General features: G+C 61.8%; 40 protein-coding genes, 2 tRNA genes and 1 pseudogene. 32 read left to right on the top strand and 11 right to left on the bottom strand.

All coding sequences use genetic code 11. The features are described from left to right. The 22 genes and pseudogenes from BMW87_RS32735 to BMW87_RS32625 form a co-directional block, all read left to right on the top strand. Positions 1-94 (top strand): annotated as a pseudogene (locus tag BMW87_RS32735) (elongation factor Tu); the annotation flags it as partial. A 21-nt stretch (positions 95-115) separates the two neighbouring features. Beyond that, positions 116-191: transfer RNA gene (locus BMW87_RS32730), tRNA-Trp, on the top strand. 104 nt (positions 192-295) lie between these two features. After that, entirely contained in the window at positions 296-679 is a 384-nt protein-coding gene (gene secE / locus BMW87_RS32725; protein WP_093057178.1) for a preprotein translocase subunit SecE, read from the top strand. After that, positions 680-1,300: a transcription termination/antitermination protein NusG gene (gene nusG / locus BMW87_RS32720; RefSeq protein ID WP_256217011.1), complete on the top strand. Its 621-nt coding sequence runs from the start codon at positions 680-682 to the stop codon at positions 1,298-1,300. A 143-nt stretch (positions 1,301-1,443) separates the two neighbouring features. After that, positions 1,444-1,875 (top strand): 50S ribosomal protein L11, encoded by a 432-nt coding sequence (gene rplK, locus BMW87_RS32715; RefSeq protein WP_007831051.1) that lies wholly within the window; start codon positions 1,444-1,446, stop codon positions 1,873-1,875. Next, a complete protein-coding gene (gene rplA, locus BMW87_RS32710) occupies positions 1,876-2,574 on the top strand; it encodes a 50S ribosomal protein L1 (protein ID WP_093082338.1) in 699 nt (232 codons plus the stop codon). It begins immediately after the preceding gene. A gap of 245 nt (positions 2,575-2,819) precedes the next feature. Then, entirely contained in the window at positions 2,820-3,356 is a 537-nt protein-coding gene (gene rplJ / locus BMW87_RS32705) for a 50S ribosomal protein L10 (RefSeq protein ID WP_093057180.1), read from the top strand. A 43-nt stretch (positions 3,357-3,399) separates the two neighbouring features. Continuing rightward, on the top strand, positions 3,400-3,774 hold the full coding sequence (gene rplL / locus BMW87_RS32700; protein ID WP_093057181.1) for a 50S ribosomal protein L7/L12: 375 nt from the start codon (positions 3,400-3,402) through the stop codon (positions 3,772-3,774). Between the two features lie 294 nt (positions 3,775-4,068). After that, complete coding sequence (gene rpoB, locus BMW87_RS32695) at positions 4,069-8,193, top strand: DNA-directed RNA polymerase subunit beta (protein ID WP_093082335.1); 4,125 nt, start codon at positions 4,069-4,071, stop codon at positions 8,191-8,193. Between the two features lie 21 nt (positions 8,194-8,214). Then, positions 8,215-12,450, top strand: a complete 4,236-nt coding sequence (gene rpoC, locus BMW87_RS32690) for a DNA-directed RNA polymerase subunit beta' (RefSeq protein ID WP_093057183.1) — start codon at positions 8,215-8,217, stop codon at positions 12,448-12,450. A gap of 102 nt (positions 12,451-12,552) precedes the next feature. Further along, positions 12,553-13,161 carry a LemA family protein gene (locus BMW87_RS32685; RefSeq protein WP_093057184.1) on the top strand — a complete coding sequence of 203 codons (609 nt, stop codon included), beginning with the start codon at positions 12,553-12,555 and terminating at the stop codon, positions 13,159-13,161. A gap of 80 nt (positions 13,162-13,241) precedes the next feature. Then, the gene (gene rsmB, locus BMW87_RS32680) at positions 13,242-14,630 is read left to right on the top strand and encodes a 16S rRNA (cytosine(967)-C(5))-methyltransferase RsmB (RefSeq protein WP_371258882.1); all 1,389 of its coding nucleotides are present in this window, start codon (positions 13,242-13,244) and stop codon (positions 14,628-14,630) included. 46 nt (positions 14,631-14,676) lie between these two features. Beyond that, positions 14,677-15,252, top strand: a complete 576-nt coding sequence (locus BMW87_RS32675; protein WP_371127394.1) for a DUF4390 domain-containing protein — start codon at positions 14,677-14,679, stop codon at positions 15,250-15,252. After that, positions 15,249-17,579, top strand: a complete 2,331-nt coding sequence (locus BMW87_RS32670; RefSeq protein ID WP_093082333.1) for a sensor histidine kinase — start codon at positions 15,249-15,251, stop codon at positions 17,577-17,579. Before BMW87_RS32675 ends, BMW87_RS32670 begins: the two co-directional genes overlap by 4 nt. Before the next feature lie 92 nt (positions 17,580-17,671). After that, positions 17,672-18,373, top strand: coding sequence for a response regulator (locus tag BMW87_RS32665; protein WP_093057187.1), 702 nt, complete (start codon positions 17,672-17,674; stop codon positions 18,371-18,373). 24 nt (positions 18,374-18,397) lie between these two features. After that, positions 18,398-18,473: transfer RNA gene (locus BMW87_RS32660), tRNA-Phe, on the top strand. 172 nt (positions 18,474-18,645) lie between these two features. Further along, on the top strand, positions 18,646-20,064 hold the full coding sequence (locus tag BMW87_RS32655; RefSeq protein WP_093082331.1) for a tyrosine-type recombinase/integrase: 1,419 nt from the start codon (positions 18,646-18,648) through the stop codon (positions 20,062-20,064). Next, the gene (locus tag BMW87_RS32650; RefSeq protein WP_093082329.1) at positions 20,061-21,266 is read left to right on the top strand and encodes a PDDEXK nuclease domain-containing protein; all 1,206 of its coding nucleotides are present in this window, start codon (positions 20,061-20,063) and stop codon (positions 21,264-21,266) included. Before BMW87_RS32655 ends, BMW87_RS32650 begins: the two co-directional genes overlap by 4 nt. 370 nt (positions 21,267-21,636) lie before the next feature. Then, on the top strand, positions 21,637-21,960 hold the full coding sequence (locus tag BMW87_RS32645; RefSeq protein WP_093082326.1) for a type II toxin-antitoxin system Phd/YefM family antitoxin: 324 nt from the start codon (positions 21,637-21,639) through the stop codon (positions 21,958-21,960). 374 nt (positions 21,961-22,334) lie between these two features. Next, entirely contained in the window at positions 22,335-22,982 is a 648-nt protein-coding gene (locus BMW87_RS32635) for a DNA methyltransferase family protein (RefSeq protein WP_093082324.1), read from the top strand. Continuing rightward, complete coding sequence (locus BMW87_RS32630; RefSeq protein WP_093082321.1) at positions 22,979-24,631, top strand: Eco57I restriction-modification methylase domain-containing protein; 1,653 nt, start codon at positions 22,979-22,981, stop codon at positions 24,629-24,631. The genes BMW87_RS32635 and BMW87_RS32630 overlap by 4 nt, the downstream gene beginning before the upstream one ends. Next, on the top strand, positions 24,585-27,185 hold the full coding sequence (locus tag BMW87_RS32625; RefSeq protein ID WP_256217009.1) for a DEAD/DEAH box helicase family protein: 2,601 nt from the start codon (positions 24,585-24,587) through the stop codon (positions 27,183-27,185). Before BMW87_RS32630 ends, BMW87_RS32625 begins: the two co-directional genes overlap by 47 nt. A gap of 352 nt (positions 27,186-27,537) precedes the next feature. Here the strand turns inward: BMW87_RS32625 and BMW87_RS32620 are convergent, their stop codons facing one another. From BMW87_RS32620 to BMW87_RS32610, 3 genes are read right to left on the bottom strand one after another with little or no spacing between them, the layout of a single operon-like run. Then, positions 27,538-30,108 carry a phospholipase D-like domain-containing protein gene (locus BMW87_RS32620; protein WP_093082316.1) on the bottom strand — a complete coding sequence of 857 codons (2,571 nt, stop codon included), beginning with the start codon at positions 30,106-30,108 and terminating at the stop codon, positions 27,538-27,540. Beyond that, the gene (locus tag BMW87_RS32615) at positions 30,101-31,750 is read right to left on the bottom strand and encodes a hypothetical protein (protein WP_093082314.1); all 1,650 of its coding nucleotides are present in this window, start codon (positions 31,748-31,750) and stop codon (positions 30,101-30,103) included. The genes BMW87_RS32620 and BMW87_RS32615 overlap by 8 nt, the downstream gene beginning before the upstream one ends. Before the next feature lie 38 nt (positions 31,751-31,788). After that, entirely contained in the window at positions 31,789-37,083 is a 5,295-nt protein-coding gene (locus tag BMW87_RS32610; protein ID WP_256217008.1) for a RecQ family ATP-dependent DNA helicase, read from the bottom strand. A gap of 50 nt (positions 37,084-37,133) precedes the next feature. Here BMW87_RS32610 and BMW87_RS32605 point away from each other — a divergent pair, with 50 nt between their 5' ends. Then, positions 37,134-38,411 (top strand): hypothetical protein, encoded by a 1,278-nt coding sequence (locus BMW87_RS32605; protein WP_143062650.1) that lies wholly within the window; start codon positions 37,134-37,136, stop codon positions 38,409-38,411. A 441-nt stretch (positions 38,412-38,852) separates the two neighbouring features. Here the strand turns inward: BMW87_RS32605 and BMW87_RS32600 are convergent, their stop codons facing one another. Then, entirely contained in the window at positions 38,853-39,065 is a 213-nt protein-coding gene (locus BMW87_RS32600; protein WP_093082309.1) for a helix-turn-helix domain-containing protein, read from the bottom strand. A gap of 205 nt (positions 39,066-39,270) precedes the next feature. On the opposite strand from BMW87_RS32600, the gene BMW87_RS32595 reads away from it, so the two are divergent. The 4 genes from BMW87_RS32595 (at position 39,271) to BMW87_RS32580 (ending at position 42,487) form a co-directional block, all read left to right on the top strand. Next, positions 39,271-39,843, top strand: coding sequence for a helix-turn-helix domain-containing protein (locus tag BMW87_RS32595; RefSeq protein ID WP_093082306.1), 573 nt, complete (start codon positions 39,271-39,273; stop codon positions 39,841-39,843). Between the two features lie 362 nt (positions 39,844-40,205). Further along, a complete protein-coding gene (locus BMW87_RS35625; RefSeq protein WP_256217007.1) occupies positions 40,206-40,787 on the top strand; it encodes a hypothetical protein in 582 nt (193 codons plus the stop codon). 55 nt (positions 40,788-40,842) lie between these two features. Next, positions 40,843-41,886, top strand: coding sequence for a relaxase/mobilization nuclease domain-containing protein (locus BMW87_RS32585; RefSeq protein WP_093082340.1), 1,044 nt, complete (start codon positions 40,843-40,845; stop codon positions 41,884-41,886). Positions 41,887-42,235: 349 nt separating this feature from the next. Beyond that, entirely contained in the window at positions 42,236-42,487 is a 252-nt protein-coding gene (locus BMW87_RS32580; protein WP_093082304.1) for a helix-turn-helix transcriptional regulator, read from the top strand. A 228-nt stretch (positions 42,488-42,715) separates the two neighbouring features. On the opposite strand, the gene BMW87_RS32575 is transcribed toward BMW87_RS32580, so the two are convergent. Together BMW87_RS32575 and BMW87_RS32570 are read right to left on the bottom strand one after the other, a co-directional pair. Then, the gene (locus BMW87_RS32575) at positions 42,716-43,459 is read right to left on the bottom strand and encodes a PIN domain-containing protein (protein ID WP_143062649.1); all 744 of its coding nucleotides are present in this window, start codon (positions 43,457-43,459) and stop codon (positions 42,716-42,718) included. Between the two features lie 2 nt (positions 43,460-43,461). Further along, positions 43,462-44,328, bottom strand: a complete 867-nt coding sequence (locus BMW87_RS32570; RefSeq protein ID WP_093082299.1) for a restriction endonuclease — start codon at positions 44,326-44,328, stop codon at positions 43,462-43,464. Positions 44,329-44,480: 152 nt separating this feature from the next. Between BMW87_RS32570 and BMW87_RS32565 the strand changes: the two genes are divergently transcribed. Beyond that, complete coding sequence (locus tag BMW87_RS32565) at positions 44,481-45,413, top strand: DUF5655 domain-containing protein (RefSeq protein ID WP_093082296.1); 933 nt, start codon at positions 44,481-44,483, stop codon at positions 45,411-45,413. A 216-nt stretch (positions 45,414-45,629) separates the two neighbouring features. Here BMW87_RS32565 and BMW87_RS35405 read toward each other — a convergent pair whose 3' ends face one another. The 5 genes from BMW87_RS35405 to BMW87_RS32545 all read right to left on the bottom strand — a co-directional run bounded on the left by BMW87_RS35405 (position 45,630) and on the right by BMW87_RS32545 (position 49,172). Further along, positions 45,630-45,803, bottom strand: a complete 174-nt coding sequence (locus BMW87_RS35405; RefSeq protein ID WP_218149803.1) for a hypothetical protein — start codon at positions 45,801-45,803, stop codon at positions 45,630-45,632. Positions 45,804-46,448: 645 nt separating this feature from the next. Beyond that, positions 46,449-47,099: a hypothetical protein gene (locus tag BMW87_RS32560; protein WP_143062648.1), complete on the bottom strand. Its 651-nt coding sequence runs from the start codon at positions 47,097-47,099 to the stop codon at positions 46,449-46,451. 227 nt (positions 47,100-47,326) lie between these two features. Continuing rightward, positions 47,327-48,166, bottom strand: coding sequence for an ImmA/IrrE family metallo-endopeptidase (locus BMW87_RS32555; RefSeq protein WP_093082291.1), 840 nt, complete (start codon positions 48,164-48,166; stop codon positions 47,327-47,329). Then, positions 48,163-48,558 carry a hypothetical protein gene (locus BMW87_RS32550; RefSeq protein ID WP_093082289.1) on the bottom strand — a complete coding sequence of 132 codons (396 nt, stop codon included), beginning with the start codon at positions 48,556-48,558 and terminating at the stop codon, positions 48,163-48,165. Before BMW87_RS32550 ends, BMW87_RS32555 begins: the two co-directional genes overlap by 4 nt. Next, positions 48,555-49,172 carry a hypothetical protein gene (locus BMW87_RS32545; RefSeq protein ID WP_093082286.1) on the bottom strand — a complete coding sequence of 206 codons (618 nt, stop codon included), beginning with the start codon at positions 49,170-49,172 and terminating at the stop codon, positions 48,555-48,557. Before BMW87_RS32545 ends, BMW87_RS32550 begins: the two co-directional genes overlap by 4 nt. A gap of 167 nt (positions 49,173-49,339) precedes the next feature. Between BMW87_RS32545 and BMW87_RS32540 the strand changes: the two genes are divergently transcribed. Genes BMW87_RS32540 through BMW87_RS32525 form a run of 4 tightly spaced genes read left to right on the top strand, consistent with a single transcriptional unit; the run spans position 49,340 to position 53,916 of the window. Further along, on the top strand, positions 49,340-50,347 hold the full coding sequence (locus tag BMW87_RS32540; protein ID WP_093082284.1) for an SMODS domain-containing nucleotidyltransferase: 1,008 nt from the start codon (positions 49,340-49,342) through the stop codon (positions 50,345-50,347). Continuing rightward, positions 50,347-52,083, top strand: coding sequence for a ThiF family adenylyltransferase (locus BMW87_RS32535; RefSeq protein ID WP_093082281.1), 1,737 nt, complete (start codon positions 50,347-50,349; stop codon positions 52,081-52,083). The genes BMW87_RS32540 and BMW87_RS32535 overlap by 1 nt, the downstream gene beginning before the upstream one ends. Further along, positions 52,058-52,525, top strand: a complete 468-nt coding sequence (locus BMW87_RS32530; RefSeq protein WP_093082278.1) for a M67 family metallopeptidase — start codon at positions 52,058-52,060, stop codon at positions 52,523-52,525. Before BMW87_RS32535 ends, BMW87_RS32530 begins: the two co-directional genes overlap by 26 nt. Further along, positions 52,522-53,916: a CD-NTase-associated endodeoxyribonuclease Cap4 gene (locus BMW87_RS32525; RefSeq protein WP_143062647.1), complete on the top strand. Its 1,395-nt coding sequence runs from the start codon at positions 52,522-52,524 to the stop codon at positions 53,914-53,916. Before BMW87_RS32530 ends, BMW87_RS32525 begins: the two co-directional genes overlap by 4 nt. The last annotated feature ends 243 nt before the right edge of the window (positions 53,917-54,159 follow it).

The raw sequence follows: 54,159 nt of genomic DNA, 5'->3' as shown, positions 1-54,159 counted from the left end.
CCCGATCGCGATGGAAGAAGGCCTGCGCTTCGCCATCCGTGAAGGCGGCCGTACCGTGGGTTCGGGCGTCGTGGCCAAGATCCTCGACATCTAAGTCGGGCGCAAAGAGTACCGGAGGGGTATAGCTCAATTGGCAGAGCGTCGGTCTCCAAAACCGAAGGTTGTAGGTTCGATTCCTACTGCCCCTGCCACTTAGGTGGCACTCCGAAAAAAGCCCGTCGCGTCCCGACGGGCTTCGGCGTCTCAAGAGACGCATTGAATTGAAGGCCTCAGGGTCACAGGAAATCAGCCAAACATGGCCACTTCTCAAATCGAAACCGTGAGCACCGGCGCCGACAAGGCCAAACTGGCCGTGGCTGTCGTGCTGGCAGTGGGCGCCATCGTGGCGTTCTATCTGCTGTCGCGCCAAGGCTCGCTGGTGCAATGGGCTGCGCTGCTGGTCGGCTTGGCCGCAGCGGTGGCTGCCTTCGGCAGTTCGGAGAATGGCCGTCAGTTGTGGGCCTTCGGCCGCGACTCGTGGCGCGAGGTCAAGAAGGTCGTCTGGCCGACCCGCAAGGAAGCGATGCAGATGACGGCTTATGTGTTCGCCTTCGTGGCGATCATGTCCGTCTTCCTCTGGCTCACCGACAAGACGCTCGAATGGGTGTTTTTCGACCTCATTCTGGGCTGGAGAAAATAAATGACCGCTGATCCAGTGAATGCAGTTGAAACCACGCCGGGCGCGCCAGAGGAAGAAAACACCTCGGTGCTGGCCCCAGCCGCCAATCCAGATCTGCGTTGGTACGTGGTGCATGCCTATTCGGGCATGGAGAAGGCCGTCGAGCGCAACATCACCGAGCGCATCAATCGCGCCGGCATGCAGGACAAGTTCGGCCGCATCCTGGTTCCGACCGAAGAAGTGGTCGAAATCAAGAACGGCCAGAAGCGCACCACCGAGCGCCGTTTCTTCCCGGGCTACGTGCTGGTCGAAATGATCATGGACGACGAAAGCTGGCACCTGGTGAAGCACACCAACAAGGTGACGGGTTTCGTGGGCGGCGCCAAGAACCGTCCGGCCCCGATCTCGCAGAAAGAGGTCGAGGACATCGTCAGCCAGATGCAGCAGGGCACCGAGAAGCCGCGCCACAAGGTCGAGTTCACCGTTGGCGAATTCGTGCGCGTCAAGGAAGGCCCGTTCACCGACTTCAACGGCACTGTCGAAGAAGTCAACTACGAGAAGAGCAAGGTCAGCGTGTCGGTCATGATTTTCGGCCGCGCGACACCTGTGGAACTCGAATTCAGCCAGGTCGAGAAGACCTGACGCCCCGCCGGCCTTCGGGTCGGCGTTACTGTTTCCGGCTGCGCGTTGTCCGACTCGGCGCGCGGCCTTGATCGAAGAGTCGTTTAACCCCGGGGAGCCGCGGCCGCAAGCCAAGGCGATATCACCCGCAAGGAGCAAATAGCATGGCGAAAAAAATCGTCGGCTTCATCAAGCTGCAAGTGCCAGCTGGTAAGGCCAACCCGTCCCCGCCGATCGGTCCCGCACTCGGTCAGCGCGGTCTGAACATCATGGAGTTCTGCAAGGCGTTCAACGCGCAAACCCAAGGCGTCGAGCCGGGTCTGCCGCTGCCGGTGGTCATCACCGCGTTCGCTGACAAGAGCTTCACCTTCATCATCAAGACGCCCCCGGCGATCACCTTGATCAAGAAGGCCATCAAGCTGGAAAAGGGCTCGGCCCGTCCGCACACCGACAAGGTCGGCAAGATCACGCGCGCTCAGCTCGAAGAAATCGCCAAGGCCAAGATGAAGGACCTGACTGCCGCCGACCTCGACGCAGCAGTTCGTACCATCGCCGGCTCGGCCCGCTCGATGGGCGTGAATGTGGAGGGCGTGTAAATGTCCAAGATCACCAAGAAGCAGAAGTCGCTCGAAGGCAAGGTCGACAGCAACAAGCTGTACCCGCTGGTTGACGCGATCGCCATCGTCAAGGAAGCCGCCACCGCCAAGTTCGATGAATCGATCGACGTGGCCGTGCAACTCGGCATCGATGCGAAGAAGTCGGACCAGGTCGTGCGTGGCGCCGTCGTGCTGCCCAACGGCACCGGCAAGACCAAGCGCGTCGCCGTGTTCGCCCAAGGCGCCAAGGCTGAAGAAGCCAAGGCCGCCGGCGCCGACATCGTCGGCATGGACGACCTGGCTGCCATGGTCAAGGCTGGCGACATGCCTTTCGACGTCGTGATCGCCGCACCGGACGCCATGCGCGTCGTCGGTACGCTCGGCCAGATCCTCGGCCCGCGCGGCCTGATGCCTAACCCGAAGGTTGGCACGGTGACCCCGGACGTCGCTACGGCCGTGAAGAACGCCAAGGCTGGCCAGGTTCAGTTCCGCGTCGATAAGGCCGGCATCGTGCACGGCACGATCGGCCGTCGCTCGTTCGACAACGACAAGCTGCAGGGCAACCTCGCAGCGCTGATCGATGCTCTGGTCAAGGCCAAGCCCGCGACCAGCAAGGGCGTGTACCTGCGCAAGGTGGCTGTGTCGTCGACCATGGGTCTGGGTGTCCGCGTGGACACGCAAACCATCTCGGCGAGCTAAAGAGATTTGCTCCGCCCGAAAGGGTGGGGCGAATGTGGTGGGTCGCGGCAGCTTCGGTTGCCGCGGGCCATCCAAGACCGCTGGTGTGCAGGGTGCTGCACTTAATCGCCGGACCTTTCCGTCAGGCAATCAGCGCAGATGGCGATCCCGCTGCAAGGAATTTGATTTTTGTTCCGAAACAGTTGGTCGCTGCATGAAGCGCGATCCCAGGCCCCGGCCGAAGATCGCATTAAAAGGAGTAGACCTTGAGTCTGAATCGCAGTGAGAAAGAAGCGGTCATCAGTGATGTGACCAGCCTCGCCGCAAAAGCTCAAACGCTCGTGATGGCGGAATACCGTGGCATCACGGTGGCCGATATGACCAAACTGCGCAACGAAGCGCGCAGCAAGGGTGTGAGCCTGAGTGTTCTGAAGAACACCCTGGCCCGCCGTGCTGTCGCTGGTAGCCCGTTTGAGATTGTTGGCGACCAGATGACCGGTCCGCTGATCTACGGCTTCTCCGAAGACGCTGTGGCCGCCGCCAAGGTGGTGGCCGATTTCGCGAAGACCAACGACAAGCTGGTCATTCGCGGCGGCGCCTTCGGTGGCAAGGCCCTGGACGTCGACGGCGTGAAGCAACTGGCCAACATCCCTTCGAAGGAAGTGCTGCTGGCGCAATTGCTGGGCTTGATGCAATCCCCGATCTCTCGTACCGCCCGCGTGCTCGCGGCGCTGGCCGAGAAGCGCGGTGGTGGCGAAGCTGCACCCGTTGCCGATGCACCGGCAGAAGCGCAGGCCGCCTGAGCCTCGCGTTTGAAATATTCAACCCAATTGTTAGGAAACAAAAATGGCATTCGATAAAGACGCATTTCTGACCGCGCTCGACAGCATGACGGTCCTGGAACTCAACGACCTGGTGAAAGCCATCGAAGAGAAGTTCGGCGTGAGCGCCGCTGCAATGTCGGCTCCGGCCGCTGGTGGTGGCGCAGCCGCTGCTGTGGTCGAAGAAAAGACCGAATTCAATGTCGTGCTGGCTGATGTCGGCGCGAACAAGGTGTCGGTCATCAAGGCTGTGCGCGAAATCACCGGCCTGGGCCTCAAGGAAGCCAAGGATCTGGTGGAAGCCGCTCCCAAGGCTGTCAAGGAAGGCCTGTCGAAGGCTGACGCTGACGCTGCCAAGAAGAAGCTGGAAGAAGCCGGCGCCAAGGTGGAACTGAAGTAATTCAGACCCCCTGGAGGGCTGGAGGCGCCTGAAAAGGCCCTCCAGCCTTTGCCGCTTTCAGAGCGCACCCAAAAGCCGGCTCGTTGCCGGTTTTCCCGGAGACCTTCAGGTCGACGGAAAAGCCAAGACGAGACGTTTTTTGAGTGTCTTCTGACCCCGACTGCAGAAGACCCCTTGGTTCGGGCGATGTGCAACGCATCGCTGTCCGCCAACGGCTGGTAGTGGCCAGCCGCCAAGCAGTGGTGCCTCGGCACTGCTGACAAGTCGCTGAAGATCTCAAGCACCGGAGCTCTCATGGCCCAATCGTCCGCGTACAGTTACACCGAACGCAAGCGCATCCGAAAAAGTTTCGGCAATCGCGACAGCGTCGTCGAAATTCCCTACCTGCTGCAGATGCAGAAAGACGCGTACACCGCGTTCCTGCAAGCCGGCATTCCCCCGAAACAACGCACCGTCGAGGGCCTGCAGGCCGCGTTCGACGCCGCCTTCCCGATCGTCTCGCACAACGGTTTCGTCGAGATGAAGTTCCTCGAGTACAACCTGGCGAAGCCGGCGTTCGACGTGCGTGAGTGCCAGACCCGTGGTCTGACCTTCGCCTCGGCCGTGCGCGCCAAGGTCCAGCTCATCATCTATGACCGCGAGTCGTCGACTTCGCAGTCGAAGGTGGTCAAGGAAGTGAAGGAACAAGAGGTCTACATGGGCGAAGTGCCGCTCATGACCGAAAAGGGTTCGTTCATCATCAACGGCACCGAGCGCGTGATCGTGTCGCAGCTGCACCGTTCGCCGGGCGTGTTCTTCGAACACGACAAGGGCAAGACGCACAGCTCGGGCAAGCTGCTGTTCTCGGCCCGCGTGATTCCCTACCGCGGTTCGTGGCTCGACTTCGAGTTCGACCCGAAGGACATGCTGTACTTCCGCGTGGACCGTCGCCGCAAGATGCCGGTCACGATCCTGCTGAAGGCCATCGGCCTGAACCCGGAATCGATCCTCGCGAACTTCTTCGTGAACGACAACTTCCGCCTGATGGACAGCGGCGCGCAGATGGAGTTCGTCTCCGAGCGCCTGCGCGGCGAAGTCGCGCGCTTCGACATCACCGACAAGTCGGGCAAGGTCGTGGTCGCCAAGGACAAGCGCGTTACCGCGCGCCACACGCGTGAGCTCGAGCAGGGCGGCACCACGCACATCAGCGTGCCGGAAGACTTCCTGATCGGCCGCGTGATCGCCCGCAACATCGTCGACGCCGACTCCGGCGAAATCCTGGCCAAGGCCAACGACGAGCTGACCGAAGCGCTGCTGAAGAAGCTGCGCACGGCCGGCGTGCAAGACGTGCAGGTCATCTACACGAACGAACTCGACCAGGGCGCGTACATCTCGCAGACCCTGCGCATCGACGAAACCGTGGACGAATTCGCTGCGCGCGTGGCCATCTACCGCATGATGCGCCCCGGCGAGCCGCCGACGGAAGACGCCGTGCAGGCCCTGTTCCAGCGCCTGTTCTACAACCCGGACACGTACGACCTGTCGCGCGTCGGCCGCATGAAGTTCAACGCCAAGGTCGGCCGCGACGAATCGACCGGCCCGATGGTGCTGACCAACGAAGACATCCTGGCCGTGGTCAAGATCCTCGTTGACCTGCGCAACGGCAATGGCGAAGTCGACGACATCGACCACCTGGGCAACCGCCGCGTGCGTTGCGTCGGCGAACTGGCCGAAAACCAGTACCGCACCGGCCTGGCACGTATCGAGAAGGCCGTGAAGGAACGTCTGGGTCAAGCGGAACAAGAGCCGCTGATGCCGCACGACCTGATCAACAGCAAGCCGATCTCGGCCGCGCTGAAGGAATTCTTCGGCGCCTCGCAGCTGTCGCAGTTCATGGACCAGACGAACCCGCTGTCCGAAATCACCCACAAGCGCCGCGTGTCGGCCCTTGGCCCGGGTGGTCTGACGCGTGAACGTGCAGGCTTCGAAGTGCGCGACGTGCACGTGACCCACTACGGCCGCGTGTGCCCGATCGAAACGCCTGAAGGCCCGAACATCGGCCTGATCAACTCGCTGGCCCTGTACGCCCGCCTGAACGAATACGGCTTCATCGAGACGCCGTACCGTCGCGTGATCGACAGCAAGGTCACGATGGACATCGACTACCTGTCGGCCATCGAGGAAGGCAAGTACGTCATCGCCCAGGCCAACGCGGCCCTGGACAAGGACGGCAAGCTGACCGGCGACCTGGTCTCGGCGCGTGAAGCCGGCGAATCGATCCTGGTCGGTGCCGAACGCATCCAGTACATGGACGTGTCGCCCGCGCAGATCGTGTCGGTGGCCGCATCGCTCGTGCCGTTCCTCGAGCACGACGACGCGAACCGCGCGTTGATGGGCGCCAACATGCAGCGCCAGGCCGTGCCTGTGCTGCGCCCCGAGAAGCCGATGGTCGGCACCGGTATCGAGCGCGTCTCCGCGGTCGACTCCGGCACCGTGGTCACGGCCACCCGCGGCGGTATCGTCGACTACGTCGATGCGACCCGTGTCGTGGTGCGCGTGAACGACGCCGAAGCGGCTGCCGGTGAAGTCGGTGTGGACATCTACAACCTGATCAAGTATCAGCGTTCGAACCAGAACACCAACATCCACCAGCGTCCCATCGTCAAGCGCGGCGACAAGATCGCCAAGGGTGACGTGGTGGCCGACGGTGCATCGACCGACCTCGGCGAACTGGCCCTCGGCCAGAACATGCTGATCGCGTTCATGCCGTGGAACGGCTACAACTTCGAAGACTCGATCCTGATCTCGGAACGCGTCGTGGCCGAAGACCGCTACACCTCGATCCACATCGAGGAACTGGTGGTGATGGCTCGCGACACGAAGCTGGGCGCAGAAGAAATCACGCGCGACATCCCGAACCTGGCCGAGCAGCAGCTCAACCGCCTCGACGAATCCGGCATCATTTATGTCGGTGCCGAAGTGCAGCCGGGCGACACGCTGGTGGGCAAGGTCACGCCGAAGGGCGAGACCACGCTGACGCCTGAAGAGAAGCTGCTTCGCGCCATCTTCGGCGAGAAGGCTTCCGACGTGAAGGACACCTCGCTGCGTGTGGATCAGGGCTCGCAAGGCACCGTGATCGACGTGCAGGTGTTCACCCGCGAAGGCATCACGCGCGACAAGCGCGCCCAGCAGATCATCGACGACGAGCTCAAGCGCTTCCGCCTCGACCTGAACGACCAGCTTCGCATCGTCGAAGCCGACGCGTTCGACCGTATCGAGAAGCTGCTGACCGGCAAGGTCGCCAACGGCGGCCCGAACAAGCTGGCCAAAGGCTCCAAGCTCGACAAGGCCTACCTGTCGTCGGTCGAGAAGTTCCACTGGTTCGACATCCGCCCGGCGGAAGACGAAGTGGCTTCGCAGCTCGAGTCGATCAAGAACTCGCTGGAGCAGACGCGCCACAGCTTCGACCTCGCGTTCGAAGAAAAGCGCAAGAAGCTCACGCAGGGCGACGAGCTGCCCGCGGGCGTGCTCAAGATGGTCAAGGTCTACCTGGCCGTCAAGCGCCGCCTGCAACCCGGCGACAAGATGGCCGGCCGCCACGGCAACAAGGGTGTGGTGTCGAAGATCGTTCCGGTCGAAGACATGCCCCACATGGCCGACGGTACGCCGTGCGACATCTGCCTGAACCCGCTGGGCGTGCCTTCGCGGATGAACGTGGGCCAGGTGCTCGAGGTGCATCTGGGCTGGGCCGGCAAGGGCATCGGCCAGCGCATCGGTGACCTGCTGCAGCAAGAGGCCAAGGTGGCCGAGCTGCGCAAGTTCATGGAGCAGCTGTACAACGGCTCGGGCCGCCAGGAAAACATCAGCTCGCTGAACGACACCGAACTGCTCGAAATGGCAGCGAATCTGCAGAACGGCGCGACCTTCGCGACGCCTGTGTTCGACGGCGCTTCGGAAGAAGAAATCCGCGGCATGCTGAAGCTCGCCTACCCGGACGACATCGCCAAGCTCAAGGGCCTGACCGATACGCGCACGCAGGCGTACCTGTTCGACGGCCGCACCGGCGACCAGTTCGAGCGTCCCGTCACCGTCGGCTACATGCACTTCCTGAAGCTGCATCACCTGGTCGACGACAAGATGCACGCGCGTTCCACCGGCCCGTACTCGCTCGTCACGCAGCAACCGCTGGGCGGCAAGGCGCAGTTCGGCGGCCAGCGTTTCGGGGAAATGGAAGTGTGGGCGCTGGAAGCTTACGGCGCCGCCTACGTCCTGCAGGAAATGCTGACCGTGAAGTCCGACGACGTGCAAGGCCGTACCAAGGTGTACGAAAGCATCGTCAAGGGCGAGCACTCGATCGAAGCCGGCATGCCGGAATCGTTCAACGTGCTGGTCAAGGAAATTCGTTCGCTGGGCCTCGACATCGAGCTCGAGCGTTCTTAATTTGAAAAGGGAAAGAGTCTTATGAAATCGCTACTCGACCTGTTCAAGCAATTCACGCCTGATGAGCATTTCGATGCCATCAAGATCGGCATGGCTTCGCCCGAGAAGATCCGTTCGTGGTCTTTCGGCGAGGTGAAGAAGCCCGAGACGATCAACTACCGCACGTTCAAGCCCGAGCGCGACGGTCTCTTCTGCGCCAAGATCTTCGGCCCCATCAAGGACTACGAGTGCCTGTGCGGCAAGTACAAGCGCCTGAAGCACCGCGGCGTGATCTGCGAGAAGTGCGGCGTTGAAGTCACGCAGACCAAGGTGCGTCGCGAGCGCATGGGTCACATCGACCTGGCCGCGCCCTGCGCCCACATCTGGTTCCTGAAGTCGCTGCCGTCGCGCCTGGGCCTCGTGCTCGACATGACGCTGCGCGACATCGAACGCGTGCTGTACTTCGAAGCCTACGTGATCACCGACCCCGGCATGACCCCGCTGAAGAAGTTCGGCATCATGTCCGAGGACGACTACGACGCGAAGCGCAAGGAATACGGTGACGAATTCGTCGCCAAGATGGGCGCCGAAGGCATCAAGGATCTGCTCGAAGGCATCGAACTCGACAGCGAGATCGAACGCCTGCGCGGCGACCTGACCGGCTCCGAAGTCAAGGTCAAGAAGAACTCCAAGCGCCTGAAGGTGCTGGAAGCCTTCCGCAAGTCGGGCATCAAGCCCGAGTGGATGGTGCTCGACGTGCTGCCCGTGCTGCCGCCGGACCTGCGTCCGCTGGTGCCGCTGGACGGCGGCCGCTTCGCGACCTCCGACCTGAACGACCTGTATCGCCGCGTCATCAACCGCAATTCGCGTCTGCGCCGCCTGCTGGAGCTGAAGGCTCCGGAAATCATCGCGCGCAACGAAAAGCGGATGCTGCAGGAAGCTGTCGACTCGCTGCTGGACAACGGCCGCCGTGGCAAGGCCATGACGGGCGCCAACAAGCGCGCGCTGAAGTCGCTGGCCGACATGATCAAGGGCAAGAGCGGCCGCTTCCGCCAGAATCTGCTGGGCAAGCGCGTCGACTACTCGGGCCGTTCGGTCATCGTGGTGGGCCCGACGCTCAAGCTGCACCAGTGCGGCCTGCCGAAGTTGATGGCGCTCGAACTGTTCAAGCCCTTCATCTTCTCGCGCCTCGAAGCCATGGGCATCGCGACGACGATCAAGGCTGCCAAGAAGGAAGTCGAATCGGGCACGCCGGTGGTCTGGGACATCCTGGAAGAGGTCATCAAGGAGCACCCGGTCATGCTGAACCGCGCTCCTACGCTGCACCGTCTGGGCATCCAGGCCTTCGAACCGATCCTGATCGAAGGCAAGGCCATCCAGCTGCACCCGCTCGTCTGCGCGGCATTCAACGCCGACTTCGACGGCGACCAGATGGCCGTTCACGTGCCGCTGTCGGTGGAAGCGCAAATGGAAGCCCGCACGCTGATGCTGGCCTCCAACAACGTGCTGTTCCCGGCTTCGGGCGAACCGTCGATCGTTCCTTCGCAGGACGTGGTGCTGGGTCTGTACTACACGACCCGCGACCGCATCAACGGCAAGGGCGAGGGCCTGATCTTCTCCGACATCGGTGAAGTGCAGCGCGCGCTCGACGCCAACGAAGTCGAACTCACCGCCAAGGTGGCAGTGCGCATCACGGAATACACCAAGAACAAGGAAACCGGCGAATTCACGCCGTCGACCTCGCTCGTGGACACCACCGTGGGCCGTGCCCTGCTGTCCGAGATCCTGCCGAAGGGCCTGCCGTTCTCGAACATCAACAAGGCGCTGAAGAAGAAGGAAATCTCCAAGCTCATCAACGTCTCGTTCCGCAAGTGCGGCCTGAAAGAGACCGTCGTGTTCGCCGACAAGCTGCTGCAAAACGGCTTCCGTCTGGCGACCAAGGCCGGCATCTCGATCGCCATCGACGACATGCTGGTGCCCGCCGAGAAGCACGGCATCATCGAGCGCTCCGCCAAGGAAGTGAAGGAGATCGAGCAGCAGTACGTGTCGGGTCTGGTGACCTCCGGCGAACGCTACAACAAGGTGGTGGACATCTGGGGCAAGGCCGGCGACGAAGTGTCGAAGGTCATGATGGCCAAGCTGTCGAAGCAACGCGTCATCGACCGCCACGGCAAGGAAGTCGAGCAGGAGTCCTTCAACTCGATCTACATGATGGCCGACTCGGGCGCCCGCGGTTCCGCGGCCCAGATTCGCCAGGTGGCCGGTATGCGGGGCCTGATGGCCAAGCCGGACGGCTCGATCATCGAGACGCCCATTACCGCGAACTTCCGCGAAGGCCTGAACGTGCTGGAGTACTTCATCTCCACCCACGGTGCCCGTAAGGGTCTGGCCGACACGGCGCTGAAGACGGCGAACTCGGGCTACCTGACCCGTCGTCTGGTCGACGTGACGCAAGACCTGGTCGTGACCGAGCAGGACTGCGGCACGCACGGCGGCTACCTGATGCGCGCCATCGTCGAAGGCGGTGAAGTGATCGAGTCGCTGCGCGACCGTATCCTCGGCCGCTCGGCTGCGGACGACGTGCTGCACCCGGAAAACCGTTCGGTGCTGCTGAAGGCCGGCGAGATGTTCGACGAAGACAACATCGAAGCGCTGGAAGCGCAAGGCGTCGACGAGGTCAAGGTCCGCACCGCGCTGACCTGCGAAACCCGCTTCGGCATCTGCGCGACCTGCTACGGCCGCGACCTGGGCCGCGGCGGCCTGATCAACATCGGCGAAGCCGTCGGTGTGATCGCCGCTCAGTCCATCGGCGAACCCGGCACGCAGCTGACGATGCGTACCTTCCACATCGGTGGTGCCGCTTCGCGCGCTGCCATCGCTTCGAGCGTGGAAGCCAAGTCGAACGGCTCGATCGGCTTCAACGCCACGATGCGCTACGTGACCAACAGCAAGGGCGAGCTGGTCGTGATTTCGCGTTCGGGCGAGATCGTCATTCATGACGAGCACGGCCGTGAGCGCGAACGCCACAAGGTGCCGTACGGCGCGACCCTGACGGTCAAGGCCGACCAGCAGATCAAGGCCGGCCACGTGCTTGCCAACTGGGATCCGCTGACGCGCCCGATCATTACCGAGTTCGCCGGCAAGACGCAGTTCGAAAACGTCGAGGAAGGCCTCACGGTTGCGAAGCAGGTGGACGAAGTGACCGGTCTGTCGACCCTGGTCGTGATCGACCCGAAGCGCCGCGGCGCTGCCAAGGTCGTGCGCCCGCAGGTGAAGCTCATCGACGCCTCCGGCGCCGAAGTGAAGATCCCGGGCACCGACCACTCGGTGACGATCGGCTTCCCGATCGGCGCACTGGTCCAGATCCGTGACGGTCAGGACGTGGGCCCCGGCGAAGTGCTGGCGCGTATTCCGGTCGAAGGCCAGAAGACCCGCGACATCACCGGCGGTCTGCCGCGCGTTGCCGAGCTGTTCGAAGCCCGTTCGCCGAAGGACAAGGGCATGCTGGCCGAAATGACCGGCACCGTGTCGTTCGGCAAGGAAACGAAGGGCAAGATCCGCCTGCAGATCACCGATCCGGAAGGCACGGTCTGGGAAGACCTCGTGCCGAAGGAAAAGAACATCCTGGTGCACGAAGGCCAGGTGGTGAACAAGGGCGAATCCGTGGTCGACGGCCCGGCGGACCCGCAGGACATCCTGCGCCTGCTGGGTTCGGAAGAACTGGCGCGCTACATCGTGGACGAAGTGCAGGACGTGTACCGCCTGCAGGGTGTGAAGATCAACGACAAGCACATCGAGGTGATCGTTCGCCAGATGCTGCGCCGCGTCGTGGTCGACAACATCGGCGACACGAGCTACATCTCCGGCGAACAGGTCGAACGCAGCGAAATGCTCAACACCAACGACGCCCTGCGCGCCGACGGCAAGATCCCTGCGACGTTCACCAACCTGCTGCTGGGTATCACGAAGGCGTCGCTGTCGACCGACTCGTTCATCTCGGCTGCTTCGTTCCAGGAAACGACGCGCGTGCTGACCGAAGCCGCGATCATGGGCAAGCGCGACGAGCTGCGCGGCCTGAAGGAAAACGTCATCGTCGGCCGCCTGATCCCCGCAGGCACCGGCATGGCTTACCACCAGGCCCGCAAGGTCAAGGACGCCATGGACGAAGCCGAGCGCCGTGCCATCGCCGAATCGGAAGCTGCCGAACTGGCAGGCTCCGCCGACAGCGATGCAGCGGCCAGCACGGCTGACGCCAGCGAAGGCGCTGCGACCGAATAACTCGGTAGCATCACCGGCCATGACCGGTACACCACGCCCCCCGACCGCCTCCGGTTGGGGGGCGTTTTTCTTTGTGTTTTCAATGATGAGGCGTTGTCGTCGATGAGCGTATTGCCCGAATCGCTGACCAGCTGGATCGTGATCGCGGTCCTGCTGTTCTGGTTTGTCGGTGCCTACAACCGGCTGGTGCGTTTGCGCGCGGCCGTGCTGCAGGCCTACGGCCTGCTCGATGCGGCCCTGGGCAAGCAGCTCGACTTCGTGCAGGCCAGCATCACCGCTGCGCCACCGGTGGAGGCGTCGCCAACGGGTGAGTCGCTGTCGTCCATCGCGCCATTGCAGGCCGCGACCACCCAGCTCGCGACCCTGCTCGGCGCGACCCGGCTGCACCCGCTGGACACCGGCGTCATGGCCGCGCTGGCCACTGCGCTGCAGGTGTGGATCAATGCGTGGCGACGCCAGCACCCGGACGATGTGACGGTGTTCGACGCCGACGGCACTCTGTCGCGGCCGGCGCAACTTCAGCCCGGGACCGAGGCCACGGTGCCCAGCGCCATCGAGCCGATCGCGTGGCCCGAGCCTTCGGCCGCGGCGGAGATCGCGCGCAGCCAGTTCAACCAGGCGGTGGGGCACTACAACGCTGCGATCGCGCAGTTTCCGGCGTTGCTGGTGGCATGGGCCGTGCGTCTGCGTCCGGCCGCTCCGCTGCTCTGAGTTCGGCGCCCGGCGCGGCTCTTTCTTCTTTCCATTGCACGGCGTCCGGCTTTACGGTCGCCCGTTACCATCGCCCCAACTTGTCAGAACTACCTTCCGATCCTTCCTCCAGCAGCAACAACGGTGCGCCGTCGCTGCAGCCTCCGCTCTGGCGCCAACTGCAACTGACCGCGGTGGCGCTGGCGTCGATTCGCGCCGGCACCTCGGGCTCGGTTGCCTTCGAGGCGGTCGAGCCTTCGCTGCGCCCCGGCGTGCAGGCGCTCGGTTTCCAGGTGCTGCGCTGGCTCGGCCGCGCCGAGGCGCTGCGTCGCCACCTGGCCAAGCGCACGCCGCCGCCGCTGCCCGATGCCCTGCTGTGCACCGCGCTGGCGCTGGCGTGGGACAGCGAGCGTGCACCCTACGAGCCCTTCACGCTGGTCGACCAGGCCGTCGAGGCCGCCAAGCGCAACCCAGCCACGCGGGCGCAGGCCAGCTTCATCAATGCCTGTCTGAGGCGCTTCTTGCGTGAGCGCGACGAGCTCGTGGCCGCCACCGACACCGAACCCGTCGCGCAATGGAACCACCCGCGCTGGTGGATCGAGCGCCTCAAGCGCGACCATCCGCGCGACTGGCAGCGGGTGCTGGGCGCCGACAACGCGCAGGCGCCGATGACGCTGCGGGTCAACACTCAGAAATCGACCGTGGCTTCGTATCTGGCGGAGCTGGAGGCCGTTGGCCTCGGTGCGATACGCGTAGGCCCCAGCGGCCTGCAGCTGACGCGCGCACGCCCCGTGCAGCAACTGCCCGGTTTTGCCGACGGCGCCTGCTCGGTGCAGGACGCCGCCGCGCAGATGGCCGCACCGCTGCTGCTCGAAGGCCTCTTGCCGACGAAGCCGGGTGCGGCGGCGCCACTGCGCGTGCTCGATGCCTGCGCCGCCCCCGGCGGCAAGACCGCGCACCTGCTCGAAATGGCGGCCCCCGGCGTTATCGACGTGACAGCCCTGGAAGTCGATGCCGTCCGCAGCCGCCGTATCGATGAAACCCTGGCCCGCATCGGCCTCAAGGCCAAGGTGCTCGTCGCCGACGCGGGGCGTCCGGACCAATGGTGGGACGGCACGCCCTTCGACGCCATCCTGCTCGACGCACCATGCACGGCCTCGGGCATCGTGCGACGCCATCCTGATGTGCGCTGGCTGCGCCGCGAAAGCGACACCGCCCAGCTCGCAGCCCAGCAGGCCGCTCTCCTGGCCGCGCTCTGGCCGCTGGTGCGGCCCGGCGGCCGGCTCCTTTACTGCACCTGCTCCGTGTTCCGCGAAGAGGGTTCGCAACAAATTGATGCGTTTCTTGTACACAACACCGACGCACGATTGCTGCCATCGCCAGGCCATTTGCTGCCCCAAAGCGGGTCGAATGCCCGTGGCGTCCCGGACAATCCCTCTGGTGACCACGACGGTTTCTTCTACGCCCTGCTTGAGAAGCGCCCGCACTGAACGGCGCTGGCCGGCCTTGCTGGCCGTCCTGCTCTGGGCCTGGGCAATGTGGATGGTCCTGCTGCTGCCGGCCCCGGCGGCCGCCCAGGGCCGCAACGGCACGTCGATCACCCAGATGCGCCTCGAGCAGTCCGACGACGGCGTCTACTTCAGCGCGGCCGTGCAGTTCGAGCTGCCCTCGCTGGTGGAGGAGGTGCTCGACAAGGGCATCGCCATCTATTTCGTGGCCGAGGCCGAGCTCTACCAGGAGCGCTGGTACTGGACCGATCGCAAGGTCGCCCAGGTCGCGCGCCACATGCGGCTGGCCTACCAGCCGCTCACGCGGCGCTGGCGACTCAACGTGTCGGCGGCGCCGATGACCGGCGCGGCCGGCCTGGGCATCTCGCTGAACCAGAACTTCGACACCCTCGGTGATGCGCTCGACGCCATCAAGCGCATCGGCCGCCTGCGGCTGGGCGATGTGGCCGAGATCGGCGACGACCCGCAGCACCAGGTCACTTTCCGCTTCCGGCTCGACACCTCGCAGCTGCCGCGCCCGTTCCAGATCGGCGTGGTCGGGCAGGCCGACTGGAACATCGCCGCCGAACGCACGGCCAAGCTCCCGCTGGAGAAGCAGAAGTGAGCACTTCCGGGCGCAGCGGCGCAGCGGCCACGCCGGCCGCGCGCCGCGCGCGGGCCACGCGCTGGGCCATTGGTGTCGGCGCCGCGCTGGTCACGGCCATCGGCCTGGTGCTGATGTTCCTGCTGGCGCAGGCCACCAACAACCGCGCACTGTACGAGCGCTACTACGTGCGCCTGTTCGGCATCAACGTCGTGGTGGCGGTGCTGCTGGTGCTGGTGATCGGCTGGGTTGCCTTCCGCTTGCTGCGGCGGCTGCGGCAGGGCAAGTTCGGCAGCCGATTGCTCATCAAGCTGGCGGCCATCTTCGCGCTGGTGGGCGTGGTGCCCGGGGCGCTGGTCTACGTGGTGTCTTATCAGTTTGTTGCGCGCTCGATCGAGAGCTGGTTCGACGTGAAGGTCGAGGGCGCGCTCGATGCTGGCCTCAACCTGGGGCGCGCCACGCTCGATTCGCTGTCCGATGACCTCGCCGCCAAGACGCGCAGCGCCAGCGCACAGCTGGCGCAAGTGCCCGACACGAGCGCGGGCCTGGTGCTGGAACGCATCCGCGATCAGCTTGAGGCCACCGACGTGATCCTGTGGACCGGCAACGGGCAACTCGTGGCCAGCGCCGGCTCCTCGCGTTTTCAGCTCAACCCCGAGCGGCCAACCGTGCAGCAGTTCCGCCAGGTCCGCCCCGAGCGCGCCGTCGCGCACGTCGAGGGGCTGGACGAAACAGCCGCGCCGGGCGCAACCCCGCCAGTCGCGAGCGTGCGTGCGCTCGCCATGGTGCAGAGGCCGGGCTTCGACTTCGACACCGCGCCGCGCTATCTGCAGGTCACGCGGCCGCTGCCGCCGGCCGTGGTCGCCAACGCGCTCGCCGTGCAGGAGGCCAACCGCGAATACCAGGAGCGGGCGCTCGCGCGCGAGGGCCTGCGTCGCATGTACATCGGCACGCTCACGCTGAGCCTGTTCCTCGCCGTGTTCGGTGCGGTGCTGCTGGCCGTGCTGTTCGGCAATCAGCTCGCGCGGCCGCTGCTCGTGCTGGCAGACGGCGTGCGCCAGGTGGCGGCCGGCGACCTGCGGCCCACCGCCGTGCTGCAGGGCAAGGACGAACTCGGCGGCCTTACGCGCTCGTTCGCCGTCATGACGCAGCAGCTGGCCGACGCCCGCGGCGCGGTCGAGAAGACCATGGGCCAGCTCGACGCTGCGCGCGCCAACTTGCAGACCATTCTCGACAACCTGACATCGGGCGTGATCGTGCTCGACGCCAAGGGCACTGTGCTGTCCACCAATCCGGGCGCGACCCGCGTGCTGCGTGCGCCGCTCGCCGCCTACGAAGGCCGGGCACTCATTGATGTGCCGGGCCTGGCCGAGTTCGGTGCCAAGGTGCAGCAGCAGTTCGACGACTTTCTCGTCGAGCGCATGCAGCACGGCCTCGACCACTGGCAGCACGCCTTCGAGCTGCACGCCTCCGGCACCGACTTGCCGCAGCAGGACGGCGCCATCAACATCGTCGCGCGCGGCGCGGAACTGCCCGGCGCCGCGCGGCTGCTGGTGTTCGACGACATCTCCGAAATCGTCTCGGCCCAGCGCGCGCAGGCCTGGGGCGAAGTGGCGCGCCGCCTCGCGCACGAGATCAAGAATCCGCTCACGCCGATCCAGCTCTCGGCCGAGCGGCTCGAGATGAAGCTCTCGGGCAAGGTCCCGCCGCCCGAACAGGCCGTGCTCGTGAAGTCGGTGAAGACCATCGTCGACCAGGTCGATGCGATGAAGCGGCTGGTGAACGAATTCCGCGACTACGCGCGCCTGCCCGCGGCCGACCTCAAGCCGGTGGACCTCAACGCCTTGCTGACCGACGTGCTCCAGCTCTACAACGCCGAGAGCCTGCCGATCACGCTGCGCTCAGAACTCGACGAGCGCTGCCCGCCCATCCGCGGCGACGCGCAGCAGATCCGCCAGGTCATACACAACCTGTTGCAGAACGCGCAGGACGCCGCCGAAGCTGCCGCCAGCGGCACGGGCAAGGCGGGCGAGGTCGTCATCCGCACGCGGCTCGGCGATTCGGGGCAGCGCGTGCGCCTGACAGTGCAGGACAGCGGCCCGGGCTTTGCCGAAAATATTTTGAAGCGCGCCTTCGAACCATACGTAACCACGAAAACAAAAGGTACTGGTTTGGGCCTTGCGGTCGTGAAGAAAATCGCGGACGAACACGGCGCGCGCATCGAGCTTTCCAACCGCGTCGTCGATGGGGCTGTAGCAGGGGCACAAGTCTCGCTATCATTCGCGCTGGCAGGCGAGCCGCGGGCAGCGGTCGCTCACACCGAAGATTCGAAGTCTTCCGCCGCCTGAGCCGCACGAATCTCCGTCGTCGCACAGGCGATGGATGGGCCAGCGGACCCTCAATACATTGCAGACACCAGCGCAAACAACAAGCAGCACTCATGGCAAACATTCTCGTGGTCGATGACGAGCTGGGCATCCGGGACCTGCTCTTCGAAATTCTCAATGACGAAGGCCACAACGTGGAGCTCGCGGAAAACGCCGCCGAAGCCCGCGCTGCGCGCCAGCGCGCACGGCCCGATCTCGTGCTGCTCGACATCTGGATGCCCGACACCGACGGCGTCACGCTGCTCAAGGAGTGGTCCACCGCGGGCCTGCTGAGCATGCCCGTCATCATGATGAGTGGCCACGCCACCATCGACACCGCGGTCGACGCCACGCGCATCGGCGCCTTCGCCTTCCTCGAAAAGCCCATCACCATGCAGAAGCTGCTCAAGGCAGTGGAGCAGGGCCTGGCGCGCGAGAGCGCACGCCGCGCCGCGGCAGGCGTGGTGCCCGCGCCGGTCACCGGCAACCAGGCGGCCGCCATCACGACGACAGGCGACAGCCTGCTGATGGCCTCGCTGGCTTCCGTGCCCGTGGTCGACGCCGGCCCGCAATCGACCCAGAGCTTCGATCTCGACCGCCCGCTGCGCGACGCGCGCGATGGTTTCGAGAAGGCGTACTTCGAGTTTCACTTGGCGATGGAGAACGGTTCGATGACCCGCGTCGCCGAGAAAACCGGCCTCGAACGCACCCATCTGTACCGCAAGCTCAAACAACTTGGCGTCGATCTTTCAAGAGGGCGCAGAAGCGCTGTATAATTTAGGGCTGCACACAAATGCAATGGCCCGGTAGCTCAGTTGGTAGAGCAGCGGATTGAAAATCCGCGTGTCGGTGGTTCGATTCCGCCCCAGGCCACCATTTTTCTTTCTCGGTAGATCCCAAGTCAGCTCAAAAGCCCTTGTACATCAAGGACTTAGCCTCAAAAAGGCGGCTCAAGCGGCATCACCGAATCTCACAAAGTCCCGTTCTTGCGCGTACCCCACGGTGTACCCCAGACTGCTTTTCAATCGCAGTCGATTTTGGGTACACCATGGGGCAACTCAACGAGCTTCAGATCAAGGCGGCAGCGCCGCGGGACAAGGAATATTTGCTGGCGGACGGCGACGGTCTCTACCTTCGCGTGCGCCCGACCGGCAAGGCGTGGGTTTATCGCTACAAGCGGCATGGCAAGGAGGCCAAGCTCAGCATCGGGCACTACCCGGTCGTGACGCTTGCCGCTGCGCGCAGGAAGGCGCGTGCCGAGGCCGAGAAGCGCGCCGAAGGTGTCGATCCCCGCGAGGCACGGCGGGTGGAGGGAGAGCGTGTTCGCGTTGCCCGCCTCAATACCTTTGAGCGGACTGCCCGTGCATGGCACGCGCAGGCGTGGAAAGACCGCACATGGTCCGCCGGCTATGCCGAGAAGGTGATGCGCCATCTGGAATTGCACATCTTCCCGTGGATCGGTGCGCTGGCCATGGAGGCCATCTTGCCGACCGAGGTCGTCCGATGCCTTCACCGCATCAAGGAGCGCGGCAATCTGGAGACGGCGCAGCGCGTTCGTGAGGCGGTGCAGCACGTGTTCCAGTACGCCGTCGATGTGGGCGCGCTTGAGCCGGCAAAGAACTTCGTGAACAGCCGTACGGCTGGCTTGCCGCCACCTCGAACGCGCCACTACCCAGCCATCACGGACCCGCAGAAGCTCGGCCAGTTGCTTCGTGACATACGTGCCTACAACGGCAACGTCATCACCCGCGCGGCGCTGCAGCTCTCGCCCTTGTTGTTCCAGCGGCCAGGTCAGTTGCGGCTGGCGCACTGGGAAGATGTGGATCTCGACCAGGCGCTGTGGCGCTGCCCGCCCGAGAAGATGAAGCTGCGGGAGTGGAAGAAGCGCGATGTACGCACGCCGGCTCACCTCGTGCCGCTACCGACGCAGGCGGTCGAAATCCTGAGCGACATCTATCCGCTGACCGGTCCCCGTGGGCCGATCTTCCGCAGCATGTCGAAGCGTTCCGAGAAGACGCGCTACATGAGCGACAACACCATCAACAGTGCGTTGCGCACGTTGGGCTATGACACGAAGGAACAGATCACAGGCCACGGGTTCCGCGCCACCGCCCGGACCCTGATTCGTGAACTGCTGGGATGCGATCGTGAGGTGATCGAGCGGCATCTGGCACATGGCTCCGATGAGGAACTGGGTAGCGCCTATGACCGCGCCACTTTCTTGAGTCAGCGGCGCAAGATGATCCAGTTGTGGGCGGATCTGCTGGATGACCTAGCGGCGGGGAAGACGTTGGAAATGCTTTCAGATACGGAGTTCGCGTCAGCAAGGGGAAGCGAGGTGAGCGTGGTGCAGGCGCGCTCTTTTGCCGGAACGTTGCCGATCTTGATTTCTGATTCCGGGAGCAGTGTGGGCACGTTGCAATCGCACACCCTCGCCGGATATCGATCGGAGGACATCAAGTCATGAGGCAAGAAATTTCTTCCTCCAAGGCGAGCGCTGCGACCTTGCCGAGCGGGTATGCCGGTATCCGAGGTGGCATCGTCGAGTTGCTCGATGCCGCAAGGCACGCAACTGCCCGGAGCGTCAATTCATTGATGACGGCGAGCTATTGGGAGGTCGGTCGCCGCATCGTCGAGGCCGAACAGAAAGGCAGGCGGCGAGCGGGCTATGGCGAGCAACTGATCGAGCGGCTTTCATTGGACCTGACAGGGCAATTCGGCCGAGGGTTCAGCCGTCAGAACTTGCAGCAGATGCGCTCGTTCTTTCTTGCTTGGCCGATTCGCCAGACAGCGTCTGGCGAATCTCCCCAACTGCCGACGCAGGAATATGGCTCGGAGGCGCAAGCTTCCACCATGCCCCGGACATTGGGGTTCGGCTCCGGTGATTCAGTTCGACCGTGGCGTCTTGAGGAGTTGGCGCCGCTCTTCACGCTACCTTGGTCCGCCTATGTCCGCTTGCTCGCGGTTAAGGATAGTAGCGCCCGCCGGTTCTACGAAGCAGAGGCGCTGCGCGGAGGCTGGAGCGTGCGCCAGCTTGATCGCCAAATCAGTAGCCAGTTCTACGAGCGCACGGCGCTGTCAAGGAACAAGGCCGCGATGCTTCAAAAGGGTTCGGCGTCGACGCAGGGCGACGCTGTCTTTTCCGATGAAGCGGTCAAGGATCCTTATGTGCTGGAATTCTTGGACCTGAAGGACGAGTATTCGGAGTCCGATTTGGAAGAGGCCCTGATACATCGGCTGGAAGACTTCCTGCTCGAACTCGGCGGAGACTTCAGCTTCATTGGAAGGCAGCGAAGGTTGCGCATCGACCAGACCTGGTACCGCGTTGATCTATTGTTCTTTCATCGCCGCCTGCGCTGTCTCGTCATCATTGACCTGAAGCTTGGGGGGTTGACTCACGCGGACGTGGGGCAGATGCACATGTATTGCAACTACGCCAAGGAAAACTGGACCCTGCCTGATGAAAACCCCCCGGTCGGTTTGATCCTCTGCGCCGACAAGGGAAACGCGCTGGCGAGGTACGCACTTGAAGGACTGCCAAGCAAGATCATGGCAGCGAACTATCGCACCGTGCTCCCGGATGCCGAACTGCTGCAAGGTGAACTAGAAAAGACGAGACGCATGCTGGAGGTTCGTGGCACTTTCCGCGAGAGGGGCCGCCGACGGTAGCGGTTGGTCGTCGCGCGCAAGGTGCCGGGACTGCATTGCGCGACATTTTTCCCCCCAGAGGGGATCAAAAACTCTGCTAGAAGGCCCATAGAAGCTCAAGTCTTACGCTCTTTGTTGTCAGAGATGCCGACAAAAGTACCGACGAGATTGCTGGTCTGAACAGCTCGGTTTCCGGCCGACCGAAGAAGCCTTCGCAAGCTACGTTGTCAGGCGAGCATGTTGATTTCTAACTAGAAGTTGCCTTGCGTGGAGCGCGAACCCCACCATCGACTTAGCACGGATCGCCTCCGGGCGCGTGATGCTCAGCCCGCCTACGCGGGTGAAGTAGACTGCGCAGCATTCTGTCATCTACCGCGCAAAGGAGTCGGTTATGCGCTTTGCAGCGAGCGATGTAGCGCCCTTCACGCAAGCGCGGGCCAACCCGTCCGAGCTGGCTGACCAAGCTAAGGCCGGCGCCGAAGAGATCATCACCAAAAATGGTGAAAGCTACGTTGCGTTGATCGATGTCGACCGGCTGGGCTACTACCATCGCCTTGAGCGCGAGCGCATCCACCTATTGCTGATCGACGACGCCAAGAGGGGCCTGGCCAACATCGAAGCTGACCGCGCTTATGGTGCCGATACCGTCATTACGAAGCTCCAACAGTGCCGCGCCTGTGCAACAACCGGCAAGGCCACCAAGAAGCGTGGTTGACTGTGCCTACCGGGTCGAAGTGACCGCGGGATTACTGCGGAGCCTGAACGCCATCGAAGCGTTCTTGTCCCAGGAAACCGCGGCCTTTGCCCTCGATGAACTTCTAGCCGAGTTGCGTGCCACGGTCATCCAACCCGGCCCGATTTCCCCCCTCGGCCGCCGCTATCTGGACAACCCGCGCAATCAGCCGAGGCTCTGGCGGAGCTTGCCACGCTGCAGCCCGGCGCTACCAGTGCGCCGCGGGAGTACCTGCACGGCGACTACCTTGTGCTGTACGCGGCCATGGGTCCGACGCCGCCGTCTATCGGCTGTCAATTCGGCTCCACTGCCAGTTTTTCGTCTGACTTCGCTCCCCTTTGGCTAGCACTGAAACAATGAGCCTCGTCAAATCTAAACAACGTGTTGCTGACCATGGCGAAGTCTTTACGCCTCCATGGATGGTTGACGCCATGCTCGACCTCGTGAGCGAAGAAACCGAAAGGATCGACGCTCGCTTCTTGGAGCCCGCGTGCGGCAGTGGCAACTTCATCCGTCATATCTTGCGACGCAAGCTAGCGGCCGTGGAGTGGAAATATGGCCGGTCTGAATTCGAGCGGCGCCACTACGCGCTGCTCGGGCTGATGTGCATCTACGGGATCGAGCTACTGGCCGACAATGTAGCGGAGTGCCGAGCGAATGCCCTGGACATCTTTGCCGATTACACGAATGTAGGTGAATCAGATGACCTGTATCACGCGGCTTCGTATGTGCTGACTGCAAACATCCTTCATGGCGATGCGCTGACCATGCGGTCGCGCTATGGCCAGCCCATCGCTTTTGCTGAATGGGGTTACTTGGGCAAGGGGAAATACCAACGGCGCGACTTCCGTCTGGATGTCCTCACCGGGTCGTCTAATTTCACAGCCGAAGGCTCGCTGTTTGGCAAGCATGAGATCTTCACGCCCATCAAGACCTACCCGCCCATGACGGTGCGGGAACTTGCGGCTGACGGCAGCGGCAGACAACCACCGGAGGCCGCTTGAGCGAGCAAGCTAGTTTCACCATTCGTGGGCGCAATCCTGATGTCCTGACCTGTATTGCCAACTTGTCGAACGATGAAGTCTTTACTCCGCCGGGACTTGCCAACCGGATGCTCGACACACTGGCCCAAGCGTGGGCAAATGACCATGGCGGAGCCAACATATGGAAAGATGGTTCTGTCAGGTTTCTCGACCCATTCACAAAGTCGGGCGTATTTCTTCGCGAAATCACCAATCGCCTCGTCCAAGGCCTGGCTGAAGAAATCCCAGACCTGCAAGAGCGCGTCGACCACGTCCTGACAGAACAAGTATTCGGGATCGGGATCACTCGCCTGACCAGCCTTTTGGCACGCCGCAGTCTGTACTGCTCCAAGCAGGCCAACGGGCCGCATTCGGTAGCCAAGCGGTTTATCACCCAGGCTGGAAACATCTGGTTTGAGCGCACGGAGCACACCTGGGTGCAAGACAAGTGCACGTTTTGCGCTGCCAGTCGGGCAACGCTCGACCGAGGTGCAGGTCTGGAAAGCCACGCCTACGCATTTATTCACACAGACGAGATCAAAACTCGCATAGCAGAGTTGTTTGGAGACGATATGCAGTTCGACGTAATCATCGGCAACCCGCCGTACCAGCTGACAGACGGTGGGTATGGGACAAGCGCGGCGCCCATCTATCAATTGTTCGTGGAACAGGCAAAAAAGCTGGAACCGCGTTATCTCTCCATGATCATTCCTGCCCGCTGGTTTGCAGGAGGTAAGGGACTGGATGAGTTTAGAGAGGCGATGCTTTCGGACGACCGCTTGCGCTCAATTACAGACTACCTTAGCGCTTCCGACGTCTTTCCCGGTGTTGGCCTCAAAGGGGGCGTCTGCTATTTCCTTTGGAATCGAGACCATCGTGGCCTTTGTCAGGTGAGTACGCATTTCAAGGACTGGCCGATATCTACGGCGACTCGCGCGCTAACTGAAAAAGGGGCAGATGTTTTCATTCGATTCAACGAGGGGCTGTCGATTCTCAAAAAGGTGATGAGGTTGGAGAGCGCGGATTTACAAGCGCTGGTACCGGATAGCGGCTTACGATTCGACCAGCTCGTTAGCTCCCTTCGACCGTTCGGCTTTAGAACATTCTTTCGTGGCCGCAACGTTATGCGTGAAGGGGATGTGATGATCTACCAAAATGGGGGGGTAGCCTACGTCGCTCGGGAAGAGGTAGCTACGGGAATCGAACTGATCGATGTGTGGAAAATTTACGTAGGACGAGCAGCACCGGGAACCGGAAACCGCGACACCTACCCGCACCGTATTCTTAGTACGCCGTTTATCGGTGCACCGGGTAGCGTGTGCTCGGAAACGTACCTTTGCATTGGCCCATTTGGCTCGAAGATCGAAGCTGAGAATGCGCTTTCTTATTTGACCTGTCGGCTGACGCGGCTGCTAGTCCTGCTGCATAAGCCATCGCAGGATACTACGCGCAAGGTCTACACCTTTGTCCCAAAACAAGACTGGAGTCGACCTTGGACCGACGCAGATCTTTATGCGAAGTACGGAATCACGGACAGCGAGATCGAATTCATAGAAAAAGTCGTTCGCCCAATGGATCTGACAATTGATCTTCTGGGTGATGCCGCGATTGATGAAGCTGAAGATGACTAAGCCGACAGTCGAGGACATCCTCGTCCTCAAGCCGGTTGCCCGTCCCCGCATCTATGCGTACTCCATTGCAGATGCCGCGCACCAGGGTCTGCTCAAAGTGGGCCAGACTACGCGCAATGTCGCCTTTCGGGTCGCGGAGCAGTTGAAGACAGCGGCTATCAAGAACTACACCATCGTACTGGACGAGCTGGCCGAGCGGGACGATGGTTCGATCTTCTCCGACCACGATGTGCGTGCAGCTCTGGTAAAAAAGGGGCTGGACAATCCTGAACTGGAATGGATGCGGTGCACGGCCGAAAATGTGAAAGCCGTACTCGCCGAGCTGCGCACGGGCCAGCGTTTCAGCGGGATGCGCCATGAGACCTTTGGCATGCGAGCCGAACAGGCCGATGCTGTGAGCAAGTCGTTCGATTATTACCAGTCGATCTGGGCCGAAGATGCCAACGCCGCTCCGCGCTTCTTGTGGAATGCCAAGATGCGGTTTGGCAAGACCTTCACCGCCTACCAACTAGCCAAGAAACTCCAGGCCAAACGGGTGCTAGTACTGACGTTCAAACCGGCGGTTGAAGATGCCTGGCAGACCGACCTAGAGAGTCATGTTGACTTCGATGGCTGGCAGTACCTGTCGCGCTCCTCGGGCAATGACCCTACGCAGATCGACAAGGACAAGCCAGTTGTCTACTTCGGATCATTTCAAGACCTGCTCGGCCGAGATGCCATTGGTAACATCAAGCCCCGAAACGCCTGGCTGCACACGGTGAACTGGGATTTGGTGGTGTTCGACGAATATCACTTTGGCGCTTGGCGCGACACCGCTAAGGAGCTGTTCGAGGGCGAAGATGATACGGTAGCCAAACAAGAGACCAAGCTCGAATACGCCGGCGAATTGGACGGAGTCAACGAAGACTTGGTCGTGCTGGCCGTCAAGGAGACCGAGTTTCTGCCCATTACTACTCGGGCCTATCTGTACCTTTCAGGCACCCCGTTTAAGGCTTTGGCGACGGGTGAGTTCATCGAAGAACAGATCTTCAACTGGACCTACACCGATGAGCAGCGGGCCAAGGCTGCGTTCGCGGCTGAGCACCCTGATCAGCGCAATCCCTACGGCGCATTGCCTCAGATGCGGCTGCTGACCTATCAGATGCCCGATGAACTGCTGGCTGTGGCCAGCGGTGGCGAGTTCGATGAGTTTGACCTCAACGCGTTCTTTGAAGCCGCTGGAAATGGCGTCGGCGCGGAGTTCAAGCACAAGAGCGACGTTCAGAAATGGTTAGATATCGTTCGTGGAGGGCACACAGCGCAGTCAGCCGAATTGTTGAAGGCTGGCACACGGCCGCCTTTTCCATATTCGGATGTGCGCCTGTTGCCATATCTGCAACACTCGTTCTGGTTTATGCCCAGTGTGGCCGCCTGCCAAGCGATGGCAAATTTGTTGACTGAGAAGCAGAACACTTTTTGGCACGGCTACAAAGTCATCGTTGCAGCCGGAAGCTCTGCCGGCCTGGGCCTTGCGGCGCTGCCGCCTGTGCGCAAGTCCATTGGCAGTGGCTTTGAGAGCCAGACTATTACCTTGTCGTGCGGCAAGTTGACGACCGGCGTCACGGTGGCGCAGTGGTCGTCGATCCTGATGCTGCGCAATCTGAAGTCGCCGGAAACGTACTTCCAAGCTGCATTTCGTGTGCAGTCGCCGTGGTCAATCAAGAACCCCAACGGCGACAACCCGAATGAGGAGGAAATCCTCAAGCCTGTGTGCTTTGTGTTCGACTTTGCACCTACGCGGGCGCTGCGGCAGCTTTGCGAATACGGCATTGGTCTATCACCTAATGAGCTCGACCCAGAAGTCGCAGTCAAGGACTTGGTGGCCTTCTTGCCCGTGCTTGCCTATGACGGCGCGAATATGACGCAAATCGACGCGGGTGGTATTTTGGACATCGCGATGGCTGGTACTTCGGCAACGCTATTAGCGCGCAAGTGGGAGAGCGCCCTATTGGTGAACGTGGACAACGGCACTCTGCAACGCATTCTGGAAAGCCCTGAGGCCTTGGCTGCAGTAGAGCGGATCGAGGGCTGGCGAGCGCTTGGCGACAACTTCATAGAGACCATCATCAACAAGAGTGAGAAAGTTAAAGACCTCAAGAACAAGGCCAAGGAAAAGAACTTGTCGGCCAAGGAGAAAAAGCAGCTTTCAGACGCTGAGAAGGAATACAAATCCAAGCGTAAGCTGATTCAGGAGAAGCTGATCAAGTTTGCAACACGCATTCCCGCATTCATGTACCTCACAGACTTCCGAGAGAACACGCTGCGGGACGTAATCACCAAGTTGGAATCAGATCTTTTCCTCACAGTTACCGGTCTGACGGTGCAGGATTTTCACTTGCTGGTCCAGCTTAAAGTGTTCAACACCGAGCAAATGAACCAGGCCGTTTTCGCCTTTAGACGATATGAGGATGCATCGCTGCGATACACCGGAATTGAGAGCCATCAAGGTTTGACGCATTACGGGCTCTATGACACTGTTGTAGCTAAGGAAGCAGATCCTGTGTCCCACGGCTGATTCGATGGAATACCCTGCGGAATAGTAGATGGTCCCGATCACGCTCCGCCACACCGTCAATTGCTTAGTATCTTGATGGCCGCCACGGAAGGACATCCCTAGAATTCGAATGGCTGCTTTGAGTGGGCGCAGTGAGAGCGCCGAACCCGCCTCTCCCGCCGTGCCGTTGATAGTGAGGAATCCGGGGGGCTGCGGCCAGAAGTACGCCATCCTGATTACAAAACGCTGAAATCACCTTGAGTTCACCCCAAGAGCGGCGAAATACGCCGTTGAATCTACGCAGATCCATTGCTACCCCTCTGCTGTTGAATTCCGCCGGTCTGTAATCCGATGCATCAGGTTCACATGGAAATCAGCAGGTAGGCCTCGCTGGACACCAAGCGAAGCGTGTAAACCTTCGCTTGGTGTCCAGTTCGCTCAGGCAAATCTCCTCTGCGGTCGCATCAATTACGACGCTGAACTGCGGTGGGTTGGAATGAGGAATATGCATCAGATCGCCAGCCTTGATACCTTCTCGATCCAGGTAGGCCGTCGCGGGGGCCGTGGCGACTTCCAGACCGGTCGTGAGGTGATGCGCGAGCCAGCTTTCTCCATGGGCGCTTTCGTCAGGGGTCGGCATATTGGTCATTCGCACGCTGGATGCAAGTAGCGCTGTGTCCTCGTCCTTCACGACGATCGCCGGGAGCAGCTCGTAAAGATATGCATACGTGGCAACCAAAGAGTCCTTTGTTGCTTTCGGCGTCATAGGCTCGATGCGTTTCAGGAGGCTGTGACCGATGTCCCAGGCGAGCCACGCCAGCAGGGCCCGCATCTGACCGAGTTCCACGACTTCACCGGGCTCGCCGTCCTTGGCGTGGATGTCGCGCGCGATGCCTTGCGCCCGCCCGAAAAGGATCATCATTGATTGCGACAAGAGCTCTTGACGGGTTTCGGCGTCGATGAACCCTCCCATCCGCCGCCATTGGGGCAGGTGCCGAATGCGCCTGAACTCCCTGACCAGTGACAGCACCGCGACGAGCTGGACGACGCCGGTTCGTGTCTTGGCTGCACGCGCGTCAGCGTTGGCCTCGCTTTGCGCCGCTTTGAGCCGTTTGATCATGCGACGGACGACCTGTTTGAGCCGTTTTCTCACAGCGTCGACGGCTTGCTGGTGCAGCGCGGCTGGAGGCTCTGGGCTAGCCTCCTCATTTTCATTTCCTACGAGTTCCTCTTCCGAGACCGATGGGATCCCGGAGGCGGACCCGGCCGATCTCGGCAGTCCCTGCCCGAGTCGGTAGAGGAGGGCATCGAGCACGTCGAGCAGACTTCCCGCTTGCAAAAGGCGCTTCTTCTGGATCTTCCTTCCGCTTGCACCTTCGCCGATGTGGACGGCGAGAGATTCCGGACGTGCAGAAGCAATGTGAGCTTGTCCGTCCGCGCCAGGCCGTGCGGAGGTTGCCGGCGGCGACACCACTTGTTCCGGATCATCGAAGATGGCCGCTTCGATCTGCTGGATGAGCGATTCGATGTTGGCACCGCTGAAGTCCAAACTGGCCAGCGCATCCTGGAGTGCAGCTCTGTGCGAGCGCACCACGCCACCGCCCAGAGCTGCATCGTGGTGGACGATGACGCGAAGGAGCTTGCCACCGAGGCTGCTCAACTCCAGCCATCGCACCTCAGCCGCCCTGTCGCCCAGCTCGACGACCGCGCCCCCATCCTCGGAATGTCGAAGGCCCGCAGGTGCAGTTTGGGAGCCATCGTGCAAGTGCATGACGAACTCCGCGAATCCCACAGCGTCGCGCGCCGGGATCAGGACTGCCGAAGTCCCCGGGGCAAGAGCGACGATCCGCACCGGAGCGGCCGGTGCGTCGGCGTCGTTCTCGTCGTCCTGACGTGAGATCAGTATCGCGCGCAGGTCGGCACTGTCCATTGCGCGGGCTGTAAAGCCCTGAGCAAGATCGTTGGCGAAGCTGGAGCTTGCCACTTCAATGTTCGGCCGGACGAGCATGGCCTCGAAGTTGACGCGCGAGCCTCCCAGCCAGGCCGGCCGGCTCGGGTTCGCGCTGCCCGCAACGAGCATCTGCGAGTCGCCGAAGTCGAGAAGAAGCGCCTTGGCGTGGAGATAGCGCTCCGCCTTCTGCACCCAGAGCTTTCGCGCATCAACGAATTGCGAGCGAAGCCCTGTGGGGCGGCCGCCGAGCTGAACGGTCTTGGGGTCAATGATCACCTTGATCGAGGCGCCCGGCCAACGGGCTTCCAGCGCTTTCAGAAAGGCGTGTTGGGTATCGAAGAATGCGCCGGTAAGCACCACGCGCTTGGGCGCCGCCGATATTGCGCGGTCGAGCTGTTCAAACAACGACGGCCCGCTGTTGGACTGCCCGAGCAGACGGATGTCGGAAAGTTTCGATTGGGCGCCATCGGCCTGCGGAATATGTTCGCCGATCCTGTGCGCGGCCTCTAGTACGGATGGCGCCAGCATCCCCTCCTGAGTTCGAAGCCATTCCTGAATCAGGCTCCAGATGTGACTCAGCACCAGCTTGTGAGCAGGGTCGCTATCCGGACGCACGTCGATGTGCGTCGTGACTTCGTGATTGAAGCCGAAGCCGGAAAGCGTGAGGTTGTGGCTGCCAATGAACAAGACACAACGCTTCTTGCTCGCAAGCAGGCAGATCTTTGGGTGGAACGCTCCCGGCGCGGCCATGGGGATGAGCGCATACGCCGCACCGGCCAGGCGCGGCCTCAAGGACGGCGTGGCCCACGAACGCGCGCACTGGACGGCGTCCATCAGTACAACGTTATGCCGCGATTCAGCTGCCTGCAGGCGTCTAAGCAAAACTTCCTCATAAAACGGGAGCGTTGCATTGAAGGTCGTCACCAGAGACGCCTCGAATTTCGCACCCTTGAGGGCGGCCAGTAGCGAGATGTCGTCGTTGGTCTCAGGCATGGGCGGCTTCGAAGAGTTGAATGCCAAGCGCAGTAGCTCGCAGGTCTCCACTGCCATCAGGTTCACGGGCCAGGGCGCCGAGATCCCACAGCATCTTGATCGCTTGCCGGATACGGGGATTGGTTTTCGCCGGTATGGGCACTTCACCGTGAGGCTCGATTCCCCGCTCGGTAGGGTGGATTCGGAAGGTGGCGGTCGAACTTTGCCGCAGCTTGCGCAGGGCGACGCGAAGATGGGTCTGCAGGATCCAGCCGATCAGGTCCACGACGACGGCCGAAAGCGCCATGTCGTTCCATTTCACGCAGCGCTCCCGAAACGATGTCAAATTGATCGGGGAGTCCTGGAGCTGTGTCAGATCCAGAGCCAGATTGCCATAGGCGGGGGCACCCTGGTCTTCTCGCATCCGAAGAAGCGCCAGCACGGTCACGACGGACGCCAGAAAGGCAGGTTCCAGGTCCAGTCGCTGGCGTTCCCCGGAAACGCGGGCCGCAGCCCAGGCCAGTTCGTGCCCATCGGCCATGAACTCGCCGAGGGCCGGTGCGCCGCTTTCCAAAGACCTGCACAGCGCGCCAAAGGTCTTCGCCTTCAGCTTGTCCAGTGCCTTGACCAGTTCCGGACGGCTCGCCAGAGACTGGCTGAACTCTTCGATGGAGGCCGGCGGAGCGGGTTGCGTCGCCAGCGTAGTGAGCGCGATGGCGAACGCCTTCTGCATCGCGACGGACATCAGGTCATTCCGGACGTAGTAAGCCCAGGCCGACCGGGTGTGGGCCAAGTGGGCCGGCGGGCACCATGCCGTGCCGCCTGCGAGCGTTTCCGTGTAGACAGCTGCGCGGAAGGTGGGTTCGTCGACAGCCGTGAGTTCTGCCGCCTGCAAGGCCCCGGCCAGGTGCAGCAGCAGCGCCAGGCTCTTGCGCCGCTGGATTCCTTCTGCCTCGAACTCTGACTTCCGGTCGAAGAGGATGTCGAGCAGGGCATCACGTTCGCTGTGCCGGCTGGGCAGACAACAAGGGCAGAAGTCTCGAAGCGCATCTAGCGTCTGCGCCGAAACGGTATCCGCATCCACGGCTTGCCAGAACGAACGGCCGTCGACGCTCCTGTCGAACGCCTGTGCGATCGGCTCGCCGCGCTCATGCGTGTAGCTTAGCCAAGGCTTTTCGACTGCGGCCAAGATGTCGAGTTGGGTCAGTGTTCCCGCATAGTACTGGCCGAGTCCGCCAAGCTTGTTGGCGAAGTAGCGCTCGCCCGATTCCTCTCGGGTCGCGTAGGTCGAGAGGCGGACCGACTTTCCTTCGCCGATCAGCCTGACGGCAATGTTGAGCTTTTCTCGCCCCACCATTGCAGGCCCGTGGCGTGCTGCGTCGTCACCCATGACCTGCGCATGACGCTCGGCAATCATTGTGAACAGGCAGTCGGCCTTTCGGTACGCCTCCAGGAACGCGTCGAAGTTCTTGCGGTCGCTGTCACGCTCCGCGTAGGATCGGATCAGCCATGGATAAAAGCTGTAATACCGGGCTCTGTCCGTGACGTTTGTAATGCCGGGGAGCAGTTGCGAGTAGATCAGGATGCAGGGGCCTTGCGTGCCGATGTGGTCTAGGCCGCCGATGGTGTGCGGTGGTAATACCCAGCTGGTTTTGATTGCCATGGATTCTCTGGTTCAATGTCTAAACTGACGGTCTAAATTCAGGGCGCCTCCCGCTCTCGGCCACAGGGCGTCGTCAAGTCGTCAGCAACCGGCGTCGCGAGTGGATCCGTGATCCGGACTTCCGCAAGCGGCGTTTCCCAGTGATCGACCTGCAGCGCCGGCCAGTACTCCACGGGTGTCTGAGACCGGGTTCGCACCATGACTGCAACCACGGATGCGACTCCTTGTTGGAGGGGGGCCGAATCTACGCTTGCGGCCAGCCGACCAACGATCTGTCCAGATACCGAGTGAACGAACCGCCCTTTGATCTCGACGACATCTCCGGGCCGTAAAGCAGCAATTGCGCGATGAACTGGCTTGGCGGACGGAGCCCGTCCTGCAAATCCAATGTCCATGCTGGCGGGGCCGAGCATGACGTGGCGGCGTTCCAGATCAGCCCGATGTTGTGGGCGGGCCCTGGGCAATTGGTTGTGCACGCCGTTGACGGTCCCAAGGTCCACGAGATAGGGGTTGCGTCCACCCTCTGCGTGCATCAGGGTCAACGATTGACGGGCGCGGGTCATGGCCACGTAGAGAAGTCGCCGCTCATCTTCTTCATCCCAACGCCAGTCGGCGCAGTCCATCACGATGATGTGGTCGAACTCCAGGCCCTTGGCGCCATGTGCAGTCATGAGCTTGATGGCGCTTGCGCGGCCATCCCGTCGCATTTCGCCGGCAGCTTCGTAGAACAGGTCGAGCGCTTCGGCTGCTGGAACGATGTCTGCCTGCAGCGTGGCGGCGACGTCATCGACGATATCGAGAAGATCCAGCAACGCCGCGTTTCTGGGCTGGGCGCGTTGCAGATAGCTCAGGGCTCTGCGCAGCGCGCCGAGTCGCACCATGCGCAGCTGTCGCCGCCTCAGTGCCTGGGCCAAGGCCCAGCCTTCGCGCGTGCGCATCAGCGCGATCTGTCCCTTGGCCGCTTCCGGGCCGGTGATCTCGCAGGGCAGGCCTTCGGCATCGCAAATAACCCTCATCTTTTCCAGCGGGGCGTGTGTGCGGCAGAGCACCGCGATCTCCGAGAGCTTGACCATCGGATCGAGGCGCCGTATGCGCTCGATCTCCGCGTGGACCAGTTGGACCTGAAGGTTCGGGTCTGCCGGACTGGTGGTCAACCGTACCGCGCCGCGGCTTTCCTGGTCGATCGCGGCCCAGCGTCCGCCCGGCGGATCGTCCTTGCGCCGGGCGTCGATCCGGATGGGGTGATCGACCTTCATGCGATTGGCGCCGCGCTGGATCACATGGTTGGCGGCCGAGATGATGTTCTGGGTGGAGCGGAAGTTCTCGACCAGGTAGGTGAGCTCCCCTTCATAGTCGGCCCGGAAGCGCCGGATGAACTCGATGTTCGCGCCCTTGAAGGAGTAGATGTTCTGGTCGTCATCACCGACGGCCATGATGCTCAGCTTGGTGTCGGCGTCTGATCGCCGGCGGCCGGCAAGGGCGCTGACCAGCGCGTACTGCTGTTCGTCGATGTCCTGGTACTCGTCGACGAAGATGTATTCGTAGCCCTGGAGCAGGCGATCGCGGACCTCGTCTGCATCGATCAGGGCCGAACTCTTGCCTTCGAGCAGGTCGATGGCGTCCTGGAGCATCTTCTTGAAGTCGACACTGCTTGAGGTGCGCTCCGCCCCGGCGAGGCTGGTTCCGGTCAGGCGCAGCGCCATCGCGTGGTAAGTCATGACCAGCACGCCGCGCGCATCATCTCCGGCGATCGCCATCAGTCGGCGGCGCAGCTGGATGGCCGCCCCCCGGTTGTAGGCCAGTGCGATGATGCGTCCCGAATTCACGCGCAGTACGCGCAGCAGGTAGGCGATCCGGTGGACGATCACCCGTGTCTTGCCGGACCCTGGGCCAGCCAAGACGAGGTGATTGCCTGTCCGGGGCTGCGTGACCAGGGCTTGCTGTACGGGGTGCTGCAGGTCATCAACAATGCGCTGGTAGGACTCGTCGGTGGTCTTTCGCTCCAGGAGGTCCGTTCGTCCGCGGAAGAATTCCTTGATGAACTGCTTGTGGGGCAGTGTGAAGTAGGCTTTGACCAGTGCAAGCGCTTTCGCTGGATCTTCCGCGCCCAGCTTGGCGTACTCGTGCATGACGTGCGTCTGCAGCGTCCGTTCCTTGTAGAACTCTTCCAGGGGTGCAAACGATGCTTGGTTGAACCGCCTGGCGGTGTCCTCGTCCATCTGGATGGTCATGGCGGAGCGGAAGACCGACCTGCCTTTGTCCAGTTCGAGCACACGCGTCTGGTGAAGGTAGAGCAGCGCATTCTCCAGCGCCACGTCGGGCTCGCGTAGCTGGATCTTCAGAACCAAATCGCCACTGAGCGCGTCGATCAGTGCTTGGGCCTTGCACTCCACCAGGCATGCGCCTTTGACGCCGTCCGGCACCTCTGCAAGGAGCCGCGAGAGCGTGACTTGAGCGACGGCACGGCGCAGTTCACAGATCCTGCGAATCTGGGACCAAGGCCGACGCAAGGTGACGCGCAGGGTGTCATCGCCCAGCGACTGCAGCTGGATCATGCTGCGCTTGTCGTTACCAGAGCCGAAGCCGTCGGCCATGGATCGCAAACAGGCCCGGACCTGAGTGGGATCGAGCTGCCCCTTTTCGTCGTCGAGTTTCAGACGATCGCGCAGTTCCGTGCAGACCGCTCGGAGATTCAGGTGTTGTTGCGCCTCGTCTTGATCCGCGTCGGGGGCGTTCTCAGCCATGAGCTCGATGAGCTCCTTCTCCATGGCGCTCAGATATTCGAGGCGGGATGCGGACGCGCCCCTCACGCCACGCATCAGGCGCACCGTCAGTCCGAGGTCATTTACCAGGATGCCCAGCTTGGCCAACTGGTGAACGATGCGGAAACATTCCTCCGGTCGGATGCCCGCGTCGAGCATGAGCTCGTCGGTGCTCAGTCCCTCGGGCGTGTCTGAGCGGAACAGGGCTGTGGCGACAGCGAGGAATTTCTGCTGAACGCTGGCGGAAAAATCCGCCTTGTCGATGCGGTCCTTGGCTTCCTGCAGCGAGGTTACCCGAAGACTGGCAGGGAAGACCTTGGTGGCGTTCTCATTGCGCTTCAAGAAACCATGGCGCTCAAGCCACGACAGTGCCGTGGTGACCTTGGTGGAGGCGTCGGGGGCGTCGATCTCTATGCCGGTTCCGACGCTTTGCGCGAGCAGCTCTTTCGCCGAGATGACGATCTCGTCTTTTCCCAGCTTCTTGGCCTGGACGCGCAAGGCCCGGAGCAGTCCGACAAAATCTCGCTGCGAAAGCTGCGAGGTGGAGGACAGGCGGAACTGAGTCTCCACGTCCTTGGGGTCGAACAGTAGGACACATTTGGCTTCGTCGCCATCGCGCCCGGCACGCCCGGCCTCTTGGAGGTAGTTCTCCAGTGAGCCGGGAATTTCGGCATGGATCACCAGCCGAACGTTGGGCTTGTCCACGCCCATGCCGAACGCATTGGTAGCGGCGATCACCTGCAGCTCGCCGTCCAGGAAACGGCGTTGGGTCTCTTTGCGAAGATCAGCGGTGAGCCCTCCGTGATAGCAGCCGCATGCGATGCCTTGTTGCGCGACGATCTGGGCGATGGTCTCAGCGCTCTTGCGTGTGGCGCAGAAGACCACGGCGGCATCTTCTTGTCGCAGGCCATCGCGCAGCAGCTCCACGATGCGCTGCGGCTTCTCGCCGCCCGAGGTGGTCACGACGGCATAGGACAGGTTCGTGCGCTCGTGGCCGCCGAGGAATGTCTCCAGTTTGATCTGAAGGCTTTCCTGGAAGTGGTCGCACAGGTCGTCGATGACATCCGGCTTGGCGGTGGCGGTAAAGCAGGCGATCGGTGCCTGCCTGGGAAACTGCTCCCGGATGAAGCGCGAGACGTACAGATAGTCCGTGCGGAAGTCGTGCCCCCATTTGGAGAGACAGTGGGCTTCGTCGAAAACCCAGGCCGCGATCTCCCGCATGCGGATGGCATCGACGAAAGTCTTGCTTCTGAACTGCTCGGGTGAGACGAGCACGATGCCGATGTCGCCCAGGCGGATGCGGTCCAGCACATCTCGCCGTTCCAGTGGAGTGAGCATCCCGTTGACGGTTGCCGCGCACTGGACATCGGCTTTCATCAAGTTGTCCACCTGGTCTCGCATCAGCGACTGCAGCGGAGATATGACGACGGTCAGCCGGCCTGAGCGGCGATAGTGGACTAGGGCAGGGAGCTGGTAGCAAATGGATTTGCCGCCGCCGGTGGGCAGCACGGCCAACAGGCTCTGGCGTGCCAGTCCGGCACTGACGATCGCGCGTTGCAGCGATGAGCCATCGGCGGTTGTCGGGTGAGATCGGAAGCTTGGCTTGCCGAACAACGAGGACAGCAGCGCTTCAGGGTTGTGGTTCTGGCGGCAGTATGGGCAATTGGTCTGGCCGCAGTCGATCTCCCGAAGCTCTGCGATCAACTGCCTGACGGCGGGCAGTTCATGGAAGACCCAGTGGGGGAGGATGGAATTTCCTCCCGCTACGCGGATCCACCCCAAGGCAAATGCGATCGACCAAGGGTCGTGGCCGTCGAAGGAAGTCGCGATGTCGGCGACCAGCGCATGCAAACGGGTGGCACAGCAGCGATCCGCAAAACGGCTGGCAACGATCGGCCCGATCGTCTCGCCTGCGGGAGCGGTCTCCTCACGCACCTGAGCCAGCAGCGTCGCCATGCTCTCGTCGTTGCGAAGTAGAAAGTGCAGCAATGCCAGCCACCAAGGCTCCTGCTCGTTCGTCTCCAGCAGCGCTTCGACGGCTTCTTCGAACACGTTGAGCGCGATCCGGGCGTCCTTGGTAGGGTTGTTGCGTTCGTCTGAGAGCAGCTTGTAGCCCTTCACCAGCCGGTGATAGGGGTTGCTAGGGAAGGCGAGGGCGGACAGCTCCAGCGTGTCTAGCACGGGCCAGCGCAGACATTCCAGCTGCGGCAGCTGGGCGCGCATCAGAGGTATGTCGTGGCGCCTGATGTTATGGCCCAGAAGAATCTGGCCGTCTCGGGCAAAGCTGTTGAAGGATGCCGCTACCGAAGCAGCCTTTGCAGGGGAACAGGTGCTGCGGTAGGTATCTGCGCTGTCGGATCGAACGGCGCCGACAGCAAAGATCTGGTCGCCTTTTTCAGGATGGGCTTCAACGTCGACGGAAACAATTCGACCCTCAGCAGCGATGCGCCGAGCACGTGCATGCAAAGAGTCGAGGACAGGCGTTTCCAATGGAGGCCAGCGATCAGCAGCAGGTGAGAGTAAGACGTTGTAACATAAAGTGTTGCTTCCACGTGGCAGGATGTTTGCCACGGTGGCCTATGCTGCTGTCGCAGCACTTCGCCGCTCACCAAGCTCGAAAAATGATCAACGAACTGCCTCACGTTCCCCCATCGGTCTGGTTGCTGCTCGATGCGGTCGGCCCAGCTGCGAAAACGTGGAGCAATGCGCGGAAGCGAGTGAAGGAAATGCTTCCCGACCTTCGTATGCAGTCGGAGGTCTATCAGGCCGAGAGCTTTTCAGAACGCTTTCAGGCCGCACCTACAGAGTTCGATATATATCTCGACGGTCCTCTTGATCTCTTTTCGCCACGTTCCTGTCGGAATCCTGAATGCCGAAGTGCTCAAGCGCAGCGTCTGATGAGAAGCATGGGGCTCCTTGCCGATCGCGTTTGGTTGACTGACCATTTGACTGAGCGGTTTGTGCGATTCGGCCGCGCTACCAATGCGAAGCTCGATGACGCAGTGCTTGATGGGCTGCTTTTGTGGGAGCTGTTCCCCATGATTGCGGCCGGGATCATCAAATTCAGGTCGCCTATCGTCCCGGCATGTCCATCGTGTATCGAGCACTTTGACGATGTCGTGGGAGCTACTGCTGCAACCTTGCTAGATGAGTTCGCAGACCAAGTAGTGGTGAGGCGCCCAGGAGACGGTACTTGCGTTGTCGACACGGGCTCGTTCTATGAGCCGCAAACGAGTATGTTTGCCTTCGAGAAAGACTTTGACTCGTCGCTCAGTCAACGAGACGTGGCAGAACAGCAAATCACTATGGCGGTCCATAGTGCACTATGGACCGCCCGCGACGCGGCCGCCGGTGGGGGCGCTGTCTTCTCGAATTCAAGAATCGGTCTTTTCGGACTACTGCGCCAAGAAGGACGGGTCGTAGTCGGGCATCAACTCCGATTGCTGGACAATGCCCGTGACCTTCAACTCCCATGGGTCAGTGATCTCAATGCCCATCAGATCTTGCAGTTGAGGGAAGAGGCGTCTAAGGCGCTGCCAAGGTTTCGTGAGCTGATTGCCAGTGCGCTCAACGTGAACCCACAAAAGACATCGGTCAGTAGTCCGTCCGAAGTCGTGACTGAATTGAGAGAACAGGCAACGGAGCTCCGGTCTGAACTCGAACTGGTCGAGCGCCACGCGTTGCGCTACTGGAAGAGTGGATACGCGCTGCTCGGGCTTGGTTTGTCTGCCTACGGAGTCGCGACGGATCAGGTCATGCCTGCGGTCGCAGGGTTACTTCCCGTTCTGCAGCTCCTTATGAATCACAAGGCCGGTCACGAAAAAGACGCCGACGCGCTGACCAGACGCCCAGGCTACGTTCTGGTGAAGGCGCAGGACCTGCTTGCTCACGCACATTGACCGATGCTCATGCGCCTTTGAGCATGCAAGAGCGCTTCGACATCTTGTCCACACTTTGATTGGCGTTGCGTCAATGATCTCTGTGCCCGCGCACGCAGTATCCGAATAGGCCGCAAGGCTACCCGTTTCGCAGCCCCAGACCGGTGGTGTCGCTTATGCGATGCAAGAGGCTGAAAGGCATGAACGCGCGACATTGATCGTTGCGCATTCCACATGTTCGGCATGCCGAACGTTCAGGGGAGCTGTTCGGCAGCTGCGAGTGACTGGGGATTCTCAATTTGTTGGCTGCAAATTCCGAACAGCAGAGACGGTCATGCTGAATCGGATGGTGGGCTGCCGATTACCGTGTCGTTGCAAAAATCGGGAACGGTTCAGATGCTGATCGTGGACCGGACGGGAAGCGCCTTTGCTTGGCCATGCGCAGCGGATAGACCCGCCTGACTATATGCCGGCAAACAATTCACTCAATGGCATTCCTAGCGCGGTTGCGAAAGTCTGCAGTGCATCAAGCGACGGGTTTGCTCCGCCTGTCTCCACCCTGCTCATATAGGTGCGCGCGAAACCGCATCGATCGGCGAAGGCCTCTTGGCTCATGCCGGTAGCGATCCGCAGCATGCGGATGCGCTCCCCAAATCGATGACGCACAGACTTCATGTGCCACGGATAGTCACTTCATGTGATCTAATGGTGAACACACTAATCGTGACATCTGGCGAAGCATCAGCAGATAAATGCATCGTCGCTGCCAGCGAGACTCCATATGACGCGTCACCAAGCTCCCTCACCCCTGCCGACGGCCCGGCGCCTGCGGCTGCCAAGCTCGATCACACGCGTCCGAGCGAGGCAACCAACACCTGTCGTGCGCAGTCCGTCAGCGGCGCGCATCGGCGCGCAGGTGAGGACGCTTCGCATAGCCGCTGATATGTCTGGCGGCGCGTTGGCGCAAGGCTCGGGGATTTCTTCCTCGATGCTCTCGCGCATCGAGCGCGGTTTGGTCTCGCCTTCGGTGGAGACCCTGGAGCGCCTCGCGCAGGGCCTGCACGTGCCGATGTCGCGCTTCTTCAGTGATCAGGCGCGCCGCACGGACTTCTGCCACGTGCGCGCGGGGTGTGGTGTCCTCGTCGACCGCATCGGCGCGGTGGCGGACTACCGCTACGAGCTGCTGGGCCACCTGCTGTCGGGCAATCTGTTCGTTGAGCCGTACCTGGTCACGCTGCTGCCCGGAGCCAATCCTTACGTGACCTTCCAGCACCCGGGCTTGAAGTTCCTGTACTTCCTTTCCGGGGATGTCAGCTACCGCTATGGTGCCAAGGTGGTCGAGGTGAGGGCAGGGGACTCGCTACTGTTTGAGGCGACTGCGCTGCACGGCATCGACGCCATTCACTCGAGGCCGGTTTCCTACCTCTCGGTGGTTTTCACGCTGCGCGAATAGGCTGCTCGCGGCGGCACCGTCAGGCTGTGGAGCGAGGCGGCCACCCAGTCGATTGATCGCACGTGCACCGGCTATACGTCGCAATCCCCTTTATCCCTCCTTGCATAGGTGTTCGGCATGCCGAATACCGAGGAAGCCTCGAACGGCTATCGACAGTGCAGGTCTTCCTGTTCGATGAAGGAGTAGGAAATTTGTGTTGTGACCGTGTGGATGCTTTGGGGTCGTGGGATGGATGACTGAGCGCCGGCAGTGTGGAAGTGGCAGTTGCAGGACGACACTGGAACTTCGAGGGCTGAGTCCTTGTGCGGCTGTGAGGGCAGGATAGACTGACGTCAGACATTGTTTACTGCAACGGGGTTGCAATGACCAAGACCTCACTATCGAGCCGCGTGATAGCCACCCGGGTGCCGCCCGAGACGAGGGCGCGCTTCGCCGCGCTGGCGGCGCGGCATCATCTCAGTGCGTCGACTCTGCTCGCGAAGATGGTCGACGAGGTACTCAAGACCAACGGCGAAATCTCGCTGGGCTCGGGCGCACAACAATTTCCACACGAATCGGAAAGCGACGTTGGGATGGCGGATCGCATCACGCTGCGGCTTCGCAGGGGCGATCGAGCGCTTGCGGCCGGACGAGCCCGTTCGCGTGGAATGAAGGCATGCAGCTACCTGGCCCTGCTGATCCACAACCATGTCCGTGACGCCGCAGTGCTGCCCCCGAACGAAATGGATCAGATCAAAGTGACCAATGCCCAACTGGCTGCGCTGGGACGGCAGTTTCGAACGTTCGGCATGCCGAACACTCAGGCCGTGCAGGTGGCACCGGACCTGGGCGAAGCCATCGCGATGGTCCGGCGGGAAATCGAGGTGGCACGCGAGGCCACAGCAGCCATCGTGCGCCGCAACCTCATCAGCTGGGAGACCGGCGAAGGGAACCGCCGTGCCTAAGCAGATTGTGCGCGTGGACAGAAGCAGCCACGGCTCGGCCGGAGAGTCGCGCGACATGAGCCTGGACATCGTGAGCTACGGTCGGCGAGGACCGGGCGGCACGCTGCGCCTCGGCGCCGACCAGATCGCGCAGATCCAGCGCACGGTGGGCCGTACGCCCGAGGTGATGGTGAAGGTCTCCGGCGGCGGGCGGGACATTGGCGGCGTCGAGGCCCACCTGCGCTACATCGGCCGTCACGGCAAGCTGCCGATCGAAACCGATGAAGGGCTGACGCAGCAGGGTCGGGGCGCAGCCCAGGAGATCACGGCCGACTGGCAGCTTGAACTCTGCAGAAGCCAGTACAAGCCGAAATCCGCTCAGGGGCAGAAAGACACCCGTGCGAAGTTGGTCCACAACATCGTCCTGTCCATGCCCGCCGGCACGCCACCGGAAAAAGTACTGGCTGCGGCGCGCGTCTTCGCACGCGAGAACTTCGCGCTGCAATATCGCTACGCCATGGTGCTGCACACCGATCAGCCGCATCCGCATGTGCACCTGGTGGTCAAGTGCGAGCACGAGTTCGAGCCTGGCAAGCGTCTCTACATCCGCAAGGACACGTTGCGCCAGTGGCGCGAGCAGTTCGCCGCGCTGATGCGTGAGCAGGGGGTGGCGGCCAATGCCACACCCCGCCAAGTGCGAGGGCAGACCCGCAAGCCGTACAGGGATGCGATTCATCATCGGCTCCGCGCGCTGCGGGCGTTCGGGCAACTGCCGCCCGGCGACCGGTCCAGGCATCGGCCTCCGAAGACCTCGACCTTCATGCGCGCCAAGCTGGACGACGTGCTCCGCGCCTTACAGACAAAGCGAGGCACCCTGGACGGCGGCAAAGAGACCATGCAGCGCACGCGGCAGGAGGCGGTGGCGGGCTGGCACGCAGTTACGGATGCGCTTCGAAGTCAGGGCCAGGCTGAGTTGGCCCACCGGGTGGAACGCTTCGTCGCGCGCATGCCGGCTGTGCAGACTGATGCGCAGCGATTGGCGGATCGATGGAGGGAGACAGAGAGAATTCGAACGCCGGAGCGCGCGGATGCCAACTCGTCTGGGGCACGTGTCCGATGATGGTTGAGTCGTCCTCGTTTCAGTGACCTTCTGCAGGATTACCCCCATTGATACCGTGACGGTGTGGTCGTCTGGGCGTGGTAGTGAATGTGCCCGGGCCAGAGCGTTACCTCCTATCAAAACTCCCAGTTGTCAGAAGCTGTGAGTCGTCGCACGCTCGGCGCAAAACCATGCGGAAGACGAGTCTATGGGGCGCTGGATTGGGCTGCGATTGCCGGGCGAGTCCGGATGGCAGCGCTGCTCTGGTTCCGGTGCAGGTTCTGCTTTTGTCCGAGGTCTTCGAGTCAAAAATTCAGCGTCGGTACGCAAGCCGCTACTTGAAGGCTCGAACAAACTTCAAGGAGCTATCGTGCAATTCGAAGCCCATGCCAATCACCGCCATGTTGATCTGTCCAGCGCGACAGGCCCCGCGTTTTTTCGCATGGCCGACGTGATACGCATCACCGCACTGAGCCGCGCTACCTTGTATCGCAGGATCGCTGAAGGCAAGTTTCCTCCTCCTGTGCATTTGGGCGGACGCGCCTGTGGTTGGCCGCGCGGGGCACTTCAGCGCTGGATCGATGATCCGGAGGGGTATTCGAACGTCTCACGGCCTGGTTGATCTCAGCCGAGGCCCATTACTCAATTCCCGAATGCGGCTGCTGTTGGCTCAAGCAGGCCTTTGGACTGTCAAGATGGGTGTTCGCTACAGACTGATTTGAATCGTTCACAGTTAGCGGCCTGACTGGCATGCGACGAAAGGGTCGTCCTGAAGCCAGCATCTCCGGAGATCGCAGCCTTCCACCCTCGTCCAGCTCCTTAGCGCGATCAGGCAGTCGCCTCCCCGGCCTTATGTCGACCGATAGCTCAGCTTGCCACTTTTCAGAACAATCACATCGGCCGTCAGAAGCCGATCAATGAGCATCTGCACTTTTTCAGGGACAGCCATCGGCCCAAACTTCGTCTGGATGTGGCGTTGCAGGGCCGCAAAGCTAGCGGGCCGATGCGGCCCGCCGAGTTCCTTCACGAGATCGCGGTATATCGCTATCGGCAACTTCTGAGCAACCGGCTTCTTGATCGCTACTTTCGGTGCAACGTGCACCTCAGACAAGACGTTGGCTTTGGTCTCTTGCATCGTTGCGGCCTTTGCAGACGTGGTCTTTGTTGCCGCCTTCCTCTTTTTCGGCGGAGTCGCGGAAGGCTTTGATGGCGCAGGCGATGACTTAACCGACGCTGGCACCGCGATGGACAGTGACGGCAAACGCTCGACTGAGAACGCCAACGTGTTCGCGTGCGCTATCGGCGAGTCGTAGTCGGTGTCCTTCGCGAGCACGACAAAGCGGCACTCGGGATGTTTGGCCGCCAAGTAGCCAAGATAAAAGACCAGGTGAAAGTCCAACGAGTTCGCTCCCTGGCGCGCGATCGGTACGAGCGTGGAGCGGGGGCTGTCGACCTCGAAAGCTGCCTTCCGCTTGAGCTGGTGTGGGCCGTAGAACACCCATGCTTCACCGGCTTCGCCTAGCCATGCCTCCACCTCCAGCGGGGACGGCTGGACGTTTTCCAGATCGATCAGCAAGTGAACGCCGGTGTCCATGCTCAGGCCGTGCCGCGGCAGCTCGGGTAGTCCGAACATCCCCAGAACTCTTGGCCGGCGTTGATGCCCTTTCGCGCTGTGCGTCGCACCATGGATTGCGCGCACCTGGGGCAGCTCGGCGCGGCTGTCTTCGCAGCTTGGAGTGCTGCGTTGCGGGCCTGCTTCTCCTGGTTGCGGTCATTGGGCTTTGCAGAAGAGCTGCCTCGGGCCTGCTTCAACAGTCGGTGCAACTGCGGGCCATCGAGCAACCGAAGGTTTCGCCCACTGGCGAACGCTTCGGCTTCCGGCGTGAATCGACCGGACGTGACAACGAATCCGCCAGCGGCTCCCTTGGCCGCCATGACGCCATAGAGTTCGCGCACCACAGGCACACCGACCTTGAAGGCCCGCCATTGCTTGCACTGCACCAGGTATTTCTCTCCGTCCTTGCGAAGCATGAGATCGATGCCATCGTCCGGGCCCGGCTCGAAGTTTTCCACGACCTGATAGCCCTGCAGGCGGAAGCCTTCGCCGACGAGCACTTCAAACTCCCGCCAACTCATGCCTTGAAGAACGTCGGACGCGTCCGAGCCGGTCACGTTGTCCACGAGCACTCGACGTGCGCGGCGGCGCCAAGCGGAAATCGCTGCGCCTGCGAGGCAGAGGATCGGCACGACATACTGCCCGGCAGTCGCGAGGCCGCGACCGACGGCTCTAACCATCGCATTCCCAACCTCGCCAGGGCCCATGGCGCTGGCAAGGGGTGCCGCCGCAATACGGTGGAGCAGCAAATAGCCGGCAACGGCCAGGATGACCCCGACATACCAAGGCAAGAGTGCGATCAGGTCGATCAAGTCTTCCGCGGGGCTGGTTCTTTTTCGGCGGGCCATCGTGAATTCCTCCTTCGGGCAGATTCTGCCCAAAAGCGATCAAACTCGATACAGTCGGTTACGTGATGCTGGCGGCCTGCGGACGGGCTTCAGCCTAGAACGCTGCCGCTTGCGTCTCCCACGACGCATTACAGCAACCATCGTCAAGACGCATGCCTCTTTTTCAACTCTTCGACAACAACCTCACCGCCATCGCGCAAGACGACTTTGTGGACGAGCGAACGCTCCAGCGTCTGATCGAGAAAAACCTCAAGGTGGTTTTCAACTCGCGATTCATTGCGACCGAATTTCGCACGGGCCAGGTGCACGCAGGACGGATCGACACGCTGGCTCTTTCGGAGGACGGCAATCCCGTCATCATCGAATACAAGAACGTTCCCTCCTCGGAGCTGATCAACCAGTCGCTTTACTACCTTGCCTGGCTGAGGGACCATCATGGCGATTTCGAGATTGCCGTGCAGAAGGCTCTGGGGTCTGGTGTCGAAGTCGATTGGTCCGAGATACGGGTGATCTGCCTCGCGCCCAGCTACAAGAAGTACGACCTGCACGCCGTTCAAGTGATGGGTGCAAACATCGAGCTGTGGACCTTTCGACGTTTCGCAAACGGTGCCATCTATTTGGAGGAGGTCTTTCAACGGTCCGTGTCCGAGACCACTGCGACTCTCGAAGGCAAAGACCCGGTGATGGTGGCGGCCGGCAAGAAGGCGGCCCTGACAAGAGCACTGGGCGGTTGGACTTTCGAGCAGCACCTGGAATCTAAACCGCAACAGATCGCCGATCTGGCCATCGAGATTCAGGAGTTCATGCTGGCACTCGATCCTACGATCGAGGAGGCGCCCAAGAAGCTCTACATCGCGTACCGCTCTTCACAAAACATCGCGTGCGTAGAAGTTCAGCAGAAGAAGATTCTTGTCTTCCTCAAATTGGATCCTAAACAGCATGTAGGCCCGCCAGGAATATTTAGAGACGTGTCCGACATTGGGCACTTTGGAACTGGTGATCTCGAGGTGACTATCAAGACGCAAGCGGACTTTGAGCTCGCCAAGCCTTTTCTCAAACTTGCATATGACAAGGTTGGCGGTTGATCAAGAGTCAAGAGCATCACTTCAAGATGGAAATCAACAGAGGCGCGTCGAAACACACCTTCGTGTTCTCTGCGTCACCGACAGCAACCGCTGCAAAGCCGCCTTCGCGCATGGCAGCTCAAGACTGATAGTGGTCCGTCGCTCTCGGCCGCTCGATGACCGCTTCGGGCCGAAGCTGACGGCCGCATCATCGGCGGCTCCCAGGCCTCGCTGCCATCACGATCGGGCGGCGGGCTTGGTTCGGTACATCACAAACGATCGCTGATCCGCTTTCGGATCGGGCGCAGGCAGATCTTGCTTCAACGCCATCTGCGTCAGATAGCGGCTGTTGAACCTGTCCCGGGCAATACGTTTGAAGGACGTGTTCTCCATCGAAAGGCCGCGCAGCAAGTTGGCGCTGCCGCTGTAGACCTCAGCCTAATCCGCCGCTAGCCCGGCGTAGAAACTTCGCCTGGACGTCCTGCTACGTGCTTTCGGCGTCGGTCTTCAAACGGGTTCTCGAAATCCATGCAATGCCTTCTTCAAGAGAGATCGAACTTGGCCTTCGCGGCGGAGGAGGACAGTGCTGCAGTACGCAGGTAGATTGGCTTGGCGCGCCGCATCGCGGTCTCGGATGCCAGTGCTGGTCCTTGGTGAACGGCACCGCTGATGCACTTGAGTGCGCCGGCACGTTATTGCGAAACGCAGCGACGCTGCCTGGCCACACGTGTGTAACCGCGTCAACTAATCACCCAGACCGCCTCTCGTCAGCTTCGGCCCGCGCTCTAAGCGAGAGCTCCGTTCTTCCGGCTGCGGCCACTGGTACGTCCACCTGGTCAACGGCCTACGCGTGTGTTTTGGGCTCCCGTGGTCGCTATCCGACTTGGACGGCCACCCCAAGCAGCAAGCCGACTGTCGAGACTGGCGTCGATGTCTTTGGTGGTCGTGGCATCGCTTACAAGCGCGGAAGGCGAATGTGATGTTTGCGAGTACTCGAAATTCTGCAGCTTACTGGCATGACGACTCATCCGCCGGTTCGGTGCTTCGCGCGACCAGTCAAAGTTCGCTGACCACTTCCACCGATTGCACAAACTGCTTTCCATCGTTGCCCGGTGACTGTCCGGCCTCTGCGAACAGCTCTTTGGCATCTTCATCCCACTGGTGGTGCATCTGCTTCTCCAGCTTGTATTGGTCGAAGCGCTGGTAGACGAATGGCAGCACGTGGCGTTTCCAAAGCAGCTGTGGCACCTGGGGATGGCTGCGGGCAAGGCCGGCGTTGTGGCGGTCGCCGAAGCACACGATGCGAACGATAAGCGACTCGTCCCCCCAGATGCCAGACTGGTAGAGCGCCGCGGCGATGCCTTCGACTTGATCCGGCGGGCGAAAGCCGCCTGCGCACAGTACCTTCTGCATGTTCTGGCGCTGTGGGTCGGTCCACGGACCGTTCAAGCCGCACTGACCAGTCTTGACTTCGGAGAGAACGACCATCATTCGCTTCTCTGCGGTAAAGAGGTCGAAGTCAGGCATCGGGCGGGCGCGGCTCTCCGCACGAAACGGAAAGCGCACGCCCAGCACATCGACATCGGTTTGCTGGGGATAGGCGCCGTCTTCCCGCGGCCCTTCAGGATGCACGATGAAGTTCGGGATGGTGAGGAAGCCGTTCAGGCGCAGGAACCACAAGGCCAGACGTTCGGAGAGGATGCGCATGGGCGGCAGCATCCTAGGCGGATGGGCAGGTTGTCAAGGTCACTGCTGTCAGAAATCGAAAGACAGTTTGAGTCCACTCCTTCCCCAATCAGAACTACCTTTGGCTTGGGACCACGTCATTCTCCGCTGGTCTGACGGGGACGCGGATGCTTCAAGCGAAGACGCAGAAGTTCTTGGACGTCCTGCGAGGCCAGCAGCACGAGCAGCGCCTGGCCCCTAGCTGAAGTTCACCGCCGTCCTCGTGGCGCCACATACGAACCGTGTTCGTTGTACTTGCGATTGCCAACGTCACGGTCAAACCCCGCGTAGAGCATCTTTGAGTCCGCCAGATAGAGCAGCACCAACACCTCTTCGCAACGAAGGGGCACGCACTGCTCCAGCACTTCGTAGCGACCGGCGTCGTCGTTGGTGAACCAGGTGTCCGCAGACTGCTTTCCCAGCGCGCGGCATTCCTTGCCGCTGAATAGCAGGTCGTAGGCGAAGCTGTCTTCGTCGACCTTGTCCTTCAGATACCAGCGTCGGGGCACGTGTTTGGCCGCGGCATGCCAGCGCAGGCCGTTGCGCGTGTAGCAGGCGATGATGGCTGGCAGCGTGTCGACCCCGACCAATCGAAGTGCCGTAGCTGTCAGGCTTGTATCGAAGGCCGCGGCGACATCTCCGAGTTGCTTGAAGTTCGGCTGCCCGTAGGGCTTGATGGCAGCGTTGAACATGCTTGCCGGCATCAGGAGATGAGAGGCGAAGGTGTCTGCCTCTTTCTCCAAGGCGCCTGTCGAGGCAAAGTTCTCCTCCACTCCGTCCACCCGGCATCGGAACGACCGACCTCGATGCAACTTCCAGTGCCCTACCTCATGCGCGACGGAAAAGCGCTCCCGACCGCGGTAGGGGGAGGGGTTGATGGTTGCAATCGCATGGTTGCCCATACCCACAAGCGTCGCTTCGCAACCAGTCATGGGCTCATAAAGGACTTCAACGCCTGCGTCATAGGCGATGGCCTCGACGTCCAGTTCGGCAATTTGGGTGATGCCGAGATCCTCAATGATGGCTTCTGCCGCCTGAGCGGGCGTCATTCGTCACGTCCCTTGTCAGCATCCTCCAAGCGCTTCATCTGGGAGTAGAGCCTGAGTACTTCCTCGTCAGACATCTCTCCAAGTTTGCGTGCTGCTAGGGTGTACCTGGAGTCGTTCTGTGCCTCGGCGATGAAACGTCGGGCTTCGGCAGCTGACGCGGTCGACACCCGAACGCTTGGCGAGGATGCCTGCTTCCGCAAAGTGCCGACCCCTGCCTTGGCAGCGGCAAGGCGACGGCGTCCAGCCTCCGCCCGGGCCGATCTAAGCAACGCCTGAGCATCGATCTGAAGCTGGGCAACGTCCCGTCCGTCGAGCACCTGCTCATCTGGCATGTCGATGAGTTCCTGCGTCAGGACATCCACAAAATTGTTGAAGTTCGAGGGCTTGGTCATTTCAGTCTCCGATCAGGGTCCAGTGCATCTAAACGGCGGTTGAGCCGTTTTCGAGCCGCCTCGTACTTCTTCTTGTCCCAGTCCAACTCCTTGGCCGCTTCATCGCCGCGCAACCTGTCAGCCCAGACCATCAACAGCAATTCCAGTTCTTCGTCGCCAGCAACCGCAGCGTAGACGGCAGCCAGCTGTTCCTTGCCGGACAGGTCATCTTCCGGCGTCAAGGTCGACGCGCCATGTACCTTGCGGCGGGTGTCAGTCGAGTCCTCGTCTACTTCTGCCGTGGCCAGCGCGACGGTCTCATCGACCGGGTTCAGGACGTTGCGCTTGCGCATGTCACTGGCCAGACTGTGCATGGCGCTCTTGAACACCACCAGCGGATGCACGCCGCGCGGCCAGGCACGCCGGCCTTCATAGAACCGCACCACCGCCTCGTTCAAAAGGTCGTCACCGGTCAATCCGGTTACCCCAGCCGCTAGCGTGGAGGCGATGCTCCGCAAGCGGACAAAGTCGGCCGGCGAGCCCAGAAGCGCGCGAATTTCTTTGTCGACATCTTCGGCCTGCAACCGTTCATACCCGGTGTCCTGCCCAAGAGGTTCGTCTGGTTCTTCAATCATGCAAGGGGCTCCCTCCCATGTAGACGCCGCCAACCGGCTTGGCGGACGCCGGCAAAGGAATCTCTTCGACAGCGCGTCCGTGGCGACATTTTCGGGCGTCTTAGTCAGTGTGGCACCGGGGTTTAACCCCTCGCCAGCCAGCAACTCTCGCCAGAAAGGGGCGAAATATGACGACACAACAACAGTTTTTGGACATGCTCTCGGAAATCGAGCCGTCACCCTCGACCGTTGCCGCATGTTCCAGCGCCCACAACACCCTGCGCGACGCGTTGGCCGAGCACGATGACTTCTCGGAGGTCCACGTTGGAACCTTCCTGTCTGGCTCTTACAAGCGCGACACCGCCATCCGACCGACTCGGGTGGACGGCGTCCTTCAGCGCGCGGACGTGGACATCATCGCGGTCACCAACCACACCGCGGAGGACGACCCCAAGGTTGTCTTGGACGCGGTCCACCAGACGCTCGTCGACGCTGGCTACAAGAACTTGACCATCAACCGACGGTCCATCAACGTCAAGCTGGTGACAGTCGATATGGACGTGGTGCCTGTCATCGAAAACGGCGATGCCTACCTCATCCCCGACATCCATCTCGAGGAATGGCTGGTCACGAACCCCGACGCTCACACGGACTGGACGATTGAGACCAACGCCAAGGCTGGTGGGCGGTTCAAGAAGCTGGTCAAGCTCTTCAAGTGGTGGCGCCGGTTGCACATGCCCGCCGACCTCAAGCGGCCGAAGGGCTTCATCCTCGAGTGCTTGGTCGCGAAGCACATGAGTTACACCGAGACGAACCTTGAGACGCTATTCGTGACCCTCCTGGAGGCCATCCGCGACGCCTACTACCTGACGGCTCTTCTGGGCCAGGTGCCGTCGCTCGAGGACCCTGGTGTCCCGGGTAACAACGTCTTCTCTGCGGTGAAGGCAGAAGAGTTCAAGACGTTCTACGACAAGCTGTCGGAACACGCGGCGCTCGCTCGCAAGGCGAAGGACGAAACCGACGGCAAAGAGGCGTTGAAGCTCTGGCGGGACGTGCTGGGCGCATGCTTCCCGGCATCGGCCAGCCAGCGCTCGGACTCGGCAAAGGCGACCTCGCTGCTGCGCCCTGCGGTCGGCGCAGGGCTCACCTTCCCGGCGACCGCGGTCTACCCGAACAAGCCAGGGGGCTTTGCCTGATGCGGTTGTTGAAAGAGCAGGGCGCGCGGATGGCGCGTGAGCGCCGCCTGCTGGATGACCACGCGCGCGTGACAACTGGCCTCACAGTCCAGAGTTGGAGTGCCACGCCGAGCGGCGAGTTGTGCGTCAACTTCGAGCTCAAACTGGTGAAGGGCGTCTTCGCAGGGGTGCTGGTATACCCGGAGCTCTTTCCCGATGTTCCGGCGTTCGTCCGCCCTCAAAAGTCCGGCGAGTCTTGGAGCGGTCACCAGTACCGGGGCTCGGGCGTCCTCTGCCTGCAGTATGGGCCTGACAACTGGCATCGCGATATCACGGGCGTGGACCTTGTCCAAAGCACCAGCACGCTCATCTGGGGCGAAATCCTCCACGGGGTCATTCCCGATTTCGGGCCTGTGCCGTCTCGCCATCAGGCCTCGGACGCTCAGGAGCTCCGCGCCAACGACGAGCGATTTGTCGTGACGCGGGCTCTGAAGGAGCTCTTGGCTGGTGTTGGCCGGAACTTGCCAGTGCAGATTCAGGGCGTGGTCGGCTGGCTCAAAGGTGAATCGGTTGCCATCGTCCTGCAGGCGGGCGACCCGCTGGTCGCCCTCGATGACGTGCCGGCGCTGCTTTCACAGGGGCCCGGCATCCAGTTCATCGGCGTGGCGGTGCCTGTGCCCAACGCCGCTACGCTTGCCTCGGCAAAGGACGCGCAAGACCTGCAATCTCGTCTTGGCGTCACATGGCCTTGGGACGAAGGTCTCGCCGACAAGCTGCATTTCCTCCTCGCACACGACGAAGAAGGTCGGCTGTGCGCGTTCCTGCTCAAGGGCGGAAGCACTCCACTCTTCCGGCGATACCACGCGGTCGACTTTTCCGCGGACGAGCCGCAGCGGCTCCCGGTGAGTTTCGCCAAGTTGTCAGACGCTTCTGTCGCCATCGTCGGCATGGGCTCTCTGGGAAGCAAGATTGCTGTGTCGCTGGCCCGGGCTGGCGTCCGAAATTTTGTGCTCGTTGACGACGACGTGCTGGGGCCACACAACCTCGTCCGCAACGAATTCGACTGGCACGACGTCGGCTTCTCCAAGCTTGCTGCGGGCACCCATGCACTCAAACTCGTCGCACCGGGCGCGTCGGTCACCACGTGGCCGATAAAGATTGCGGAACAGGGCAATCCATCTGTCTCCGCGAAGGTCGGCAAAGCTGTGGCGTCCTGCACATTGGTTATCGACGCGACGGCGAATCCGAGCGCTTTCGTGGCGCTCGCCGCAATCACCAAGCGCGCAGGGCAGGCGATGGTGTGGGGCGAGGTTTTCGGGGGCGGTGGGGGCGGACTGATGGCACGTAGCCGTCCAGGCGTGGACACGGATGCGCTTGGGATTCGCACGCACCTGTACGGCGTGATGAAGGACATGGTGCCTGCCCCCACAGGGAAAGCAGCGAACTACGGTGTCGAATCGGAGGAGAAAGTCTACGTTGCCTCGGATGCGGACGTGGGGTCGCTGGCAGCATCGATGACGCAGTTCTGCCTCGACACCCTGTGCGCCGACCCCTCGGAGTACCCGGCCGCCGCGTATCTCATCGGCTTTCGCAAGTTTTGGGAGTTCCGCTGCCCATTCGACGTCATCCCTGTCGACTGCCCGAGTGCGGCACCGCCAGGACCACAGACGCTGTCGGAACAAGACCGGCAAGAGATAGCCGCCATTTACAGATTCATCAGCGAGGGCGCCAGTGCTGCGAATAACGGTGCCGCCTGACATCCAATCCAAGCTGCACATGGCGCTCCGCAAAGCCGGCGCGCGGGAGTGTGGTGGCGTGTTGATGGGGGAGCACGTCGGCGTGAACCACTTTGCCGTACGCGCGTTGGACGTTCAACGTCCGGGCGCCATCGCATCGTTCATGCGCAGTGTGGCCGGCGCGGCTCGAGCCATCCGCGCGTTCTGCCTCTCAAAGGGCAACGACTTCCGGCGCTTTAACTACCTCGGGGAGTGGCACAGCCATCCCTTGTTCAGCGTTCAGCCAAGCTCGCGCGACCACGCGACGATGCGCGAGCTTGCAACGGACGCCCGGGTCGGCGCCAACTTCGTCGTCCTTCTCATCTTTCGACTTAACGGCGCCGGCCTCGAAGGCAGCGCGCACGCCTATCTGCCCGACGGCAGCGTTCATCAGTCTGACCTGGACCTGGAGACAAAAACATGACAGCTGGACTGCTTGAAAAGGAATCAACAGGAGGCGCGACCGCTCGTGTGGGCTTCGAGTACCAGGACGCATACGTCCTTCAGAACCTGCCGAGGTGGTTGGCGCAGTGTGCGTTCAGTCATGTGGTCAGCGAGGCTGTCGGCGATGTTCAAGTCTGCTACTACGCCCCGGCGAGGGCGGTTCGCCACCTCATGGTCGAGGCGAAGAGCCATGCCTTGAGCTCAACCGAATTCTGGGACGAGGTAGCTCGCTTCAAACAAGCTCACGAGGCATCGGCTCTCGAGCACGTCCAGTTCGCTCTGGTCTGTCCCGCATACAACGGCAAGACGAGCCCGTTCGTGGCCATGCTCGAGCGCTTGCGAGGCGTCGGCTTGTCGTACCAAGCGCACTCGACAATCCTGCAGCGTGACCGTGAAGAGGTACTGGCTTGGGCTAAGAAGCAAGAGGTGTCTGAAGACTTGGCCGCGTTCGCACTTCATCACGTCGAATTTGCGGCCTACTCGGCAGAAAGCGCTGACGCTGCCTTCGCGGGGGAGGTCGAACGCCATCTCCCGAGCATCGACCTCACCGGCAAGCAAGCGGCTCGCCTTCGCGACCGGTTCAAGGAATATATTGCCAGCTCTTCTAGTGGCCCGGTGTATCGCAATCAGCTTGAGTCTGCCCTTACCGAGGTCTTGGCTGGCAACAGCACTAGATGGGCGGGAACTCCGACGCGCGTTAGCTTGAGCGGCGAAGGAGCCGTTCTTGAACAGCTTGCCCTGCCCGCGGATGAGTTCGTTGGCCTCAAGCGCTCTGCGAAGGTGGCGTCGGACTGGCAAGAGCTTTCAGAGTCGGCCCAAGACATAGCAGCGTTCTTGGCGCGAAACACCGAGCGAAGACGCGTCGCGCTTGACGGACGGCAGGGCATGTCAGCCGCTTGTCTGTTGGGCCATGCGTTTCGTGCGACGAACAACTTCGTTCTGCACGTCGAGCACAACGGAGTGGTGTATCGCACGGACGTCTACGAGCAGGCAGCGGGACCCTTCTTTCACACCTCCGTGCAGTCGGGTACACCCGATGCGGCGCAGGGTGCGATGTCCATCGCATTCACGACGGAGGTCGGCGCCGACCTAGACTTGGCATTGGTGGGAGTTCCTGAAGGCACATCCGTCTTGTCGCTCAGCGGGAAGCCCGTTGCAAGTCATGCCGAAATGAACCTAGCCGTCGCGGAGGCAAAGGCAGCGCTGGTGAAGTTCCGCTCGGAACACCGCCTTGAGGTACTGCATCTATTCATCAAGGGCCCTGCAGCGTTCGCCATGCTTCTTGGGCACCGCCTCAACGGAGTGTGTCGGGTTCAGCTGTACGACTGGGTAGAGGGAGCCTACCGAGCGACAGCATTGCTGGACGCGTAGAGGCTGCCCTCAAGAAGGAGTTCCGGCGGTGCGACGAGCTTGAGGAGTTTTTGGCCAATCCGAACGCCGCGGTCAAGGCCGCCGCACTCCGGTGACTGCGATCCGTCCCTTAGCTGCCGCTGGCCCAGCTGACTCGAGTGGCGGCAACCGCTGGAGGCCGTGTGATAACGCGCAAGAAGGTCGCGCGACGCGGATACAGCTCGCAACCTGATGGAAGTTTCGGATTGGTCGCGTCTACGCCCC

It is taken from the genome of Variovorax sp. OV084 (assembly GCF_900111625.1).
In the GTDB taxonomy this organism is placed as follows: Bacteria; Pseudomonadota; Gammaproteobacteria; order Burkholderiales; family Burkholderiaceae_C; genus Variovorax.
The sequence above is the reverse complement of the archived record's forward strand: the minus strand, read 5'-3'. Positions and strand labels throughout refer to the sequence as shown.

Excerpts from the sequence above, each read along its gene's own strand:
- secE (WP_093057178.1), top strand. The coding sequence starts at position 296 with ATGGCCACTTCTCAAATCGAAACCGTGAGCACCGGCGCCGACAAGGCC.
- nusG (WP_256217011.1), top strand. The coding sequence starts at position 680 with ATGACCGCTGATCCAGTGAATGCAGTTGAAACCACGCCGGGCGCGCCA.
- rplK (WP_007831051.1), top strand. The coding sequence starts at position 1,444 with ATGGCGAAAAAAATCGTCGGCTTCATCAAGCTGCAAGTGCCAGCTGGT.
- rplA (WP_093082338.1), top strand. The coding sequence starts at position 1,876 with ATGTCCAAGATCACCAAGAAGCAGAAGTCGCTCGAAGGCAAGGTCGAC.
- rplL (WP_093057181.1), top strand. The coding sequence starts at position 3,400 with ATGGCATTCGATAAAGACGCATTTCTGACCGCGCTCGACAGCATGACG.
- rpoB (WP_093082335.1), top strand. The coding sequence starts at position 4,069 with ATGGCCCAATCGTCCGCGTACAGTTACACCGAACGCAAGCGCATCCGA.
- rpoC (WP_093057183.1), top strand. The coding sequence starts at position 8,215 with ATGAAATCGCTACTCGACCTGTTCAAGCAATTCACGCCTGATGAGCAT.
- BMW87_RS32685 (WP_093057184.1), top strand. The coding sequence starts at position 12,553 with ATGAGCGTATTGCCCGAATCGCTGACCAGCTGGATCGTGATCGCGGTC.
- BMW87_RS32675 (WP_371127394.1), top strand. The coding sequence starts at position 14,677 with ATGTGGATGGTCCTGCTGCTGCCGGCCCCGGCGGCCGCCCAGGGCCGC.
- BMW87_RS32665 (WP_093057187.1), top strand. The coding sequence starts at position 17,672 with ATGGCAAACATTCTCGTGGTCGATGACGAGCTGGGCATCCGGGACCTG.
- BMW87_RS32655 (WP_093082331.1), top strand. The coding sequence starts at position 18,646 with ATGGGGCAACTCAACGAGCTTCAGATCAAGGCGGCAGCGCCGCGGGAC.
- BMW87_RS32650 (WP_093082329.1), top strand. The coding sequence starts at position 20,061 with ATGAGGCAAGAAATTTCTTCCTCCAAGGCGAGCGCTGCGACCTTGCCG.
- BMW87_RS32645 (WP_093082326.1), top strand. The coding sequence starts at position 21,637 with ATGCGCTTTGCAGCGAGCGATGTAGCGCCCTTCACGCAAGCGCGGGCC.
- BMW87_RS32635 (WP_093082324.1), top strand. The coding sequence starts at position 22,335 with ATGAGCCTCGTCAAATCTAAACAACGTGTTGCTGACCATGGCGAAGTC.
- BMW87_RS32620 (WP_093082316.1), bottom strand. The coding sequence starts at position 30,108 with ATGCCTGAGACCAACGACGACATCTCGCTACTGGCCGCCCTCAAGGGT.
- BMW87_RS32615 (WP_093082314.1), bottom strand. The coding sequence starts at position 31,750 with ATGGCAATCAAAACCAGCTGGGTATTACCACCGCACACCATCGGCGGC.
- BMW87_RS32605 (WP_143062650.1), top strand. The coding sequence starts at position 37,134 with ATGATCAACGAACTGCCTCACGTTCCCCCATCGGTCTGGTTGCTGCTC.
- BMW87_RS32600 (WP_093082309.1), bottom strand. The coding sequence starts at position 39,065 with ATGAAGTCTGTGCGTCATCGATTTGGGGAGCGCATCCGCATGCTGCGG.
- BMW87_RS35625 (WP_256217007.1), top strand. The coding sequence starts at position 40,206 with ATGACCAAGACCTCACTATCGAGCCGCGTGATAGCCACCCGGGTGCCG.
- BMW87_RS32585 (WP_093082340.1), top strand. The coding sequence starts at position 40,843 with ATGAGCCTGGACATCGTGAGCTACGGTCGGCGAGGACCGGGCGGCACG.
- BMW87_RS32575 (WP_143062649.1), bottom strand. The coding sequence starts at position 43,459 with ATGGACACCGGCGTTCACTTGCTGATCGATCTGGAAAACGTCCAGCCG.
- BMW87_RS32570 (WP_093082299.1), bottom strand. The coding sequence starts at position 44,328 with ATGGCCCGCCGAAAAAGAACCAGCCCCGCGGAAGACTTGATCGACCTG.
- BMW87_RS32565 (WP_093082296.1), top strand. The coding sequence starts at position 44,481 with ATGCCTCTTTTTCAACTCTTCGACAACAACCTCACCGCCATCGCGCAA.
- BMW87_RS32560 (WP_143062648.1), bottom strand. The coding sequence starts at position 47,099 with ATGCGCATCCTCTCCGAACGTCTGGCCTTGTGGTTCCTGCGCCTGAAC.
- BMW87_RS32555 (WP_093082291.1), bottom strand. The coding sequence starts at position 48,166 with ATGACGCCCGCTCAGGCGGCAGAAGCCATCATTGAGGATCTCGGCATC.
- BMW87_RS32550 (WP_093082289.1), bottom strand. The coding sequence starts at position 48,558 with ATGACCAAGCCCTCGAACTTCAACAATTTTGTGGATGTCCTGACGCAG.
- BMW87_RS32545 (WP_093082286.1), bottom strand. The coding sequence starts at position 49,172 with ATGATTGAAGAACCAGACGAACCTCTTGGGCAGGACACCGGGTATGAA.
- BMW87_RS32540 (WP_093082284.1), top strand. The coding sequence starts at position 49,340 with ATGACGACACAACAACAGTTTTTGGACATGCTCTCGGAAATCGAGCCG.
- BMW87_RS32535 (WP_093082281.1), top strand. The coding sequence starts at position 50,347 with ATGCGGTTGTTGAAAGAGCAGGGCGCGCGGATGGCGCGTGAGCGCCGC.
- BMW87_RS32525 (WP_143062647.1), top strand. The coding sequence starts at position 52,522 with ATGACAGCTGGACTGCTTGAAAAGGAATCAACAGGAGGCGCGACCGCT.